The sequence below is a fragment of the Desulfovibrio sp. JY genome, from assembly GCA_021730285.1.
Classification (GTDB): domain Bacteria; phylum Desulfobacterota; class Desulfovibrionia; order Desulfovibrionales; family Desulfovibrionaceae; genus Solidesulfovibrio.
In genome coordinates, this window is the sequence record CP082962.1 from 456870 (window position 1) to 514540 (window position 57671).

The 57671-nt window shown below is 62.8% G+C and carries 41 protein-coding genes and 2 riboswitches (1 of these 43 only partly in view); of the genes, 21 read left to right on the forward strand and 20 right to left on the reverse strand.

The genetic code is table 11. From position 1 onward, the window contains the following. Nucleotides 1–198: 198 nt before the first annotated feature. Complete coding sequence (locus K9F62_02005; protein UJX41496.1) at nt 199–1692, reverse strand: DUF1800 domain-containing protein; 1494 nt, start codon at nt 1690–1692, stop codon at nt 199–201. Between the two features lie 121 nt (nt 1693–1813). Between K9F62_02005 and K9F62_02010 the strand changes: the two genes are divergently transcribed. Beyond that, complete coding sequence (locus K9F62_02010) at nt 1814–1984, forward strand: hypothetical protein (protein ID UJX41497.1); 171 nt, start codon at nt 1814–1816, stop codon at nt 1982–1984. A 4-nt stretch (nt 1985–1988) separates the two neighbouring features. Here K9F62_02010 and K9F62_02015 read toward each other — a convergent pair whose 3' ends face one another. The 6 genes from K9F62_02015 to K9F62_02040 all read right to left on the reverse strand — a co-directional run bounded on the left by K9F62_02015 (nt 1989) and on the right by K9F62_02040 (nt 8004). Continuing rightward, nucleotides 1989–3314 carry a phenylacetate--CoA ligase gene (locus K9F62_02015; GenBank protein UJX41498.1) on the reverse strand — a complete coding sequence of 442 codons (1326 nt, stop codon included), beginning with the start codon at nt 3312–3314 and terminating at the stop codon, nt 1989–1991. Nucleotides 3315–3341: 27 nt separating this feature from the next. Further along, a complete protein-coding gene (locus K9F62_02020; GenBank protein ID UJX41499.1) occupies nt 3342–4061 on the reverse strand; it encodes an ABC transporter ATP-binding protein in 720 nt (239 codons plus the stop codon). Further along, complete coding sequence (locus tag K9F62_02025; protein ID UJX41500.1) at nt 4061–4828, reverse strand: ABC transporter ATP-binding protein; 768 nt, start codon at nt 4826–4828, stop codon at nt 4061–4063. Before K9F62_02025 ends, K9F62_02020 begins: the two co-directional genes overlap by 1 nt. After that, nucleotides 4825–5796, reverse strand: coding sequence for a branched-chain amino acid ABC transporter permease (locus K9F62_02030; GenBank protein UJX41501.1), 972 nt, complete (start codon nt 5794–5796; stop codon nt 4825–4827). The genes K9F62_02025 and K9F62_02030 overlap by 4 nt, the downstream gene beginning before the upstream one ends. Next, nucleotides 5793–6668 (reverse strand): branched-chain amino acid ABC transporter permease, encoded by an 876-nt coding sequence (locus tag K9F62_02035; protein UJX43105.1) that lies wholly within the window; start codon nt 6666–6668, stop codon nt 5793–5795. Before K9F62_02035 ends, K9F62_02030 begins: the two co-directional genes overlap by 4 nt. 190 nt (nt 6669–6858) lie before the next feature. Beyond that, entirely contained in the window at nt 6859–8004 is a 1146-nt protein-coding gene (locus K9F62_02040) for an ABC transporter substrate-binding protein (protein UJX41502.1), read from the reverse strand. A 222-nt stretch (nt 8005–8226) separates the two neighbouring features. Here K9F62_02040 and K9F62_02045 point away from each other — a divergent pair, with 222 nt between their 5' ends. From K9F62_02045 to metE, 6 genes are all read left to right on the forward strand, one after another. Next, nucleotides 8227–8718 carry a hypothetical protein gene (locus K9F62_02045; GenBank protein UJX41503.1) on the forward strand — a complete coding sequence of 164 codons (492 nt, stop codon included), beginning with the start codon at nt 8227–8229 and terminating at the stop codon, nt 8716–8718. Between the two features lie 629 nt (nt 8719–9347). Beyond that, a complete protein-coding gene (locus tag K9F62_02050) occupies nt 9348–11057 on the forward strand; it encodes a hypothetical protein (GenBank protein ID UJX41504.1) in 1710 nt (569 codons plus the stop codon). 575 nt (nt 11058–11632) lie between these two features. Continuing rightward, entirely contained in the window at nt 11633–13075 is a 1443-nt protein-coding gene (locus K9F62_02055) for an amino acid permease (protein UJX41505.1), read from the forward strand. A gap of 35 nt (nt 13076–13110) precedes the next feature. Beyond that, nucleotides 13111–14505 (forward strand): glutamate decarboxylase, encoded by a 1395-nt coding sequence (locus K9F62_02060; protein UJX41506.1) that lies wholly within the window; start codon nt 13111–13113, stop codon nt 14503–14505. A 235-nt stretch (nt 14506–14740) separates the two neighbouring features. Further along, the gene (locus tag K9F62_02065) at nt 14741–16171 is read left to right on the forward strand and encodes an outer membrane homotrimeric porin (protein ID UJX41507.1); all 1431 of its coding nucleotides are present in this window, start codon (nt 14741–14743) and stop codon (nt 16169–16171) included. 211 nt (nt 16172–16382) lie between these two features. Next, a riboswitch (cobalamin riboswitch) is annotated at nt 16383–16589 on the forward strand. A gap of 180 nt (nt 16590–16769) precedes the next feature. After that, the gene (metE, locus tag K9F62_02070) at nt 16770–19073 is read left to right on the forward strand and encodes a 5-methyltetrahydropteroyltriglutamate--homocysteine S-methyltransferase (GenBank protein UJX41508.1); all 2304 of its coding nucleotides are present in this window, start codon (nt 16770–16772) and stop codon (nt 19071–19073) included. A gap of 222 nt (nt 19074–19295) precedes the next feature. On the opposite strand, the gene K9F62_02075 is transcribed toward metE, so the two are convergent. Next, complete coding sequence (locus tag K9F62_02075; GenBank protein ID UJX41509.1) at nt 19296–20009, reverse strand: anaerobic ribonucleoside-triphosphate reductase activating protein; 714 nt, start codon at nt 20007–20009, stop codon at nt 19296–19298. Nucleotides 20010–20164: 155 nt separating this feature from the next. Continuing rightward, nucleotides 20165–22339, reverse strand: a complete 2175-nt coding sequence (locus K9F62_02080) for a ribonucleoside triphosphate reductase (GenBank protein ID UJX41510.1) — start codon at nt 22337–22339, stop codon at nt 20165–20167. Between the two features lie 133 nt (nt 22340–22472). After that, nucleotides 22473–22686, reverse strand: a riboswitch (cobalamin riboswitch). A gap of 128 nt (nt 22687–22814) precedes the next feature. Between K9F62_02080 and K9F62_02085 the strand changes: the two genes are divergently transcribed. Then, nucleotides 22815–23111 carry a hypothetical protein gene (locus K9F62_02085; protein UJX41511.1) on the forward strand — a complete coding sequence of 99 codons (297 nt, stop codon included), beginning with the start codon at nt 22815–22817 and terminating at the stop codon, nt 23109–23111. A 198-nt stretch (nt 23112–23309) separates the two neighbouring features. On the opposite strand, the gene K9F62_02090 is transcribed toward K9F62_02085, so the two are convergent. Beyond that, nucleotides 23310–23879 carry a UbiX family flavin prenyltransferase gene (locus K9F62_02090; protein UJX41512.1) on the reverse strand — a complete coding sequence of 190 codons (570 nt, stop codon included), beginning with the start codon at nt 23877–23879 and terminating at the stop codon, nt 23310–23312. Nucleotides 23880–24144: 265 nt separating this feature from the next. Here K9F62_02090 and K9F62_02095 point away from each other — a divergent pair, with 265 nt between their 5' ends. Genes K9F62_02095 through K9F62_02105 form a run of 3 tightly spaced genes read left to right on the forward strand, consistent with a single transcriptional unit; the run spans nt 24145 to nt 27935 of the window. Then, the gene (locus K9F62_02095; protein ID UJX41513.1) at nt 24145–25020 is read left to right on the forward strand and encodes a c-type cytochrome; all 876 of its coding nucleotides are present in this window, start codon (nt 24145–24147) and stop codon (nt 25018–25020) included. 3 nt (nt 25021–25023) lie between these two features. Continuing rightward, nucleotides 25024–26376, forward strand: coding sequence for a cytochrome ubiquinol oxidase subunit I (locus tag K9F62_02100; protein ID UJX41514.1), 1353 nt, complete (start codon nt 25024–25026; stop codon nt 26374–26376). A gap of 2 nt (nt 26377–26378) precedes the next feature. After that, complete coding sequence (locus K9F62_02105; GenBank protein UJX41515.1) at nt 26379–27935, forward strand: c-type cytochrome; 1557 nt, start codon at nt 26379–26381, stop codon at nt 27933–27935. A 196-nt stretch (nt 27936–28131) separates the two neighbouring features. Here K9F62_02105 and K9F62_02110 read toward each other — a convergent pair whose 3' ends face one another. Then, complete coding sequence (locus K9F62_02110; protein ID UJX41516.1) at nt 28132–29208, reverse strand: ADP-ribosylglycohydrolase family protein; 1077 nt, start codon at nt 29206–29208, stop codon at nt 28132–28134. Nucleotides 29209–29402: 194 nt separating this feature from the next. Here K9F62_02110 and K9F62_02115 point away from each other — a divergent pair, with 194 nt between their 5' ends. Next, nucleotides 29403–30221, forward strand: a complete 819-nt coding sequence (locus tag K9F62_02115) for a TIM barrel protein (protein UJX41517.1) — start codon at nt 29403–29405, stop codon at nt 30219–30221. Between the two features lie 213 nt (nt 30222–30434). Here the strand turns inward: K9F62_02115 and K9F62_02120 are convergent, their stop codons facing one another. From K9F62_02120 to K9F62_02135, 4 genes are all read right to left on the reverse strand, one after another. Beyond that, nucleotides 30435–30530, reverse strand: a complete 96-nt coding sequence (locus K9F62_02120; protein UJX41518.1) for a MetS family NSS transporter small subunit — start codon at nt 30528–30530, stop codon at nt 30435–30437. A 3-nt stretch (nt 30531–30533) separates the two neighbouring features. Then, complete coding sequence (locus K9F62_02125) at nt 30534–32042, reverse strand: sodium-dependent transporter (protein UJX41519.1); 1509 nt, start codon at nt 32040–32042, stop codon at nt 30534–30536. Between the two features lie 520 nt (nt 32043–32562). Further along, nucleotides 32563–33657, reverse strand: a complete 1095-nt coding sequence (locus K9F62_02130) for a hypothetical protein (protein ID UJX41520.1) — start codon at nt 33655–33657, stop codon at nt 32563–32565. Nucleotides 33658–33749: 92 nt separating this feature from the next. Continuing rightward, the gene (locus K9F62_02135) at nt 33750–34169 is read right to left on the reverse strand and encodes a PaaI family thioesterase (protein ID UJX41521.1); all 420 of its coding nucleotides are present in this window, start codon (nt 34167–34169) and stop codon (nt 33750–33752) included. A 444-nt stretch (nt 34170–34613) separates the two neighbouring features. On the opposite strand from K9F62_02135, the gene K9F62_02140 reads away from it, so the two are divergent. Genes K9F62_02140 through K9F62_02150 form a run of 3 tightly spaced genes read left to right on the forward strand, consistent with a single transcriptional unit; the run spans nt 34614 to nt 37683 of the window. Further along, nucleotides 34614–35261, forward strand: coding sequence for a hydrolase (locus K9F62_02140; GenBank protein UJX41522.1), 648 nt, complete (start codon nt 34614–34616; stop codon nt 35259–35261). 8 nt (nt 35262–35269) lie between these two features. Next, nucleotides 35270–35851, forward strand: a complete 582-nt coding sequence (locus K9F62_02145) for an antibiotic biosynthesis monooxygenase (GenBank protein UJX41523.1) — start codon at nt 35270–35272, stop codon at nt 35849–35851. Beyond that, the gene (locus tag K9F62_02150) at nt 35848–37683 is read left to right on the forward strand and encodes an amidohydrolase (GenBank protein UJX41524.1); all 1836 of its coding nucleotides are present in this window, start codon (nt 35848–35850) and stop codon (nt 37681–37683) included. Before K9F62_02145 ends, K9F62_02150 begins: the two co-directional genes overlap by 4 nt. A gap of 220 nt (nt 37684–37903) precedes the next feature. Here K9F62_02150 and K9F62_02155 read toward each other — a convergent pair whose 3' ends face one another. From K9F62_02155 to K9F62_02165, 3 genes are all read right to left on the reverse strand, one after another. After that, nucleotides 37904–39664, reverse strand: a complete 1761-nt coding sequence (locus K9F62_02155; GenBank protein ID UJX41525.1) for a hypothetical protein — start codon at nt 39662–39664, stop codon at nt 37904–37906. Nucleotides 39665–39816: 152 nt separating this feature from the next. Then, the gene (locus K9F62_02160; GenBank protein ID UJX41526.1) at nt 39817–40122 is read right to left on the reverse strand and encodes a hypothetical protein; all 306 of its coding nucleotides are present in this window, start codon (nt 40120–40122) and stop codon (nt 39817–39819) included. 113 nt (nt 40123–40235) lie between these two features. Continuing rightward, the gene (locus K9F62_02165) at nt 40236–43265 is read right to left on the reverse strand and encodes an autotransporter domain-containing protein (GenBank protein UJX41527.1); all 3030 of its coding nucleotides are present in this window, start codon (nt 43263–43265) and stop codon (nt 40236–40238) included. 1261 nt (nt 43266–44526) lie between these two features. Between K9F62_02165 and K9F62_02170 the strand changes: the two genes are divergently transcribed. Continuing rightward, nucleotides 44527–47955, forward strand: a complete 3429-nt coding sequence (locus K9F62_02170) for a response regulator (GenBank protein UJX41528.1) — start codon at nt 44527–44529, stop codon at nt 47953–47955. 18 nt (nt 47956–47973) lie between these two features. Then, complete coding sequence (locus K9F62_02175) at nt 47974–48144, forward strand: hypothetical protein (protein ID UJX41529.1); 171 nt, start codon at nt 47974–47976, stop codon at nt 48142–48144. Between the two features lie 427 nt (nt 48145–48571). On the opposite strand, the gene K9F62_02180 is transcribed toward K9F62_02175, so the two are convergent. Both K9F62_02180 and K9F62_02185 read right to left on the reverse strand, forming a co-directional pair. Beyond that, nucleotides 48572–49375 (reverse strand): hypothetical protein, encoded by an 804-nt coding sequence (locus K9F62_02180; protein UJX41530.1) that lies wholly within the window; start codon nt 49373–49375, stop codon nt 48572–48574. 4 nt (nt 49376–49379) lie between these two features. Beyond that, entirely contained in the window at nt 49380–50630 is a 1251-nt protein-coding gene (locus K9F62_02185; protein ID UJX41531.1) for an AAA family ATPase, read from the reverse strand. Between the two features lie 1379 nt (nt 50631–52009). Between K9F62_02185 and kdpA the strand changes: the two genes are divergently transcribed. The 4 genes in view from kdpA to K9F62_02205 are tightly spaced (at most 12 nt apart) and all read left to right on the forward strand, a layout consistent with a single transcriptional unit that may run on beyond the window. Further along, the gene (gene kdpA, locus K9F62_02190) at nt 52010–53758 is read left to right on the forward strand and encodes a potassium-transporting ATPase subunit KdpA (protein ID UJX41532.1); all 1749 of its coding nucleotides are present in this window, start codon (nt 52010–52012) and stop codon (nt 53756–53758) included. A 10-nt stretch (nt 53759–53768) separates the two neighbouring features. After that, on the forward strand, nt 53769–55838 hold the full coding sequence (kdpB, locus tag K9F62_02195) for a potassium-transporting ATPase subunit KdpB (protein ID UJX41533.1): 2070 nt from the start codon (nt 53769–53771) through the stop codon (nt 55836–55838). 12 nt (nt 55839–55850) lie between these two features. Further along, a complete protein-coding gene (gene kdpC / locus K9F62_02200; protein UJX41534.1) occupies nt 55851–56438 on the forward strand; it encodes a potassium-transporting ATPase subunit KdpC in 588 nt (195 codons plus the stop codon). A gap of 9 nt (nt 56439–56447) precedes the next feature. After that, on the forward strand, nt 56448–57671 hold the start of the coding sequence (locus tag K9F62_02205) for a sensor histidine kinase KdpD (GenBank protein ID UJX41535.1). 1446 nt of this gene lie beyond the right edge of the window; only the first 1224 of its 2670 coding nucleotides appear in the window; it begins with the start codon at nt 56448–56450; its stop codon lies off the right edge, out of view.

Below are 57671 nucleotides of genomic sequence, written 5' to 3' on the forward strand. Positions count from 1 at the left end.
CCCCCGGCCCAGATCACGCGGTTCCATACATGGAAGCGATCCCTGACGGCGTACACTATTTGCCGCTCGCACTCCCGTGATCCGCTATCCTTAACGGTCCGAAAACTTGAAACCGGTCCCCTTTGAAAGTTTTTGAAGGGGGTCCAGGGGGAAACTTTTTTCAAAAAGTTTCCCCCTGGCCGCCGGAGGCATCATCTTCTAATACCTCATAAAATCCGGTGCAGCCAACAGCACGGCCGGGCCGGCCTTGGCCGCCGTTTTTTTCGCGGCTTCGGACACGCTGGGGCCCAGGGTCACGGCCAGCTCGAACACGTCGATTTTTTTGGGCGTGACGCCAAGGCCGGGGATATGCCCGGCGGCGAGGTCGCCGGCAAAGGTCACGCGGCGCATGATCGCCTCGGGCTTTTGCCAGTGGGCGGCGGTCACGGGGTAGCCTTCCGGGCCGTCGGCCGCGTAGAGCGGCTGGCCGAGTCCGGCCAGGGAACCGGCCAGAGCGGCCGCGTCGGCGGGTTTGGCGCCGATAGCCCGGACGGCCGAAACGACCTGGCGCAGGGGCGACTTGAACCGGTTGCCCGTGTATTTCGGGTCGAAAAATTCGGGGCTGGTGAACAGCGTGCGCAGGGTTTCCCGGATATCGCCATCGGTCTTGTCGAAGGTTGCGATCATGCGGGAAACGAGGGCGGCCGGCGGCTCGTCGGCCAGGAAATAGACGGCCAGCTTACGGCAGATATTTTTTGCCGTGGCCGGATGGCTGGCCAGGATACGCAGGGCGGCCACGCCCTCGGACAGGCCGGTGCCCTTGATGGTATGGCCGAGCAGCACCTTGTCGGACGGGTCGTGCAGGTCCACGTCGAAGTTGAATCCGCCCGAATCCGACGAGCCCCGGGCCGCGCCCACGCGCCAACCGGTGAGGATGCGGGCCAGGGCCAGAGTGTCGGCCGGCTTTTGCGGGCCGTTTGGGCCGAGGGTCTGGTGGGCGATGAGGATGGCGGCGTAGGTCGGGTCGAGGGCTTCCTTGGCTGTCGCGCCGTTTTCGCGGTGCACCACGTTTTTCCAGTTGTCCCGGGCGATGAGCATGGCCGGGTGCGTGGCCGTGGCCATGAGCAGGTCGAGAAACTTGCCCATGGCGTGGGGGCGGATGGCCTCGCGCTCGAAGGAGCCGACCCAGAGGTGGGCCAGGCCTTTTTTCGCGCCCAGGCTGAAGTGGTCGCTCCAGAAGGCGACCATGAGTTCGTAGAGTTGCCGCTTGGACAGGATGGCGCGCAGGAGCCGGGCGTCCGCCGCTTCCAGGGCCACCTCGCCGGCCCGGTCGAAGGTGCGGCGCATGGACTCGGGTCCAGGCTTGGCGTCGGACGCGGCCGTGGGGCCGTACTCCCGGAAGAGATGCACGGTATCCATGGACTCGCTGGGGAGCTTTTTCAGGGCGTTGGCCAGTTCCGGGGGGTCTTCCAATTTTTCGTAGGCAAGCTGGCTGTCGATGAAGGCCGGCACGCCCATGGCCGCGACAGCCTTGAGAAGTCCCGCCGTCGGGCCGTAGGTCAGGCGGCTTACGACCTGGACCGCCTTGTCCTTTGCCGGCGCTGCGCCGGCGGTTGCGGCCGTGGCGTTGCCGCAAAACGTCAAAAGGATCGCCAGCAGGCTGAAAAGGCCCACGGCGATGCGGCAAAAAACAGCCGGGAAGCTGCGTGGCATGGCGGCCATTGCGGCACTTTGCGCGGCGTGTGGGGAAATGTCAATTGCGCGAAGACGTTCGGAAAACCGTGCAATCATGCCCAAGACCTGCTAGGAATGAAACAACTGCAAGGAGGAATCGATGCCGCCAGTCTACATGAAACAGACGGTGATCAAGTACGGCGTGGGCTTCGGCTCGGCCCTGGCCATGGCTGTCTCGTTCACGCTCAACAAGTCCATTTTCTGGGCCATCATCCACGGCATCCTGGGCTGGATCTACGTCCTCTACGCCTGGATCTTCAAAACCTACTGACGGGTCAGGACCGTCCCCTGTCCGACAGGCCCCGGCGGTCCACGACGCGGATAGTCTTGCCTTCCTGGCCCCGGGCCAGACTCCCCGGCTCCACCAGGCGCACGGTGATGCCCACGCCAAGCTCCGAGGCCAGCCGGCGCTCGAGCTTGTCCACAAGCGTCTGGTGCTCAGCCACGCGGTCGAAAAGCAGTTCCTCGGTGGGCTCCACCTCGAGCAGCGCCTCGTCGAGGGCCCCGTCGCGGGCAACGATGATGCGATAGTTGGGGGTCGTGCCCTCGACCTCGAGCAACAACGCCTCCACACGCGAGGGGAACACGTTGACGCCCCGGATGATGAGCATGTCGTCGCTGCGCCCGACAATGCGGCCGATGCGGCGCATGGTGCGGCCACAGGGGCACGGCCCGGGCAGGATGCGGGTGATGTCGCCGGTGCGGAAGCGGATCATGGGAAAGGCTTCCTTGGCCAGCGTGGTGATGACCAGCTCCCCTTCCTCGCCGTCGGGGACCGGCTCGCCCGTGCCCGGGTCCACGATCTCGATGAGGAAATGGTCTTCGCTCACGTGCATGCCGGACTGCTCCAGGCATTCGCCGGCCACGCCCGGGCCCATGATCTCGCTTAAGCCGTAATTGTCCGTGGCCGTGAGCTTGAGCCGGTCCTCGATGGCGGCGCGCATGGCCTCGGTCCAGGTCTCGGCCCCGAAAAGCCCGAAGCGCAGGGACAGGGAATTGACGTTGATGTCCATGGCCTCGAGGACTTCGGCCAGATGCAGGGCGTAGCTCGGCGTGGCCACGAAGACCGAGGTGCGGTAATCCTGCATGATGGCCGCCTGCCGGCGCGTGCCGCCGCTACTGGCCGGAATCACGGCCGCGCCCACGGCCTCGGCCCCGTAATGAAAGCCCATGCCGCCGGTGAAAAGCCCGTAGCCGAGCGCGATCTGGACCACGTCGTCCTGGCCGGCCCCGGCCGCGACCAGCACCCGCCCGACCAGCCGGGACCAGGTTTTGACGTCGTTTCGGGTATAGCCGGCGACGACAGGCTTGCCCGTCGTGCCGGACGAGGCGTGAAGCCGCACCACCTCGCGCAGGGGCACGGCGAACAGTCCGTAGGGATAGGCCTCGCGCAGATCGGCCTTGGTGGTGAAGGGCAGGTGCTTCACATCGGCCAGATCGGTGAAGGCCTCGGGGTCGATGTCGCGCTCGGCGAACCGCTTGCGATAGAGCGGCACGTTGCGCGACACGCGCATCAGCGTCTCCTGGAGCCGCTCCAGTTGCAGCTGGGCCAGATCGGCCCGGTCCATGGTCTCGAACTCGGGCTCGAAACATTCGCGCATGGTCCGCCTCCCAGTTTTACGCACCGCCTATGCGTCCTTTTCCCGCCCCAGATAGGCCCGTCGCACGTCGTGATTGGCCAGAAGCTGCTCGGAGGTGCCGGAGAGAAGCACCCGGCCCGTCTCCAGCACATAGCCCCGGTCGGCCACGGCCAGGGCGCTCTTGGCGTTCTGCTCGACCAGCAGCACGGTGAGCCCCTTGTCGCGGCGCAACTCCCCGACATGGTGGAAAATCTCCTTGCACACCTGCGGGGCCAGCCCCATGCCGGGCTCGTCGAGGAGCAGGCAGCGCGGCCTGGCCATGAGCGCCCGGCCGATGGCCAGCATCTGCTGCTCGCCGCCGGAAAGCGCCGCCGCCTGCTGTCCCCGGCGCTCGGCCAGGACCGGAAACATGTCGTAGATCGCGTCCCGGTCCGCCAGCGCCTCGCGCCTTTTATACCGCGAATAGGCGCCGAGCAGCAGGTTGTCCTCCACAGTCATCGGCCCGAACACCAGCCGCCGCTCCGGCACATGGGACAGGCCCAGGCGCACGATGCGCTCGGGCTTCACCCCGGCGATGGAGCGGCCGTCAAAAAGCACTTCGCCGGCGGAAACGCGCAGAAGCCCGGAGATGGCCGAGAGCAGCGTGGTCTTGCCCGCGCCGTTGGCCCCGATAAGCGCCACGATCTCGCCCGGGGCCACGTGCAGCGACACCCGGCGCACCGCATGCACCCGGCCGTAATGGATATCGACGTTACGAAGCGTCAGCATCAGTCGTCCTCGCCGAGGTAGGCCCGGACCACTTCCGGGTTCGCCTGCACCTGCTCGGGGGTGCCGTCGGCCAGGGGATGGCCGAAGTTGAGCACGGTGACGTGGTCGCTTATGCGCATGACGAGGTCCATGTCGTGCTCCACGAGGCCGATGGTGACGCCGAGCCTGTCGCGGATGGCCACGATCAGGTCGCCGAGCCGGGCGGTCTCCTTGGAGTTGAGGCCGGCGGCGGGCTCGTCGAGGAGCAGCAGTTTCGGATCGGCGGCCAGCCCCCGGGCGATCTCCAGCAGGCGCTGTTTGCCGTAGGGCAGGTCGCCGGCCGGGGTGTCGCGCTCGGCGGAAAGCCCCACGAAATCGAGGCAGAAAAGGGCGCGCTCGCGGCAGGCGGCCTCGGCCCGGCGAAAGGACCGGGCGCGCAGCAGGCTTGCGGCGATGGAGTAGCGCGTATGGGCATGGCGGCCGGTCATGACGTTTTCGAGTACGGACATGGAGGTGAAGACTTCCAGATTCTGGAAGGTGCGCACCACGCCGGCGGCGGCCCGCTTGTGCGGCGGCAGCGTTGCGATGTCGCCCCCGTCCAGAAAGACCCTGCCGCCGTCGATGTGCGTCATGCCGGTGACCACGTTGAGCATGGTGGTCTTGCCCGCGCCGTTGGGGCCAATCAGCGAGGTGACCGAGCCCCGGGCGATGGCGAAATCGGCCTCGGTCAGGGCGTGGATGCCGCCAAAGCGCACGGTGACGCCGGCAACGTCGAGCAGCGCCGTCATCTGGCCGCCCCCTTGCCGACGCGGCGCAGCTTGCGGAAAAGACGCCCCAGACCGCCGGTCAGACCGTCCGGCAGGTACATGATGGTGAGCACCAAGATCGCGCCGTAGACCAGGATGTCGATGTCCTCGAACTCGCGCAGGGCCTCGGGCAGCGCGGTCAGAAACAGCGCGCCGACAACCGAACCCCAGACGTTGGCCATGCCGCCGAGCACCACCATGACCACGAGCTGCACCGAAAAGCCGAAGCCGAAGGAGGCCGGGGCGACGAAGCTCAGGTAGTGGGCGTAGAGCACGCCGGCAAGGCCGGCCAGGCCGGCCGAGAGCACGAAGACGAAACGCTTGTGGGCGGCGATGTCGATGCCGAGCGAGGCGGCGGCCTTTTCGCTGACGTGCAACGCCCGCAGCGCCCGCCCGGTACGCGACCGCATGAGGTTGAGCGAGGCCAGCACCACCAGGGACAGCACCACGGCCACGAGGTTGTAATAGCTGCGATCCGAGTCGAAAGCGAAGCCGCCAAGGGACAGGCGCGGAATGCCGACGAAGCCCGACGGGCCGCCGGTTACGTCCACGGCCTCGTTGAAGACAATGGCCACGATGATGCCGAAGCCGAGGGTGGCCATGGCCAGGTAGTGGCCCTTGAGCTTCAAAATCGGCTCGGCCATGACCCAGGCCACGACCATGGACAACCCCACCCCGGCCGCCATGCCCACGGGGATGGGCAGGCCCAAACGCGTGGTGCAGATGGCCGTGACGTAGGCCCCGATGCCGTAAAAAGCCGCATGCCCGAGCGAAATCTGGCCGGCGTACCCCATGAGCAGATTGAGCCCCACGGCGATGATGGCGCTTAGGCAGCCGAGGATGCAGATGCTCAGGTAATAGTCGTTGGGGAGCACATACGGCACGGCCAGCAGCAGGGCCAGAAAAAGCCCGGCCTGGACGATGGCGCGGCCCAAAAGCGGACGCTTCATACCCGGTCCACCCCGGCCTTGCCGAAAAGCCCCGACGGTTTGACGAACAGCAGCAGCAACAAAACGATGAAGGCGAAGGCGTCCTTGTAGCCCGAGGACACATACCCCGCGCCGAACGCCTCCAACACCCCGAGCACGAGTCCCCCGGCGGCCGCGCCAAAGGGACTGCCGAGGCCGCCCAGGATGCAGGCGGCAAAGCCCTTGAGCCCGAGCATCATGCCCACGTCATAGGCGGTCATGGTGATGGGGGCCAGTATCGCCCCGGCCGCCGCGCCAATCAGCCCGCTTATGCCGAAGGATAAAAGCGCCATCCTGGCCACGGAGATGCCGACCAGGCTGGCCGCCTTTTTCTGGCAGGCGCAGGCCAGCATGGCCTTGCCCTGGATGGTAGCGGAAAAATACAGCTTGAGCGCGGCGAGCAGGGCCAGCGTCACGGCCAGGACCCACAGGCTCTGAGGCTGGATGGCCGCGCCCAGGGCCAATATCGGCTTGACCCCGGAAAAGGCCGGCAGGGCGACGGTGTCCTTGCCGAAGGCCAGCATGGCCCCGCCGCGAAGCAGGATCGAGACGCCGATGGTGATGATGACGGCGTTTATGGCCGGCGCGCCGGCCAGGGGCCGGATGGTGAGCCGCTCCATGAGCGCGCCGACCACGGCCGTGGCCAGACAGGCGGCCAGCACCGCCACGGGAAGCGGCAGCCCAAGGCCCAAAAAAGCCACCGACAACATGCCGCCGAGCATCACGAACTCGCCCTGGGCGAAGTTGATGATGCCCGTGGTGTTGAAAATCATCGTAAACCCAAGCCCGATCAGGCCATAAGCAGCCCCCTGGGTGAGTCCCGATACGAGATATTGCGGCGCGCCGGCGAGCATAGCGAATAAGCGAGAGGGGAAACCCTTTTGCAAAGGGTTCTCCCCTCTCGCGCTCTCCCTTTCCTAAACTTTTTAAAAGTGATGGACTGGTAACCCCTGTTTTCCTGAAAAATTCTTTAGAAAGGGGGTCTGGGGGAAGAACCTTTCTGCAAGAAAGGGTTTCCCCCAGCCGCGTCCTTCAAAAGAATCCTTAGTCGCCGACGATGACCCAGTCACCCTTTTCGATGCGCAGCATGATGAAGGCGTCGGGGCCGAGGCCGGCATGGTCCGTGGGGCTGTAGGTGAAGATGCCGCCGATGCCGGGGAAGTTCTTGGTCTTCTCCAGGGCGTCGCGGATGGCTTGCGGCTTGTCCGAACCGGCCGCCTCGATGGCCTTGACCGCCAGATGCAGCGAATCGTAGCCGTGCCCGCCGAAGGTCGAAACCGGGGCGTGGTACTTTTCCTCGTAGGCCTTGGCATAGGCCACCAGCTGCGCCTTTTCGGGGTCGGCATCCGGCAGCTTTTCGGCAACGGTGATCTTGCCCGCCGGCAACAGAATGCCCTCGGCGGCCTCGCCGGCCAGCTCGATGAACTTTTTGCTGGCCACGCCATGGCTCATGTAAAGCGGCGTCTTGATGCCGAGCTGCACCCGGTTTTTGGCCACCACGGCCGGACCGGGGTTGGTGCCCCAGCAGATGATGGCGTCCGGGGACGCGCCCGCGATCTTGGTCAGCTGGGCCGTCATGTCCGTGTCCTTGGGACCGAACACCTCGTCGGCCACGAGCTCGAAGCCGTCGGCCGGGACCAGTTCCTTGAGCACCTCGCGGCCGGCCTGGCCGAAACCGTCGGACACGGTGAGGATGGCCAGCTTCTTGTATCCCTGCTTCTTGGCGTGGGCCAGGATGCGCGCCACGGCCAGCCGGTCGGACGGCGCGACCTTGAAGCTATACGGATTAACCGGCTTGGTGATCTTCTCGGCCGCCGAACAGGAAATAAGCGGCACCTTGGCCGCGGCGGCCTTGCCCATCACGGCCAGGGAGTTGCCCGAGGTGGTGGGGCCCAGGATGGCCGAGACCCGCTCCTTTTTGAGCAACCGGTCCGTGGCCAGCACGGCCTTGTTGACGCCCGTCTCGTCGTCCAGGATCACCACTTCGAGCGGCCGGCCCAACACCCCGCCGGCGGCATTGATCTTGTCCACTTCCATCTGGATGGTGTTCTTCTCCGGCTCGCCCAGAAACGAGGCCGGGCCGGTGACCGACAGCACCGCCCCGAGGCGTACGGGATCGGCGGCCTGCGCCGGAGAGGCGGACAAGGCAAACAGTGCGGCCAGGGCGCAAAAAAAGGCATGCAGTCGCATCAAGGGCTCCTTGTGCAAGACGCAGCCACGCGAGACGGCAATCCCCCGTCGCGCGGCAAACGCCGGTGTCGTCGATTCTTGTCCCGCCCCTATAGTCGAGAACGGGCCTGAAGGGAACCGCAAACGCCCCCATGACGCCGGCTTTCCCGGGTCGGCTTGCCAACGGCGCAGCGCCTGGATTATGCCCCAATAAGAAACATTCCCGCAGCAAGGAGCATGCCCATGTACCCGATCCTGCGCGCCGCCCTGCTCGCCCTGGCCCTTTCGACCCTTGCCGCCGGCCCGGCCCTGGCCCAGGCCAAGGCCCCCGCACCCCAGGCCGCAGCGGCCCCGGCCAACACCACCGCCAAAAAAGACGACCAGAACGGCAAAAAAATCCCCGTGGCCATCGAACACGACGACAGCGACCCCCTCGGCGCACGCCTGGCCTACCGCATCAAGGAAATGCTCGGCCGCTCCTCGCTCATGCAGCCGTCGAGCAAGGACGAAAAGAAAATCGTCATCGCCATCAAAACCAAGGAAGAATTCCCCGGCCGCCCCAACGTAGCCTCTATCTACTCCATCTCCTGGCTGTTCTCCTCCAAGGAAGGATCGCTGAAATACTTCCTCACCTCCGAGGCCGGCATCGTCGACGCCCCGGGCATGGACCAGACCGCTGAGGAAATCCTCGGCAAGACCGACAAGCTAGCCACCACCTACGGCTACCTGTTCTAGCGAAGGCGAACGAAGAGGCGGAGAGGACGGGGAGGACGAAGAGGGCGGGGGCTCTGCCCCCGCACCCCCGCCGGGAGGCCACGGGCCCCCCGGGCCCCCCTTCCGGTGCGCGTTGGCCGGGCGGAAGGCTTGGCTGGCGGGCGGGAGGGCGGAGAGTGGAGAAGATGGGGGCGGAATTTGTCGGGACGATGCCGCCGCTTCGCGGCAGGCTCGTCCCAAGCAAATTCCGCCCCCACCACGCCGGTCGCCCCAAGGGGGCGACATTCAGAAAAACCGCTTGTTCTTAAAATGCGGCGCTTCGCCGCTGGCGCGGTTGTTGCCGCAATCGTGTCCGGCGTCGAGGCGCGAAGCGCCTCGTGTCGCCGGGCCGATTGCGGCAACGAACCTACGTCGTCCCGCCGCCCGACAACACCAACCTCGTCCCCACCCCGCTCGCTCCAGCCCCCATACCGCCGTCCCCCATCCCAACCCGGTAAAGGGAGGTCCGGAGGGCATCAAGCCCTCCGGCGGGGTCCAGGGGCAGAGCCCCTGGCCTGCCCGAGAGACGTCCTGGCGAATACGCCGTTACAGGCCGCTAAAGTTTTTTTCTCTTTCAACCGATCATTCCTATCATAACGGACAAAACAGACATGACGGCACGCATCGCGAAGGAGACCGGCGTGATCCAGCCCACACTTTCGACGCTTTTCAAGACGGCGGTGTCTTCCTCGTCTTTTACGATAGGCAACCGCGGCCAGTCGACTTCTTCCGCCGCATCGGGCGACACGGTCACGTTCTCGCAGGAGGCCCTGGCCAAAAGCCGTGAAAGCGTCGAGCAGAGCGACGCGACGGAAGCATCGGATGCAGCCGCCGTCGAAAGTCCTTGGAAGACGCAATACGACCTTACGGAAGGAACCGTCACCCTGGGCAACGGCCACAAGCAAAAGACCACCATCAAGGGCTCGAAGATGGAGGTCCTGGAATATGACGGGTCGAAGCTCGTGCGGAAGGAAACGGGATCCATCCTCGCCGGGACCGTCACCAGGGATATTGAAGAATTTGACAAACGCGGCAAGCTGAGCAGCCGCGTCCATACCGAGCTCTACGCGCCAGAGGGCGGCGATTCGACCCATACCACATCCACGCTGCAGCGTGACATTCAATGGTTTAAGGACGGAAACATCACCAGGGAACTCCATGACTCCATAGACGTTGACGCTTCCTATTACGCAGATGTAAAATTGCATGACGAATCTATCGGCAATGCCGACACGCTGGAAGATCTCGCTGTGAATATCATGAAAGGCGTCACTGGAAACGTGACGAGCGATCTAATATCAAAAAATTATTCAGCCAATATTATAGAATATAATGACAATGGCAAAATTTTTCGAACGACATCGATATCCCAGACCATGCGGGTGAAAAATGCAACGGACCGAATGCGTTTCGATACCGGTGAGAGTATCAACACGACAGATGAAATTGAAAACCATACGGATTTTTCAGTAAGCCAATCCGTGTACGACAATGACGGGAAGGTGGTAAGCCAGGCATCTTTCAAGGATTCCTATGCAAAAGGGCTTTCCCAATCGCAGCAACTCGACATCAGCCAATACAACAATGGCGAGCTTGTCCAGCAAAGCCATGCCGAGGCCACACAGCAAGCCACGTCCGAACACAGGTTGCCCAAACGACCGGACATCCTCGAAGCGCTCTCCCTGACCGAGCAGCAATACAGCGCCACGACGCCGCTCGGGGCCCAGACCTTGCTGGCGGACGGCAAGGAAAAGCAGATCGAGAATGCCGCCGCGCCTGTGAACGCGACGCTCGGCTACATTGCCAATGGAAACTTCAACGCCGCCCAAAGCACGAGCAGAGGCACCGCAAGCGACGTCCCACACAGCAGTTCCTGGGAAAACACACTGTATCAGGACGGCAAGAAGGTGCTGCAGCAGCGCGACTCGGAAGTCGTCCGGGAAAATCCTTTGCCGGACTTCACCGGGTTCATGACGGTCACGGGCCTGACCGAGGATGAGGATGCGGTGTATCTGCGCAACACCAGTCATTCCGTGGAGACGTACAAGGATGGCCTCGCGGTGGACCATGCTTCGGTCGACATGGACGAGGCCTCTGTCGATGACACGCGCGGCCTGACCCACACCGAAACGAACGTGCACTCGTCCACCATCACCGGCGGCAAGCGCAAGGAAAACCATATGGCGCTGGCGGATACCCTGATCAATGTGGACAAGAACAGCACCGCGTCCGCGCAAAAGGTCGGGAGCAAGATGCAACTGACCCTCGACGACCTTCTCTCGGTTTTTCGCGGCCTCGACAACGCGTCCGACGCAAGCTGAGCAACCGCGCCCGCCCGCCTTTCGAAGCGCCCTCCTGTTCGCCCACCTCTTTTTAGAGAGCCCTCCTTAGATCGCCCTTTCCCCGCGCGCCGCGGCGCGCCATGGGGATTGCGCCGTTACCGCTCCCCCCGACATTCCGACCTGCCGACTTGACGCCTTCGCCGCCAAAGCGCCGCCACGCCGCCTGGCCCTTGCGCTTGGCCCCAAAAACCTTGGGCGGACCTCCCTTGATTGCCTCCGGCAGCGCGTGGACGACCTTTCGCCATGGTCAGGCCGACACCCAGGAACCCACCATACACATGCATTTTTTTAAGGAGCTTTTCCTTTCGCCCCCTCTGTTCAAAACGCTGTGCGGCGGGGGCAAGGGGCACGCGGGGAAGTTGTTCTATTGTAGTTTTTTTGTAACATACCGATATCATAAATCATCCAAAGACAGGGAAGAAATTCGTCACTCTTATTTTTCATTTGGCGCCAAGTATGATACCGTTGTAAATATAACGGCCCTGTGCGGCGCAAGGCAACGCAACGGAGGCATTCCCGTTCATACCGCATGATGCAAAAAGGATAACGACACGATGGCGATGCAAAAAAAGATGTCGGTTTTTACGCTGAGCATGATGACCGTCGCGGCGGTGGTGAGTCTGCGCGGACTGCCGATGATGGCCAAAGAGGGCCTCTCCCTGGTCTTTTACATCCTTTTCTCCACCATCATGTTCCTTATCCCGGCCTCCCTCGTCGCGGCGGAACTGGGCGGCGCCTTCAGTGACAAGGGCGGCGGCGTCTATACCTGGATCAAGGAAGCGTTCGGTTCGCGTTGGGGCTTCACGGCCATCTGGCTCCAGTGGATTCAAAACGTGGTCTGGTATCCCACGGTGCTCGGTTTTACGGCCAGCTGCCTGGCCTACCTCTTTATGCAGCCCGCCATGGCCCAAAACGGCGTCTACACCGGCATCGTGATCCTGGTGTGCTACTGGATAGCCACATTCCTGACCCTGGCCGGAACGGGCGTGGCCAGTTCGGTCACCAAATACGGCGTGCTGTTCGGCACCGTGCTGCCCGGGGTGGTGATCATCGTGCTTGGGCTTTTGTGGATCGACCAGGGCAACCCCATCGCGTTTTTAAGCGCCAGCCCGGTCGCGGACGCCGCCGGCGCGTTGGGCCATCCCCACGCCAGACTCTTTCCCCACATCACCGGTCTTGGCAGCGTGGCCTTCCTGGCCGGCATCATCCTGCTTTTCGCCGGCGTGGAGGTCCACGCCGTGCACGCCAATGAAATGGAAAACCCGTCCCGCCAGTTTCCGGAAAGCATGTTTCTGTCCGCGGCCGTGATCTTCCTGCTCTTTATGCTCGGTTCCCTGGCCGTGGCCGCCGTGGTTCCGGCCTCGGAAATCAGCCTCACGGCCGGGCTCATGCAGGCCTTCAAGCAACTTTTCGACAAATTCGACATCGGCTTTTTGACGCCGGTCATGGGCCTGCTTGCGGCCTTCGGCGCCATCGGCGGCGTCATGTCCTGGATCGGCGGGCCGAGCCGGGGCCTGCTCGAGACGGCCAAGCAGGGCGAGATTCCGCCCTTCATGGCCAAGGTCAACAAGAACGGCGTGCAGATCAACATCCTGCTCATCCAGGGCGTGATCGTCAGCCTGCTCGCCGCCCTCTACTTCATCATGGACAACGTGAGCGTGGCCTTTTTCGTGCTTTCGGCCATGACCGTCACCCTCTATCTCGTGATGTACATCCTCATGTACGCCGCCGCCATCCGGCTGCGCCTGACCCATCCCGACCTGCCGCGTTCCTACAAGGTGCCCGGCGGCATCGTCGGCATGTGCCTGATCGCCGGCATCGGCCTCATCGGCGTGACGTTCTCCCTGGTGGTCGGCTTTTTCCCGCCGACGAACCTTCCCGTGGGCAATCCCGCCCTGTACGTGGGCCTCGTGGCGGCCGGTCTGGTGGTCTTCGTCGGCCTGCCGCTGGTCATCAACGCCTGCAAGAAACCCGGCTGGCGCCAGGTCGGCAAATAGGCCGCCGGCGAAACCGTAACGAAGGAGGCGCTTTTATGCCCTTGCATCAGAAGGACACGGTCCGCGACGATCTCCTGGACGATGTGTATGCGTCGAGCGACCTTTCGGTGCGCATGCCCAAGTACCGCTTTCCCCAAAATGAAATCGAGGCCAGACACGCCTATCAGGTGGTGCACGACGAACTGATGCTCGACGGCAATTCCCGTCAGAATCTGGCCACCTTCTGCCAGACCTGGGCCGATCCCGAGATTCACCAGCTGATGGACGAATGCCTCGACAAGAACATGATCGACAAGGACGAGTACCCCCAGACCGCCGAGTTGGAAGCGCGCTGCGTGCACATGCTGGCCGACCTGTGGCACTCGCCCGAGGCCGCCAACACCATGGGCTGCTCCACCACCGGCTCGAGCGAGGCGGCCATGCTCGGCGGGCTGGCCATGAAATGGCGCTGGCGGGCCGCCCGCAAGGCCGCCGGCAAGCCGACCGACAAACCCAACATGATCTGCGGCCCGGTCCAGGTCTGCTGGCACAAGTTCGCCCGCTACTGGGACGTCGAACTGCGCGAAATCCCCATGGAGCACGACCGGCTCATCATGAGCCCCGAGGAAGTCATCAAACGCTGCGACGAGAACACCATCGGCGTGGTGCCGACCCTCGGCGTGACCTTCACCTGCCAGTACGAGCCCGTCGAGGCGGTATGCCAGGCCCTGGACAAGTATCAGGCCGACACCGGCTGCGACATCCCGGTGCATGTGGACGGCGCCAGCGGCGGCTTTCTGGCCCCGTTTCGCGATCCCGACCTGCTGTGGGATTTCCGGCTGCCCCGGGTCAAGTCCATCAACGCCTCGGGCCACAAGTTCGGCCTGTCGCCGCTCGGCGTCGGCTGGGTGGTGTGGCGCGACGCCAAGGAACTGCCCGAGGACCTGATCTTCAATGTCAACTACCTGGGCGGCAACATGCCGACCTTCGCGCTCAACTTCTCGCGCCCCGGCGGCCAGATCATCGCCCAGTACTACAATTTCCTGCGCCTTGGCCGCGAGGGCTACCACAAGATCCAGTCGGCCTGCTACGACACGGCCGCCTATCTCGGCGACGCGCTTCGGGAAGTCCCGGACTTCGAGGTCATCTACGACGGGCGGGGCGGCATCCCGGCCGTGAGTTGGAGCCTTGTCGAAGGGAAAAAGCACAACTTCAACCTCTACGACCTGTCCGATCGGCTGCGTTCCCGGGGCTGGCAGGTGCCGGCCTATTCCATGCCGCCCCATCGCGAGGACCTCGTGGTCATGCGCGCCCTGGTCCGCCACGGCTTCAGCCGCGACCTGGCCGACCTGCTGGTCGAGGACCTCAAGCGCTGCCTGGCCTACTTCGCCAAAAACCCCGTGACCCAGTCCCTGACCGCGGAAACGGCCTCGGGGTTCAGCCATACCTAAACCCGCGCGCCGTCGCGGACCGGCCCCGGACCGCTTGCCAGTCCGGGGCCGGTCGCCGTCGCGCGTTCTCGAAGTCCGTGGCCGCATGTCGTAAGGGAACATGCCAATACCATGAAGGTCTGTCTTAAAAAATACCGGCGAGGCTTTTACGGGAAACCCGCGCGCGCCAACGCCGGCTTCCGCGCGAAAGGCCGCAGCCGTATTTTTAAAGGGCGCAACACGTAGGAACTCCGCCATGCCCCGATTCCGGTCCGCCGCTCTCGTTCTCGTCGCCGCCTGCTTTCTCGCCGCCACCGCCTCGGCCGCAACCTCCGTTTCCATGTACGGCGATTTCCGCGTGCAGGGCACGTTCTTCAGCAACCAGAACTACACCGGCTGGAACGCCGACGGCACCCAGACCGCGGACACCATGAATTTCTGGCAGCGCATGCGCCTGCACGTCGATCTTGCCGCCAACGAAAATCTGGCCTTTCGCCTGGGGCTTCGCGTCAACAACCAGACCTGGGGGCACGGCACCCTGACGGCGGCCAACCCCACGACCGCCATCGAGCCCTACCAGTGCTATCTCCAGTTCACCCTGCCCGGTACGGCCATCCAGGTGACGGCCGGCTACCAGCCCCTGTCCCTGCCCCATACCTCGGTCTTCTACGACTCCGTGGTGCTCGGCACGGACTCGGGCAACAGCGACGCGGCCGCCCTGGTCGTCAGCGTCCCGCTGCTCGAGGACCGGCTCGGCGTCACGGCCGGCTACGCCCGGCTGGTGGACACCAACCGGACCTACGACACCACCACCACGCAAGTCGGCGACGAGCTGGACCTCACCTTCGTCACGCTGCCGGTGGCGATTTCGGGCACGCACATCACGCCCTGGGGCGCGGTGGCCATCCTCGGCCGCGCCGCCGACCTGCCGGACTCCATGAGCAACTCCCTGCGCGCCGCCGGGTCCTTCGTGACCCCGACGGGCTTTGCCGACAACCAGAGCGCCGCCTTCTGGACAGGCTTCACCCTGACCGCCGAGCTGCCGATACCGCTCAAGCTCTATGCCGACGCGGTCTACGGCGACGCCTGGGCCGCCGATCGGGAACGCTGCCGCCGGCGCGGCTGGTTCGCGGACGCGGCCCTGGAATACACCGGCTTCACCATGGTCGCGCCCCAGCTCCTCGGCTGGTACGGCAGCGGCGAGGATTCCGGGCTGTCCAACGGCTCGGAACGGCTGCCCACCATCAACACGGAATGGGGACCCGCCGGCTCGTTTCTGTTCAACGCCGACCAGTACCTGACCCAGGCCGCCATGAACACCACGCCCCAGGGCAGCATGGGATTAGTGCTTAATTTCAGCAAAATCAGCATCGTGCCGCGCCTGACCTCCCTGGTGGCCTTTTCCTACGCCACGGGCACCAGCTCGCCGGCGGGCCTGCGCAAGGCCGTGGCCGTCACGGGGGGACCCGGTTCCTATGTCACCATGGGGGAGGACCTGGCCCAGGGCGAAAACCTCTACTCCGTGGCCTGCGAGCATGTGTACGCCCTGACCGACGCCGTGAACCTGATCGGCGAGCTGGGCTGGGCGCATCCCGAAGGGCTCCACTCGAGCATCTGGGGGCATCGCATGGTCAACCAGGCCGGCGACGCCTGGCAGGCGGCGCTTGGCATCATCTATACCTTTTAACGCCTGGCGCGGTCGGTCCCCATCCTCGGCATTTGCGCCGAGCACCAGAGGCTTTCCTTCGCCTCGGCTTGCCTGACCCTCCCCACACCATGAAACGTTTTGGGGAGGGGAGAGCGCGAGAGGGGGACACTTTTTTCAGAAAGGGTCCCCCTCTCGCACCTCCTTCTCTTTCCATCCTCCCCCCACATTGACAGGGTGCTGGATCTGGGCCATTGACGGGTCGATTTGTGGTAAAGGACCTTTCGAGAAACGGAAGACGGTGTAAATCCGTCGCAGACGCGCTGCTGTGATCGGGGTTTGGCGGCGGTTATCCACTGGGTCGGGCGAACGCCGGCCTGGGAAGGATGCCGCCAGATGCTGACGGTCCCCTCCGGGACCACCCCGTAAGCCAGAAGACGCCTCGAATCGGTCGGTATCCAGGCCTCGCGACATGGGCCGGAGTGACCGTATATGCCGGACGCGCCCGCGTTTCCGGACCGTCACCCGTGCCCCGTTCCCCGCATCCGCCGGGGGCGGGTTTTTTGTTGCGTGCCGTTTTGGCCAGGCCGGCCGACGTCAACCGCCCGCGAACCACGCGGGCCAACAAGGAGCACGTTGCATGGTGACGCATTCGCTGGGATTTCCCCGCATGGGGCGCAACCGGGAACTCAAGGCAGCCCTCGAAAGTTACTGGGCCGGCAGGATCGATGCCGCCGCCCTGAAGGCGCAGGCCGCCGCCTTGCGGCTTTCGCACTGGAAGCTCGCGGGCGAGGCCGGCCTCGATTTGGTGCCGGTCGGCGACTTCTCCCTCTACGACCACATGCTCGACATGGCCTGCCTGCTGGGTGCGGTGCCGGAGCGCTTCGGCCATGCCGGCGGGGAGGTGCCCCTGGACACCTTTTTCGCCATGGCCCGGGGCCTCCAGGACGGGACGCGCGACGTGGCGGCCATGGAGATGACCAAGTGGTTCGACACCAACTACCACTACATCGTGCCGGAGTTCACGCCGGGCCAGCGCCTTGCCGTGGTCGGGTCGAAGATCTTCGACGAGGCGCGTCAGGCCGCCGAGGCGGGATTCGCGGCCAAGGCCGTGCTGCCCGGGCCGTTCACGTTCCTTACGCTCGGCAAAAGCGCCACACCCGGCTTCGACCGCTTTTCGCTGCTCCCGGACCTGCTCGAGGCCTACCGGGACATCCTTGGCCGCCTGGGTGCGCTGTGCCCCTGGATCGAACTCGACGAGCCCATCCTGGCCCAGGACCTGCCCGAATCCCTGGCCGGCCCGTTCCGTGAGGCCTACCGTGACCTCGCCAAGACCACCGGTCCGGCGAAACTGATGCTCGCCACCTACTTCGGCGGCATCGCCCACAACCTGCCCTGGGTGGAAGGGCTGCCCCTTGGCGCGCTCCACATCGACTGCGTGCGCGACCCGACCCAGATCGCCTTGGTAGCCAAGGCGCTGTCGCCGGAAACCGCCTTGTCGCTCGGGCTCGTGGACGGGCGCAACATCTGGCGCGTGGACGCGGCCGCCGCCCTGGCCCGCATCGCGCTGGCGGCGGATCACGTCGGAGCGGAGCGCCTCATGCTCGCGCCGTCGTGTTCGCTGCTGCATTGCCCGGTGGACCTTGCGGCGGAAACCGCCCTCGACCCGACCATCCGCAGTTGGATGGCCTTTGCCGTGCAGAAATGCCGCGAGGTGCGCCTGCTCGCCGATGCTGCCGCGCCCGGCGGGCCTGAGCATCCGGAGGTGGCCGCCGCCCTGGCCGACAACCGGGCCGCCTGGGAGAGCCGGCGGGAAAGCGTGGTCGCGACCGACGCGGCCGTGCGCCGGCGGGTGGATGCCGTGACCGTGGACATGTTCCACCGGCCGGCCCCCTATAAGGAACGCGCCAAAACCCAGGCGGCCGCCCTCTCCCTGCCGCCCATCCCCACCACCACCATCGGCTCCTTTCCCCAGACGCCGGCAATCCGGCAGGCCCGGCGGCGCGCCAAGACCGGCGAGATGGACGCCGCCGCCTACAAAGCCTTCCTCAAGGAGACCATCGCCGACGTGGTGGCCCGGCAGGAGGCCCTCGGCCTCGACGTGCTGGTGCATGGCGAGCCCGAGCGAAACGACATGGTGGAGTATTTCGGCGAGCGGCTCGCCGGCTTTTGCTTCACGAAAAACGGCTGGGTGCAAAGCTACGGCGCGCGCTGCGTCAAGCCGCCGGTCATCTACGGCGACGTGTCGCGCCCCGGCCCCATGACCGTGGACTGGTCGACCTACGCCGCTTCCCTGACGAAGAAACCCATGAAGGGCATGCTCACCGGCCCGGCCACCATCCTGTGCTGGAGCTTCGTGCGCGACGACCAGCCCCGCGAGACCACGCGCCGGCAGATCGCCCTGGCCATGCGCGACGAGGTGGCGGACCTGGAGCGGGCCGGGCTGCGCGTCATCCAGATCGACGAGCCGGCCCTGCGCGAGGGACTGCCGCTGCGGCGCAAGGACTGGGAGCTGGCCCTGGCCCTGGCCGTGGACGATTTCCGGCTGACCGCCGCCGTGGCGAGGCCGGAAACACAGATCCACACCCACATGTGCTACGCGGAATTCAATGACATCGTGCCGTCCATCGCGGCCATGGATGCCGACGTCATCAGCATCGAGGCCAGCCGCAGCCGCATGGAACTCCTCACCGCCTTCGCCGACTTCCAATACCCCAACGAGATAGGTCCCGGGCTCTACGACATCCACAGCCCGCGTGTGCCGTCGGTCGCCGAGATGGAAACGCTGCTCAAACGCGCGGCCGCAGTCATCCCACCCGAACGACTGTGGGCCAACCCCGATTGCGGACTCAAGACCCGGGCCTGGCCGGAAGCCACCGCCGCCTTGGCCAATATGGTGGAAGCAGCCCGCCGCGTCCGCGCGGTGTTATTTGATAAGAGGTAAGGAGCCTCCGGCGGCCAGGGGGAAACTTTTTGAAAAAAGTTTCCCCCTGGACCCCCTTCAAAAACTTTTCAAGGGTTATCAATCGATTATCGACGAGAGTTTGACTCGAAACGAGCTGTCTCGCCCCCCTTTAAAGTTTTTGGGGAGGGTGGGGGTCCGGGGGAGGGAACCCTTTTTTTCAAAAAAGGGTTCCCTCCCCCGGCGCTTTCCTCCCCTCCCCAATCACCGAACGGTGATGGAGAGGCCGGGAGCGGTCTGGCGCAGTGCTTCCAGGAGGTCGTCCGGGAAGACGGCCGGTCCGGCGGCGCGAAGGTTTTCGTCGGAGCAGCCTTTGGGCTGGAAGGGCTGGATGACCCAGGTGGGGACTTCCTGCCGGTCCAGTTCTTCGGCCAGGGAAGTCATGTCCGCCCTGTCGAGCAGGCCCGGGTGCCAGGTGGTGCGCACTTCGAAGGCGACGTGCGCCTGATTGAGGAGTTGCAGGCTGGCCAGGGCCGGCTCGGCGCTGCCGGGGATGCCGGTGATGCGGTCATAGGCCGCGGCCGGGGCCTTGATGTCGCAGCCCACCCAGTCGCAGGCGGGCAGCACGTCGGCCAGGGCGTCGGGGAACATGCCGGCCGTGTGCAGGCCGATTTTGAAGCCGAGTTCGCGCACGGCCGCCATGGCCGCGCCGAGTCCCTTTTGTCGCGTGGGTTCGCCGCCGGAAAAAACCACCGCGTCGAGGAGTCCCTGCCGGCTTTCCAGCCAGGACAGGGCACCGGCGAAATCCTCGTCGGCCTCGCCATCCCCTTCGCGCAGGGCGGCGTTGTGGCAGTAGGGGCAGCGCCAGGGACAGCCCCGGCAGAAAAGCACCGCCGCCAGCTCCCCGGGGTAATCCAGGGTGGAAAGCGGCGTGCGGCCGCCAAGACGCAATCCTTCTTCATTTCGTATCTTTTGCATTCGTACTTCCGCAAGGGAACGTCATCACCACACCGAATCCCATAGTGGGATTCCAGTCATTGCCCGTTCCCTTTGAAAGTTTTTGAAGGGGGGTCCGGGGGGAAACTTTTTTCAAAAAGTTTCCCCCCGGCCGCCGGAGGCGCCCTCCCCCCCGCTTATTGAGGCTCGGCGAAACAGATGCGTTCTTCGTATTCGCCCTGTTTGCCGATATTGAAGGCCGATTTGGGTCGGTAGTAGCCCATGACCCGGGTCCAGATCTCGCAGGCGCGGGTTTCGCCGGCCGTGGCGCAGCGCGGGCAGGTCTCGTGCTCGCCGGCCAGGTAGCCGTGGACGTCGCAGATGGAGAAGGTGGGCGTTATGGTGATGTAGGGCAGCGCAAAGCGGGAAAGCGCCCGGCGCACCAGGTGCTTGCAGGCCTCGGCGCTGGAGATGCGTTCGCCCATGTAGAGGTGGAGCACCGTGCCGCCGGTGTATTTGCGCTGAAGCTCCTCCTGGCGCGAAAGCGCCTCGAAGGGGTCGTCGGTAAAGCCGACCGGCAGCTGGGACGAGTTGGTGTAGTAAGGCTTTTCCGTCGTTCCGGCCTGGATGATGCCGGGGAAGCGTTTGCGGTCTTCCTTGGCGAACCGGTAGGTGGTGCCTTCGGCCGGGGTGGCTTCCAGGTTGTAGAGGTGGCCGGTCTGCTCCTGGAACTCGGTCATGCGCGCGCGCACGTGGTCGAGCAGGCGCACGGCCAGGGCGTGGCCGGCCGGGGTGGTGATGTTTTCGGCATCGGACGTGAAGTTGCGGATCATTTCATTGATGCCGTTGACGCCGATGGTGGAGAAATGGTTGCGCAGCGAACCCAGGTAGCGCTTGGTGTAGGGGAAAAGCCCGGCGTCCATGCGCCGCGTGATCTCCTTGCGCTTGATCTCCAGGCTGGTGCGGGCGATGTCGAGCAGGCCGTCCAGGCGGGCCAGAAGTCCCGCCTCGTCGCCGCGATGGCTGTAGCCGAGCCGGGCGCAGTTGATGGTGACAACGCCCACGGACCCGGTCTGCTCGGCGCTGCCGAAAAGGCCGTTGCCGCGCTTTAAAAGCTCGCGCAGGTCGAGCTGGAGCCGGCAGCACATGGAGCGCACCATGTTGGGCTCGAGGTCGGAATTCACGAAATTCTGGAAGTAGGGCAGGCCGTACTTGGCCGTCATCTCGAAGAGAATGTCGACGTTGGGCGACTCCCAGGGAAAATCCTTGGTGATGTTGTAGGTGGGGATGGGGAAGGTGAAGACCCGTCCCTTGGCGTCGCCGGCGGTCATGACGTCGATGTAGGCCCGGTTGATCATGTCCATTTCGGCTTGGAGCTCGCCGTAGGTGAAATCGAGCTCCTCGCCGCCGATGCGCGGATGCTGGCCGGCCAGGTCGTCCGGGCAGGTCCAGTCGAAGGTCAGGTTGGTGAAGGGGGTCTGGGTGCCCCAGCGCGACGGCACGTTCAGGTTGTAGATCAGCTCCTGGATGGACTGGCGCACCTCGGCGTAATCGAGCCTGTCCTTGCGCACGAACGGGGCCATGTAGGTGTCGAAGGAGGAAAAGGCCTGGGCCCCGGCCCACTCGTTTTGCAGCGTGCCGAGAAAATTGACGATCTGTCCGACAGCGCTGGAAAGATGGCGCGGCGGGTCGGCTTCCACCTTGTCCGGCACGCCGTTTAAGCCTTCTTCCAGCAGCGTGCGCAGCGACCAGCCGGCGCAGTAGCCGGCCAGCATGTCCAGGTCGTGGATGTGCAGGTCGCCTTCGCGGTGGGCGGCGCCCACTTCCGGCGGATAGACGTGGTTGAGCCAATAATTGGCCACCACCTTGCCCGAGACGTTCAAGATGAGTCCGCCGAGCGAATAACCCTGGTTGGCGTTGGCGGCCACGCGCCAGTCCTGGCGGTCGAGGTATTCGTTGATGGAGGCGGCCACGTCCACCACGGTCTTCTTGTCGTGGCGCAGCTTGGCCCGCTGTTCCCGGTAGACCGAGTAGGCGCGCATGGTGCGGAAGTGGTTGGCCGAAATCAGGGCCTGCTCCACCACGTCCTGGATGCGCTCGATGTCCGGGATCTGTCCGGTGAAGCGGTGGGACAGCACTTTGACGGCCTGGGCCGTGAGCAGCCGGGCCTCGGCGTCCTCGAACTCGCCCGTGACCGCGCCGGCCCGGCGGATGGCGGAGAAAATCTTCTCGCCGTCAAAAGGAACGACCTTGCCATCGCGCTTTTTGATGCGCATGGGCACGGCCACGGCGACACGTTCCGGCGCAGCGGACGCTGCGGATTCCGGCACGGTGTCGAAAGAGAGATCGGAACTGGTCATCGGTTCCAGCATGGCATTCCCTGCGATACCGCGTTCCGGTATCGAGATGGAACCGAGGCGGGACGCGCGGCCGCGAGCGCCACCCCATGCGCTGCGAGGCCGGTCGCCCTCCCTCGAGGCTCCCTGGCGGTTCGTCCGCGAACAGGCTTCGCGGACGGGTGCTGGCAGGTCTTCGGACTTGCGAACGTGACGGCCGGCAGACCGGGTGCCTACTGTCCGCCGCTTCCCAGGCCGGGGGCCCAGTGCTTGGTGGCGGAGGTCGTTTTCGCTTACCGCTGCGGGGCAGTCCCGGAGTCTCACCGGGTTCTCTTTTGCAGCCCGTCCCGGGGAGGACGGACGCCAGCGCTGCCATGGTATAGGGGGGGGCGACCGGGAGAGTCAACCGGCCTCAGGGGGGCGGGGGCGGCCGCTATCGGGCTTCGTTCGGCCGCCCCCGGAGCTTCCGGGCGATTTGAAAAAAAATCCGTCGTCGGCGCGGCGTCACTCAGTGATCGTGGGTGTGGGGCACGTGCTCGTGGTCCGGGTGGACATGGTCGTGAGGGCCGTGCTCGCCGGTATGCTGGTGTTCGTGCGCGCCTTCCCCCGCGCCGTGCTCGTGGGGATGCTTGTGCTCGTGTTCATGTTCATGGGTATGGACATGGACATGCTTGTGGGTGTGCTTGCCGATGCCGGGATGCTCGTGTTCGTGCTCGTGTTCGTGGGTATGCTCGTGGCTATGGTCATGGTGGTGTTCGTGGTCGCCTTGCATGATGGCTGCCTCCTTTTTCTTTTTGTTATTCCATGAACCATTTCGCCGTCCCCGCCAAGACGGCATGTTTTTTCCCTTCCTCGCACAAGGCGTTCCCGTTCTCCGGGGCCGACATTCTCCCCGGATACAAAAACCGGATGCGTACGCTTTTCAATGCGGCGCAATTTCCAGGGAAGCAACGGACCGCGACCTTTCCGCCCCCGCGTATGCACCGTCCCGCCGACGCGGGCCGGATCACCCCTCCCGGCCGTCCCAACGGTGGAAGAGGTCGTGGGGGATGGCGAACTGGTCCAGGATCTTGCCCACGGTCTGGTCCACGATGTCCATGATGGTGCGGGGGCCGTGGTAGAACGACGGGGCCGGGGGCAGGATGACGCCGCCCATTTCGGTCACGGCCGTCATGTGGCGCAGGTGCCCCAGGTGCAGCGGCGTTTCGCGCGGCACGAGCACCAGCTTGCGCCGCTCCTTGAGCGTCACGTCGGCGGCCCGGGCCAGCAGGTTGTCGCCAAGGGACAGGGCGACCTGGGCCAGGGTCTTCATGGAGCACGGGACCACCACCATGCCGTGCACGGGAAACGAGCCGCTCGAGATAGCCGCCGCCAGATTGTCGTGGGCATGGACCACATCGGCCAGGGCCGTGACGGCCTCGGCCGTGAAGTCGGTCTCGTAGGCCAACGTCGTGGCCGCGCCCCGGCTCAAAATGAGATGCGTTTCCACCTCGGCCACGCCGCGCAGGACCTCGAGCAACCGGATGCCGTAGATCACGCCGCTTGCGCCCGTTATGCCGACCAGGAGCCGTTTCATGATTTTTCCTCCGGTTGTGTGGACAGTTATCCGAGCCAGCCCGCTCCAGGCGCCCTTCTTCCGGCCCGCCAGCCTTCCGATGTTTGCGGCGCCGCATATTGACATCCGAAACGGTGCGGGTAAACCTGCGATAGTTTCCAAAACAAAGAAGTTGGAGAGTCGCGGGCACAGGGCATACCGCGTGCCCTGATCCGTTTTTCGGCCGGTGCTTCTCCCCGCATGGCGGATTCGCGTCTTGCCACAGTCCCCGCAGTACGGAGTCTCTATGAAAAACCGCAATGTTTATTTCGCGCTGGTGCTGGCAACCCTCCTGCTCGCCTTCGGCGTCTGGATCCTGGCCTTTTTCCGGTCCACCCTCGTGACCAAGCGGACCGAGACGCCCCAGGCGGCTCCCAGCCAGAACGCCAAGGCGCCGGCCATGCCGCAGCTCTTCAATCCGCCGCGCCCCGAGGACGCCCCGGAAAGCATCCGCGCCGAAGTCATGCTCGGCTACAAGATCATGACCGAAACGAAGAAGTACGCCGGCAAATACATCAACAACGACCTGTCCTGCACCAGCTGCCACTTCGACGGCGGCCGCAGCCTCGACACCATTTCCCTGGTCGGGGTCGGGGCGCGCTACCCGCTCTTCCGCGGTCGCCGCGACTACACCGCCGACCTGACGCTGCGCACCCAGGGCTGCTTCGAACGCAGCATGAACGGCACCGCCCCGGCCTACGACAGCCAGATCATGCAGTCCCTGCTCGTCTATATGCAGTGGATATCCAAGGGCATCCCCATCTATTCCGAGCAGCCCTGGACCCTGCCCCACGACCTGGGCAATTCCCATAAGCCCGATGTGGCCAACGGCGCCAAGGTCTACGCGGACGTTTGCGCCAGATGCCACGGCGAGGCCGGCCAGGGCACCGCCATCGCCCCGCCGCTCTGGGGCGACGGCTCCTATAACGACGGGGCCGGCATGCACCGCATCCGCACCTTTTCCGTGTTCGCCTGGCGCTACATGCCCAAGAGCTCCCCGTCCCTGACCCAGGAACAGGCCCTGGATGTGGCCGGTTTCGTGCATGAAAAGCCGCGCCCGAAATTCGTGGCCACCCACCCCGGCAAGGTCGAGCAGGTCATCCCCCTGTCCGAGGTGCAGTAAGCCATGATCTTCCCCATCCTGCATATTCCGGGTCTCGGCGACGGCATGACCATCGCCCTCGATGCCGTGCTGCACGTGCTCATCAGCCACGGCCTGGCCATCGGCCTCGTCACCATGCTGGTGCTGTTCCAGACGCTGACGTACCTGGGCAAGGGGACGTTCTGGGCGCGGATCAGCCGCACGCTCCTCGGACCGGCCGTGGTCGTCACCACCTCGGTCGGCGCGGTCACGGGCGTCGGCATCTGGTTCATCACCGGGGCGCTGGCCCCGGAGGGCATCGGATCGCTCATCCACCTCTTTTTCTGGCCCTGGTTCATCGAATGGGGCGCTTTCACCTCGGAAGTGGTGCTCCTTTTGATCTACTACTACCTGTGGGACCGGCTGGCCGAAAAACGGCCGGGAACGCTGGTGGCCCTCGGCTGGGGCTACGTCGGCATGGCGGTCATTTCCGCCATCCTTATTTCGGGCATCCTGGGGTTCATGCTCACCCCGGACGGCTGGCCCTCGGCCGGCGGCTTCGTGCGGGCCTATTTCAACCCGACCTTCATTCCCCAATGCTTCCTACGCGTGGCGGGCGGGCTGGCCCTTGGCGCGCTCTTCGTCGTCACCTGGACGGCCTGGCGCTTCAAGGGCTCGCGGGAGGAGCGCGGCCGGGCGTTGCGCCTTGGCGGCCTGGTGTTTCTCGGCGCGGCCCTGGTCGCCACGGCCAGCGGGTTCGTCTACTTCTCCCGGGTGCCCATGACCTACCTCACCCACTGGAAATTCGCCGTGGCCACCTCGGCCCTGTCCCAGCGCCCCGACTTCCTGCCCCTGGCCAACGGCCTGGCCGGACTGCTCGTGCTGGCGACGGCCCTGGCGGCGCTTTTGCGACGGCCGCTCCTTTGCCGGGCGCTTTGCATCCCGACCATCATTTTGTGCGTGGGGCTGGTGACGGAATTCGAGCGCGTGCGCGAGTTCGTGCGCGGCCCGTACCTGCTGCCGGGCTACATGTACGCCAACCAGATACCGCTGGTGGAAAACAAGGGGCTCGCCGCGAAAAACGCGGCCATCCTGCCCACCATGCGCTGGGTCAACGACAACGGGAGCCAATCCGCCGCCATGCGCGACGGAGCGACCCTTTTCGCGGCCAACTGCGGCGTGTGCCATACCGACGGCGGCATCAACGACATCCGCAAGCGCATCGCCGGCCGCACTCAGGACGGCGTCAACGCCATCACCGCCATCACCGAGGGGCTGGCCCCGTTCATGACGCCCTTTACCGGCACCGAACAGGAACGCCTGCTTCTGGCCAATTACCTCTTTACGTTGGCCAACCAGGATTCACGCCTGCGCGGGCCGGAGCCCAAGGAGAAGTAGCCATGTCCCAGTGGACCGATCTGTTCCTCTCACTGCCGCTGCCGGCAAGCTGGCTGCATGGGCTGCTTTTCGTCTCCTTCGGCCTGCATCTGCTGTTCGTGCTGCTCATGCTCGGCACGGCGCTGCTCGGCTTGCTCTTTTTCATCCAGAAAAAAATTCACGGCGAAAGCGGACCACAGCTTTGGAACAAGCGCATGGTGCACACGCACCTGGGGCTCAAAAGCCTGGCCGTGGTGCTTGGCGTGGCCCCGCTGCTCATCATCCAGGTGCGCTATTCCCAGGCCTTTTTCACCACCACGGGCCTTTTTTCCTATGCCTGGCTGGCCGTGATTCCGCTTTTGATCGTGGCCTTTCTGCTCATCGACGCCTTTGGCCACAAGATAAGCGACAGTCCGTGGCTGGCCTTTGTCTGCGGCGTGCTCGGCGTGGGCGCGCTTTTAACCGTTCCGGCGATTTTCACCGGGGCCCTGTCGCTCATGGAACGCCAGGACTTCTGGGCCCGGTTCGCGGCCCGGGGATTTGCCCTGGACGGGGTGTTCGCGCCGCACTGGCTGCTGCGCTACCTGCATATCATCGGCGCGGCCCTGGTCTTCGGCGCGGCCTTCCACCTCTTCTTTTCGGCCAGGGAACATCCCGAAAAGGCCGCGAAGCTTCGCTCCTGGCTTTTCGGCGCGACCCTGGCCCAGGTCGTCATCGGCATCCCGCTGGTCTTTTCCGTGGCCTCGGGCCTCGACTGGCCCGTGCTCGGCGCGGTGACCGTGGGCGTGGCCGCCGCCATGCTGGTGCTTTTGGCCCTGCGGCCCGCCGCCGCGCCCCTTGCCGCCGGCCCGGGCAGCCTGCTCGTCCTGCTGCCCATCATCTTCGTTTCCATGCTCCTCGCCCGGCAGTTTCTCCAGGACCGCGTCCTGGCCCCGGCCCATGCCCAGGCCGTGGCCGTGCGCGAGGCGCGCTCGAAAGCCTACGCCCCCTTCCGCAAGGAAGCCCTGGCCGCCTTTACCGCCAAGCTGAACACCGTCTACGACAACGGCGAGACCATCTACACCGGAGCCTGCCAGCCCTGCCACGGCAAGGCCGGCCATGGGGACGGCCCGACCGCCGCCCGACTGGTGGTGCCGGCCGAGGATCTTGCCGCCATCCGGGCGAACAGGGACTACATCTACGGTATCCTGACGGCCGGCACCCCGGGCTCGGGCATGCCGTATTTCCGGCTCTTCGACCGGGAAAAACTGGAAAAGCTGCTGGATACGCTTTCCACGCGGTTTTCCATGTTCGATGCCACGCCCAAGCCGGCGCACCATCCGGTCGGCTCCGAGGCCATGCAGGTCTGGAACAAGACCTGTTCCGTGTGCCACGGCGCGGACGGCGGCATCACGCCCTTCGGCCGCACCCTGCTCCCGGCCCCGCCGGACCTGCGCCGCTATGCCCTGACGCCCGAACGCGCCCTGGCCGTCATCACCGACGGCTACCCCGGAACGGTCATGCAGCCCTACCGCGCCCTGCCCGCAGCCACGCTCCAAGACCTCGCCACCATCAGCAACACCTTCCGCACGGCCCGTTGAGGCCTGTTAGAAAGTGCAGGGGGGAAACCTTTCTGAAGAAAGGTTCTCCCCCCTGCACCCCCCTTCCAAAGACTTTTAATAATAGTGCTGGGTTAGCTTCACAACACGCCCCGTTGAAAAGTTTAGGAAGGGGAGAGCGCGAGAGGGGAGAACCCGTTGCAAAAGGGTTTCCCCTCTCGCACCCTCTTTCCATTCCTCAATCTTTCTCCTCAACCAACGCCCGGGCCAGGGCGAGGAGCGTCGAGGTTTGGGCGAGTCCCTGGAGGAAGCGCGGCGGGATGCCGGAGAGTCCGACTTGTGCCCCGACCAGGGCTCCGGTCAGCATGGTGCGGGCCAGGTTCTGGCCGCCGCCGTTTAGGGAATGGAGCACGGCCGATTCGAAATCGTCGTGGAAACGCGCGGCCAGGTAATAGGCGGCGGGCAGCTGGTGGTAGATGGCGCAGGGCATGCCGTAGACCAGGGACACCTTCCAGGCCGGCTCGATGCGGATGTCGGGATCGGCTGCGGCGGCCGCCATGTAGGCCGGGGACAGCAAGGCGTCCGGCGAGGCGAAGCGGCCGGCCCGGGGCGGATCGGGGTCGCCCGGCCGGGGCGGCTGCATGTCGTCGCGGGTCACGGCATGAAACGGCAGCGCGCCGGTTTTGACCAGATGCATGAGCTCGTCCGAAAGGGTCGCGTCGAGCCTGCGCCCCATGACGAGCCGCCCCAGCACCGAACAGTAGGCCACGGTGAGCGAGACCACCAGGTCGTCGGACTGGGTCAGCACGGTGTTGGCCGCGACGTTTACGGCCAGGGCGGCGGGATCGGCGGCGTAGCGCACGGCAATGGCCAGGGCGCGTTCGATGGCCTCGGTGGTGTCGGCCGGGCCGCCCGTTTGTTCCCAGGGGAGTTTCTGGAGGACCCGGCGTCGCCAGGCCTCGCGGATGGACTGGCTGGTGTAACGCCCGGGACCGCTGACCGGCGTGCCGTCGAGCAGCGGGAAGAGGTCGGTCTCGAGGCGTCGGCAGAAGTCGGCCTGATCGTAGCCGCCCCGGGCGACCAGGGATTCGGTGAGCATCTTGAGGATGAACCCGGCCTGGGAGAGTTCCCCCGCTTTGAGGCCGTCATGATAGCGGCCGGGTTTTGGATCGGTGTAGCCGGTGATCCAGTCGCCGTAATCGCGCCGCAGCGCGGCCAAGTCGTAGTACCAATGCGGGCCGACGCCCAGGGCGTCGCCGATAAACGCCCCCATGATCGCCCCGGTCGCCCGGTCCTGCCTGTCCTTGCCTGCCATGGGTTGCCTCCTTTTCATGAAAGGCCCCTGCGCCGAGGGGCCAGGCGGATGCGCACCTGGCCCGGGCGGAGGAGCCTCTCAACCTTCTTCTCCCAAAGATGCGGCCGAAGCGCAATCGCCTGCCCCGCCGCCCGGCCTGGCAGCCGGCCGGAGAGGGCTCGCGGGGAACCGGGAAACCGGATAGGCTCCAGACCATGGACGCACTTCTTTTCGGCATATCCGGCCTGCCGCACGGCGACGGCGGGCAAAAATTCACCTACGCCACGGCCATCCCCTATCTGCGCCGGCTCGGCCTCGACGCCATGGAACTGCCCTTCGTCAGGTCCGTCAACGTCACGGAGAAAAACCGGGACGCGATCCTGCGCAGCAAGGCGGAAAACGACTTCTATCTCTCGGCCCACGCCTCGTACTACATCAACCTCAACGCCGCCTCGACGGACAAGCAGGAGGCGTCCCTGGACCGCATCCGACAGGGAGCGCTGGCCCTGGCCATGGTGGGCGGGCGCAGGCTGGTCTTTCACCCCGGCTTCTACCTCGGCCAGCCGCAGGAAGAAGTCTACGCGGCCATCCGCGACAACCTGCGCAAACTGCCCGACATGGGCATCGAGTATCGCCTGGAAACGACGGGCAAGGGCACGCAGTTCGGCACCCTTGGGGAACTGTTGCAGCTCAGCCGGGACGTGCCCACCTGCAAGCCGTGCATCGACTTTTCCCACATCCACGCCCGGGGCAACGGGGCGCTTCGGCGCACGGCGGATTTCGGCAAGGTGCTTCGCGCCGTGGCTGACGCCCTGGGTCCGGAGGCGCTTGGCGACATGCACATCCACATCAGCGGCATCGAATACGGCCCGAAGGGCGAAAAGCGCCACCTGGGCCTTCGGGAAAGCGACTTCAACTACAAGGCCTGCCTGCGGGCCCTGCGGGATTACGCCGTCAAAGGCTGCGTCATCTGCGAGGATTCGCTGCTCGAAGACGACGCCCGGCTGCTCCAAAAGACCTACCGCGCCCTGTAGCCGGCGGCCAAGGGGCATGGATGCACCCGGCAAGCGCCCTCCTCCGCCAGCCTTCTTCCCGGCGCGGCTCCTCGGTCAATCCGCCGCCCGCCCCACGCAAAAGTGCCCCGAATCCCGGCGCGATGCCGAAAATCGGGGCACTTTCCGCTCCACGGAGCAACCGCGGATCAACCGCGGAACAGCTGCGACGGTTTTTTCCCGCCGGCCGCGCCGCTACTTTCCCTTAAACGCGATGCGGAAACAGGCGATGGCACCGCCCCAGGTGATGCCGAGGCCGAAAAGCATCATGACAATGGCACTGGTGGACATGGCCTATCTCCTTTTCAAAAAGTTCTTGTTCGTGTTCACGATGAGGGCAAAGGCATGGTTTTGCCGCGAACAGACGGCGGCGAAGGCGATGCAGATGAAAAGCGTGGACCAGCCGAAAGCCAGCGTCGCCGCCGTGGAGTAGCCGCCGTAATTCTTGGAGATATCGCCCACGAAATTCGACACCAGCATGAAAAACAGCATGGCGGGTGCGATGAACCGAATGCTGATGGACCAGAGCCGGCCGATCTTGATCTCCGAGGAGCTGTTGATATAGGCGCGCAGATCGTCGATCCGGCAGAACCAGGCGACGAAGATGATCTCGATGACGCCGCCGAGGAGCACGCCGAAGTTGTTGATGAAGTGATCGACGATATCGAGCAGCAACAGCCCGCCGCCTGTCGTAAAGGCAATGCTGATCACAAATCCGACGGTGCAGAAGATAAGGGCCGCCTTCTTGCGGGAGATGTCCATCTTTTCCATGAGCGCGGCCACCACGACTTCATTGAGTGAAATCATGGAGGACAGTCCGGCCACGGAAAGAGCCAGGAAGAACAACGTGCCGAAGAAGATGGGCGCGGGCATCAGGTTGATGGCCGTGGGCAGGGTGATAAACGCCAGTCCGACGCCGGAAGTCGCGATCTTGCTGATGGGAACGCCCTGCTGCTGGGCCATGTAGCCAAGCACGCTGAAGATCATGATGCCGGAGATGACGCTGAAGCCGCAGTTGATGAACACGGTCATGCAGGCGTTGTTGCTGATGTCCGATTCCTCGGGCAGATAACTGGCATAGGACAGCATGATGGCGAAGCCGATGGACAGGCTGTAGAAGATCTGCCCGAAGGCGTCGGCCCAGACCTTGCCGTCCAGGATTGCGGAAAAGTCGGGCGTAAAAAGCCAGTTGAGGCCGTCGACCGCGCCGGGGAGCATCAACCCTCTGCCGATGAAAATGAACACCAGCAGAAAAAGCAGCGGCATGAAGATCTTGTTCGTGCGTTCGATGCCGCCTTTCACGCCGGTAAACACCGCGAAAATCGTGAGAAACCAGGCCGCGGCCGTGGCGATGACGATTTCCGGCTGGGCACTGCCCAAATGCAGCGGCGAGTCGGTGACGGCCAGGAATTTCTTGAAAAAGAAGTCCTTCGGCGCCGTGCCCCAGCCCTGGAAAAAGGCCAGCACGAAGTAGTTGAGCGCCCAGGCGACAACAACGGCATAGTAGGTCGTGATGATAAAGGACACCATGACCTGCCACCAGCCGAGCCACTCCCATTTTTTGGAGATGGAGGAGAAAACCTTCGGCGCGGAGCCGATGAATTTCTTTCCCAGGCCGAATTCGAGGATCATGAAGGGAATGCCGGCGATCAGCATGGCCGTAAAGTACGGAATGAGAAACGCGCCACCGCCGTTGTCGTAGACCATGTACGGGAAGCGCCATATGTTGCCGAGCCCGATTGCCGACCCGACCGCGGCCATGACGAACCCGGTCCGTGAACCCCACATCTCTCTTTTCTGCATAACCTCACAACTCCATTGAAAATACTGGCCTATCGCATCATTCATTCTACGGGATCATGAAAGACACTTCTCCCACATAGCGAACATCCCGGTGCATCCGGGACATTCGCGTTTCCTCGCCTTGCAAGAAGTCTTGACGAAAGAAGACACACCATGCCGATGCCGGACGGCATGGTCGCTTACGTCGCGGGGACATTTCGCCGGCTGCTTGCGGATACGACAGAGGCCCTGCCGACAAACGGGAAGGCGAAACGACGCGCGACTCCGGGCAGTGCCAGAGACGGCTTCGAATACAAGGGGCCACACGCAAACCATTTTCAGGGAGAAAAGTCCAGTCTGAAAGCAGGCCGCCGTCCAGCCACATCCCCCACAGGCTGGTGCAAACGTGCAACGCCGCAGGCAGGTCAACCACGCTTCGGCCTTGCACTTTTTGTACGCCTTGCCAGCACGATTTTCCTCAGCCCGCGAAAAGAGGCTTCGAACAGGCCGCGCCCCGGCCGCGTCTCCACGCCCCCCCGCGCTACTTCCCGGAGAGGTCTTCCTCGACATATCGGGCAATGGCTTCCAGCAACGCCGCCCGGGGATAGGCGTTTTTACTGACGAGGGTGCGGAGCAGTCCCGTTTTGGTGAAAGGCATGGCCACGGCCAGGTGATCGGCATTGGGATATCCGAGCAGGGTGGCTCCCGGGTAAATCGCGTCGGACGCGATGACCAGGCCGTCGTTGAGGGGATCGGTCCTGGCGAGGATGTCGTAAAACGGCTTGAGGACCATGGACATGTCATCGCGCGTGGCGAAGGCGGCCAGGGAATAAAACCGGATGCCGGAAGGCATGGGATGTTCGGCCAAAAACCGTAACCGCCCCGGCCGGCGCAAGCTGTCGACGGCCTCCGTGTCGTCGCCGGGCGGGCATGCAGACAGGGGCATGGATTCGACGAAGCGGATCAGGCCGTCGCTGAAGGTATCGGCCAGGGGAGAGCCGTTTATCGCCCCGGCCACGCTGACCACGGCCACCGTGCGCGAAACCAGTTCCGGGTAGGCGACCAGGGCCTCCAGGACCTCCACGGCCCCCTTGGAGTGGGTCACGAAGACGAGCTTGTCTTCCCTGGGCAGCGAGGCGACGGCATCGCGGATCACGACCGCGTTATGCGCGCAGCCGCGCCGGCCACCGGTGTCGATCAGACTGGTGGCATAGCCCTGGCGTTCGACATTTGCCCGGGCGTCCTCGAAAAGGAGCGAACTTTGGGCGACACATTGGGCCAGCAACCCGGGCACGAGCACGAGCCGAAGGCCTGCCTTGGAGGGGGCCATGGGCACAGGCAGGCCGGAGGGCGCGGGCTCCCCCGCCAAGTGCCAAAGCACGTTGTCGCCTTCGGCTGGGCGATTGCCGGGCAGCCCCGCCCCATGGTCCGCGATCACGGCGGTCATTATTTCGCGAAAGCGGGCGCGGCCATCGCGAATCCCCGCCCTATCGGCGGGAGTCAGGACAGCCGGGGGCGAGGCATGGGCCACGGCGGGGACGTTCGGCTTGGCGCAGGCGGCCAGAAAGAGGGCCAGCCCCCCCATGATGAGCGGCAAGGCCAGTGGACGCAGCAGGGACGGAGGTGATTTTGCCATCAATAAGCCCTTTTTTCCGGCAGAGTGCCTGATTTTGCGATCGACGGGGCTGCTTCGGGGAACGGGAAGAAGAGGCCGGGCGAAATGTTGCCTCAGTGACTTCGCCGAATATTATAGACACCGCGCCCTTCGGCCACATGTTCTTCCGGGCTCCCTTCGGACCACAGCACCACCTGGGCGTTGCCGACCCGGTTGCCGAGAAGGCGCACCGTGGCCTCGGCGTAAAGGTCATGGGCGGTCGCCGGCCGCAAATAGTCCACGCGCAGGTCGATGGTGGCGATGCGGTCATCGAGCTCGCAACGGGTCCATACGGCAAACCCGGCGCAGACATCGGCCAGGGTCGAGATGACGCCGCCGTGGATGGCGGGCCGTCTAGCGTCCCCGATGAGGTCCTCCCGAAAGGGAACGAACAGCCGCACGCGGCCTTCCTCGATCGACGCGACGCGGATACCGAGCATTTTCTGAAACGGCAGGCCATTTTCGATCAGATCAGCGAGCACCGTGAAGTCCATGTTATCCTCGCAAACACGAATATACTGAATTTCCTCGAGTATTCCCCACTCCTGTGAAGCGGGGATCAACTTGATACGTATTTCGTACGAGTTGATTCGCTTTTCTTGCTCATCTTGCCTTGCATATTGCTTGGCTTGAGAAGTTATTGTGGGTGATGGGCATTAAAATGTGCAGCAATGCCATTTGCAAATAGTTTTGTCCTATAGGATAGGCATATTGGGCAAAAGCTTACACCGAGGCGACTCGATCTCGCAATGCCAAGGCATGAGCGCGTATTCGACACGAGGGGGGGCCGAAAGGCCCTCCTTATTTTGCCCTGATGCCTCTCGGCAGATTCTACGCATGCGATGCGGAATGAATGCCCCAGGGCATCGTGACATCCGAGGTTTCATTATTATATACTAAAAAAGTATGAAACAAGCTCCAGCTTGAGGGAGAAAGCCATGAAAACCGAGCTGTTAAACCCACAAAATAGCGCAGTGATCTTCATCGATCACCAGCCGCAGATGACTTTTGGCGTGGCGAGCATCGATCGCCAGACGCTGCTCAATAACGTGCTGTTGCTGGCCAAGGCCGCCAGCATCTTCAAGGTCCCCACCATCCTCACCACTGTGGAAACGAAGAGCTTCTCTGGAAACATGTGGCCGCAGCTCCTGGATATCTTTCCGGGGCAGGAGCCCATCGAGCGCTCCAGCATGAATTCCTGGGAGAGCGACGCCTTTGTGAAGGCCGTGGCGGCGACCGGCCGCAAGAAGCTGATCATGGCCGCCCTCTGGACCGAGGTCTGCCTGGTCTTCCCGGCCCTGGAGGCCCTGGGCGCGGGCTACGAGGTCTACGCGGTGGAGGACGCCTCGGGCGGCACGAGTATCACCGCCCACAACGCCGCCATGCGCCGTATCGAACAGGCCGGGGCCATTCCGGTCACGGCGCTCCAGGTGCTGCTCGAGTTTCAGCGCGACTGGGCTCGCAAGGAAACCTACAACGACGTGCTGGCCGTGGTGAAGGAACATGGCGGCGCGTACGGCCAGGGCGTGGAATACGCCTACACCATGGTGCACGGCGCACCCGCCAGCCGGTCCGAAGGAAAGTGAGGGGCGACATGGACGACAAGGCCGCGATCGACGCTTCCGGACCGCTCACCGTGATCGCGGCCTGGAGGATCAAACCGGGCATGGAAGCGACGTTCGAAGCCTGGCATCAGGGCATCGTCGCGGAAGCGGCGCGTTTTCCCGGACACCTCGGCAATATCGTCATGCGGCCGGGGGAAGGTTCCGACGAATACCGCGTCATCTTCCGCTTCGATTCCCTGGACCATCTCCTGGCCTGGGAAACCTCCCAGGCGCGCGGCGAATGGCTGCGCAAGTCGGAGCAGTTCCGGGCTTCCCCCATCCGCTACCGCAAAGGCTACGGCCTGGAATTCTGGTTCGCCTCGCCCCGGGCCGACGCAGTCGGCCCGCCGCCTCGCTGGAAGATGGCGCTGGTGACGATCGTCGCCATCTACGCCCTCGTCAACCTCGTGGGAATGGCCTTCGCGCCGTTCGTGGGCGGCCTTTCGCCCTGGCTCGTCGGCTTCGTGGAAACGGCGGTCATCGTGCTCCTCATGACCTATCTGGTCATGCCCGCCGCAACCCGCCTGCTGGCCCGCTGGCTGTTCCCCGCCGCAAAGGATGTACCGCCATGAACGCAACGACTGCCGATATCCTGCTGACCAACGGACGCATCACCACCCTGGACCCGAAAAACCCGCAGGCCACGGCCGTGGCCATGGCCGACGGACGCATCCTGGCCGTCGGCGACGAGGCGGACCTGGCCCCGCACACCGGACCGGATACGCGACGCCTGGATCTGGGGGGCCGCACGGTCATCCCCGGGCTCAACGATTCCCATATCCATGTGATCCGGGGCGGGCTCAACTACAACATGGAGCTGCGCTGGGACGGCGTGCCGTCGTTGGCCGACGCCCTGCGCCTGCTCAAGGAACAGGCGCGGCGCACGCCGCCGCCCCAGTGGGTGAGGGTGGTCGGCGGCTGGACGGAATTCCAGTTCGCCGAGCGACGTATGCCGACCCTGGCCGAGATCAACGCCGTGTCTCCGGACACACCGGTCTTCGTGCTGCACCTCTACGACCGGGCGCTGCTTAACGCGGCGGCCCTGCGCGCCCTGGGCTATACCAAGGACACGCCCGACCCCATGGGCGGGCACATCGAGCGGGACAGAAACGGCACCCCCACCGGGCTGCTCGTGGCCAAGCCCAACGCCCTGATCCTCTACGCCTCCCTGGCCATGGGCCCCAAGCTCGGCTTCGACGACCAGGTCAACTCCACCCGGCACTTCATGCGCGAACTCAACCGCCTGGGCCTGACGAGCTGCATCGATGCCGGCGGTGGTTTCCAGAACTATCCCGACGACTACAAGGTGATCGAGCATTTGGCCGGGCGGGGCGAACTGACCGTGCGCCTGGCCTACAACCTCTTCACCCAGCGTCCCGGGGCGGAATACGAGGATTTCGCCGGCTGGGCCAAGACCGTTTCCCCGGGACAGGGCAACGATCTCTACAAGGTCAACGGCGCGGGCGAGATGCTGGTCTTTTCCGCCGCCGACTTCGAGGATTTCCTGGAACCCCGCCCGGACCTCAAGCCGGTCATGGAGGCGGAACTCGGCAAGGTCGTGGAGCTTTTGGCGGAGAAGCGCTGGCCGTTTCGGCTGCACGCCACCTACGACGAATCCATCTCCCGCTTCCTGGACGTCTTCGAGGAGGTCGACCGCAAGGTCCCCTTCGACGGCCTGCGCTGGTTCTTCGACCACGCCGAGACCATCTCGGCGCGCAACCTCGATCGCGTGCAGGCCCTTGGCGGCGGCATCGCCATCCAGGACCGCATGGCCTTCCAGGGCGAGTACTTCGTGGCCCGCTACGGGGCCAAGGCCGGCAAGCGCACACCGCCCGTGGGCCTCATGCGCGAGCGCGGCATTCCGGTTGGGGCCGGCACGGACGCCACCCGGGTTGCCAGCTACAACCCCTGGGTATCCCTGTACTGGTTGACCAGCGGCAAGACCGTCGGCGGCCTGTCCCTCTACGGGGACGACAATCGCCTGGACCGCACGACCGCCCTGGAACTCTACACCCGGGGCAGCGCCTGGTTTTCCGGCGACGAGGAGAAAAAGGGCCTGCTGGCCCCGGGCCGGCTGGCCGATCTGGCCGTGCTTTCAGCCGATTACTTCAGCGTGCCGGACGAGGCCATAAAGGGCATCGAATCCGTGCTCACCATCATGGACGGCAAGATCGTGCACGGCTCCGGGGAGTTCGCCTCCCTGGCTCCAGCCCTGCCGCCGGCTTCGCCGAACTGGTCCCCCACGGGCAAGTATCCGGCCATGGCGCCGTGGAAACATGGCGAACAGGCGGGCACGTCCTTGTGTCGCGACCGGACATGCGGCGAGCCGCTGCACCGGCATACACACACCGTTATAGGCCCGCGGGGGAATTGGGGCATCGGCTGCACGTGCTTCGCCTATTGAATGCGCAAGGTCACGCGAAACCGTGGAGTTTGGAGCGGAGTGTGAATCCTGGATGCGTCCCGGGGCAGGCTCTCTTCCCCGGGACGAAATTGATGCGGTGGCCCCTACCCGATTCCTTTACCTCCAGTTACTGCTTCACAGATCTCTTGCTGGTCCCAACAACGGTCGTATTCGGACGACGCGCAGCTTCTTGAAGCGCAATAAACTTTCCAGACGCCGCTCAGACGGCCCGGGCGATGGTCCCGCCGTCCGCGTACAGGCGCAGCCAGCTTTCCAGACGGATGAAGTCCTGCGCCACCCCGTCCTGAAAATATCGCTTGTACCGCCAATGCGATTTGACCGTGGCGGGGATGCACCTTTTAAGGGGGGAATATTCCGCGGCGTAGAGCAGGCCGATGCGCCGCAGATGTTTCGTGGAATAGATCGAGCGCCTCCGGTAATCCAGGAGGTAGGATTTGAAAAGGTCGTCCCAGGTCCGCCTGCGCACGACCTGGTAGTCGCGCCCGGCCTCCATCTTGCGGAGCCGGAGGTGTTCCCTGGCGTATTTCGAGGCGGAGAAGGGCAAGGAAGTGAACGGGATGTCCATGTACCGTGCGTTCGTGGCCTGCATGATGGCCAGGAAGAGGCTCCCGTCGACGATGTATTCCGAGGGAACCGTGAGAAGTTTTTTGTACAGGGACGCGGCGCCGAAGGGGGTGCGCAGCGACTGGAGGAACATGCTGATGGGATTGACCCATTTCCCGGAGTGCAGCGGATCCTTGTTCATGAACGTCCGGATGTTGTGCAGCAGGTAATACTTTAGGTTCCTGTTAGCGTCCGCGAAGTAGTCGTCGCGCCCGGAGATGGGACGGAATTCGTCGGCCGCCCATTCGTTGAGAGGGCCGGAAAACGTCGCAGCGAACACGGCGGCCCGGCCGTCGTCGATACGCCTGAAGTCATAGTGCATGCCCTTGAGGTAGCCCGAGAAGTGTCCCTGGACGTTGAACCAGTCGCTATCCGGGCGAAGCCGCTCGTAGAACTGCCCGCCGTCGGCCGTCTGCGGTTCGGGAGGGAAATGGAGCACCTCGTGCCGCAACCCGAAGCGGTCGGCGATTGCCTTGGCGATGATCACGTCCCGATCCTCGCTCTCTTCGAGATGCGGGCTGCAGTTCGTGACCCACAGTTTTTCCCGGCGCACGTCCTCCGGAAGCAGGCCGAGCAGGAGGCGGCTGTCGTATCCGCCGGTGATGGGCAGGGATTCGACCCTGCCGTCGGACAACTGGTTGCAGAGGATGTCCCGCATCATCGAACAGATCTGGGCGGCGTGCTCCTCGAACGGCGTTTCCGTGTCGACCGCATACTCCCAAGTGGCATAGGTCTCGGCGGAAACGGCGCCCGTCCTGTCCACGGACATTCGGGTTGCCGGTGGAAGCGCCTGGAAGCCCTCTATCGGGGTGCGCCCGTCGCAGGCGAACCCGTAGAGACTCAGTTCGGCCAGAAACTGCCTGTCCAGCCGGATCGGCCGCGGGAGCAGCGGCGCGACGATCTGGTATTCCGAACTGAACGCCGTCCAGGCGTCCGTCCGTACGATGTAGATCGGATACAACCCCATGCGATCGTTGATGATGTCGATGCGTTGCAGCGCGGGGTCGTAGCGGACGACCGCGAAGTGGCCGTCCAGTGAGGCCGCCCTGCCCCCGTCCGGTTGCTCGAAGAACGAATCCAGGAACATGAACGCTTCGTCCGAGTCCTGCCGTGCGGGAGGGGCGGGAGTGCCGGGCGCCGCGAAATATTCGCCGCCCCGCAGGTAGGTCCTGCCCGTCTTGGGGTTGTGGAAAAAAAGTTGCGTCAGATGGGCGGTGGCACCGAGCAGGCACTGGTCGGTATCCCACGTGGCAAGCTCCCGTGTCCCCCCGAACGACGCCTCGCGGAGCATCGCGGTGCGGATGCCGGAGGCGGCGGACGTGCCGGTTGTGTCGAAAATGCCGAAGATGACGCTCATGTTTCTCTCGCAGGTCTGGGATCAGATGGTGCTCAATATTCAATGCCGCATTTTCCTTGTAACGTATGGGTACATTTTGGCAACGGAAAAGACCCCCCTCAGGACCAAAAGGACCACGAAACAGACTTCGTCAAAGATTGAAATATTGACCGTCACTTTTGCAGCGGAGGAATGTATGCGAAAAACAATGGGCACCAATCGACCATATTGCTGACAAGTTGAATAGCGATCAAATGGCCGATGTAAATGCGCAACAAGGCCTTTCCGATGGGAGAAAAGAATTCCTGCTTACCAGCAAGCATCAGCTGATTGCCATTGCGCATTGCCTTGCGTATCTTCTGTGGATTTGATGTGTTGGAACAGCAAAAAACACGGTGCGCTTCCAGAAGCGTATGCGTGACGGCGAGTTTGCAACACGGTTTGGCACCGAGGACAAATGTTGGGCGCACCTCGTGCAATGGCGTGGGCCTCGTCTGGGGCCTCCCTGAAAAGCCTGGCGGGTTTCTGTCGCCGAAACTCGAAAAGCAGCTTCTCTCAAGGCGTCTTGATGCGAAGCGAATTTGGGCGGCCCTCAAAACGAATACGTGAATCCGATACTGGCCGCCTGGGCCTCATGGCCAGGTCGGAACAACTTCACGCCGACCTTGGCCGAGAGCGACAAGCGATCCTGTAGGCGCATCGTCACCCCGGCGTCGAGCAGCATGGAATGGTAGCGCTGGTCGGCCGTGACGGCATGGTAGGCCGAGGCCGACGAACCAAGAAACGACGCAGTGATATATCCCGGATTGGACAGCCACTCGGCGCTCCAGCCCGCCCGGATCTCCGGCGTCACGACCAGGCCGCCCGCCGTCTCGAAGGTTCGCGACACCCGGCCGCCGACGATCGTGGTCAGGGCGTCCGCGCTGCGCTCCCGCAGGCTCTGACCCAGCGTCCCCACCCTACTCTCCCGGAATCCGTCTTCATGGGCGTGCTGCCACTGCACCGAGGCAAAAGGACCGAGGTCCAGCGCCCCAAGCTTGCAGTCATAGCCGCCGCCGGCCGTAATACTCGTGTTCCAGCCGTTCCAGGTCGCCTTGGCCGCGCCGGAGGAGGTGGGCAAGGGCAGATTGCGCGTCGACCGGTAGGCGTCATACCCGGCCCGCACCCCGATATCGGCATGCCAGCCGTCCTGGCGGTAGCCTCCGAGCAGGGCCAGACTCCAGTCCTCCACCGTCCCCTTGCCGCCTCCCTCGGAATGCAGGGTCATGGACTGCGTCACGTAGCCCGGCGCCAGGGCGAACGTCCAGGCCGGGCCGGGGCTAAACAGCATGCCGCCGGTCACGCCGCCGGTCACGGTGTTGTAGCCGGTGCGGTCGGCACTGCCCTTTTGGCCGGACAGCATGCCGAGCGGCTTGATAAAGACGCCGAGTCCGTTTCCTCCGACCCGCCAGGGCTTGTCGTCCAGGCCGGACATCGCGCCCGAGGGACCGGAGGCCCCCGCAATGCTCGCCGGGCCGATATCCCCGGGGCTGGCGATCGCTCCGCCGCCGGCTTCGCCGCTATAAAGCCCGGCCCGTTGCACGGACGTCAAAAGCCGCCCGCCGTCGAACAGGACCTGGGTGAAGGCATCGTAGGGCTCGGGGCTCAGTACGTTGAGAACGTAGTCGGTCAGCGCGTTGTGCGCCACGCTCCAGGCGGCAAGGTTACTGTCGGTCCCGTAGGAATAATCCAGGTACTGGATGAGCGTGGCCAGCTCTCCGGTGGCGCTGTAGGCGGCGGCGTTAAGCCCCGCTCCGGTGGCGGAGGACCGGACGCTTGTGGCGGAGGCGGCATAGGCGGCGCGCATGAGCGTCACGGCGACGGCGTTCCCCATGGAGACGGGCGCGAGAATCCAGTTTGCCGGCGTGGAGCCGGAGATTCCGGAGGTCAACGTTCCGGTCACGCCCCCGGTCGTCGTGAGGATGATCCAGGTCGTGCCGCTGTTGTAGAAGGCATATTCCGGAACGACGGTCAGCGTGCCGGCCAGGGTGGCGCTGCCGCCGGTGACGTTGATCAGGTCGCTGGCCGTGGGCGTGACTTGGCAGATGTAGTTGCCGGTGGCGCTTTGGGTATAGTCGCCGGTGACGGTGATGGTGCCGGGGGAATTGCCCGGCGAGATGGTGCCGCTGACGCTCAGGTTGTGCACGGTGCCGACGCCGGCCAAGGTGGCCGCGCTGGCCACGTCCAGCGTGCCGGCGAAGCCGGAACCGTCGAAGGTCGCGCCCAGGGTGTCGGTGCCCGAACCGGCCAGGGTCAGGGTGCCGGCCCCGGTCAGGACGCCGGACAGGCTGACGTTGTTGCCCGCGTTGTCGAGGGTGCCGTTGCCCGAGACATTGATGGCCCGGTAAATGCCGCAATCGGCGTTGGTTCGCAACGTGCCCCCGTCAAAGGTCAGGACACCGGTTACGGCCCCCAGGTTGGCGTCGCTGGAGATGGCAAGCGTGCCGCCGATCAGGGTGGTGCCGCCGGAATAGGTATTCGTTCCGGTCAGGGTCAGGGTGCCGAGGCCGGACTTCCTGAGGCTGCCGGTGCCGGAGATCACGCCGGCGTAGGTGGTGTCGACGTTTTGGTTGACGGTCAGGGCGGCCGAGCCGAGGGACACGTCGCCGCCGCTCGTGCCGCCGCCGGAGAGTCCGGCGACGGTCTGGTCGAAGTCGTTCAGGTCCAGGGTCGCCCCGGCGACATTGGCCAGGACCACCACGGAGTTGGGCGAGAAGGCATTGGTCGCGCCGGCCTGCAACGTGCCCGCATTGACGGAGGTGTTGCCTGAATAGGTATTTGTCCCCTTCAAGAGCAAGGTGCCGGCGCCCGTCTTGGCCAGGGAGCCCGCTGTCGCGGACACGGCGTCGCTGATCCCGCCGGAAAGGGTCAGGCTCTTGCCGGTGTCGACATCGAAGGTGCCGCCGCCGGAGCCAAGGGTGATCGCTTTGCCGAGCTCCAGCGTGGCTGTTGCCTGGAGCGTGCCGCCGTCCATGGCAATGCCGCTTGTCCCTTGCAGGTTGTTCGCCGAAGAAATGCTGAGCGTGCCGCCGGTGATCGTGGTGGCCCCGGTATAGGTGTTGGTTCCGGCCAGGACGAGCGTGCCGTCGCCGGTCTTGGTGAGCGCGCCCGTTCCGATAATGGAGAGCGAGGCGGGAATCGTCAGCGTCGTCCCGGAGGCGGGACTGGCCAGCAGCAACCCGTTATCGGTCAAGATCCCCGAGGTGGTGCTGAGGGCCCCTCCCGCGTAATTGAGCGTGGCGCCACTGTCGATCGTGAGCGAATCCGCGCTTAACGCCCCGGCGTTCTGGTAGAAGACGCCTCCAGAGATCGAAATGGTCGCCGCTTGAAACGTCCCCGTGTTCGTGGTGATCGCCGAGGAGCCGCTCTGGGTGTAACTGCCCGCCCCGCTGAGCGTTCCGGAATTGTGCAGCGAGCCGGTATTGGTGATCGCGCCATTGTTGGCGATCGTGCCCGAGTTGATGAGCGTGCCCGTATTGTGCAACGTTCCTGATATATTGCTGTTGTTGAGCGTGCCTGTGTTGGTGAACGTGCCGTTGTTCGTCAGCTCGCCCCAGTTGTAGAATGCGCCGGAATTGGCCAACGTCCCGCCTGTGTCATTGATCCAAGTGCCATGTAGGTAATTGTATACAATATTTGTGGTCGTTATCGTGCCGGTATTCGTCCAGGTCTTCCAGCTCGAGTTCGCAAGCCATCCGGAGCTTGTCAGCACTCCAGAATTGTTCCAAGTTCCGCTGTTTGCGATCCAGTCATAATTTTCTATCCTGCCTGTATTATACATTATTCCGTTATTGTAAAACTCTCCGCCAGTATAATTATATAATATATAAGAACTTATAAATACTCCATCATTGTTTACAGTTCCATAATTGCCCATCGTTCCGGAGTTGGTCGCCGTCCCGTAGTTATTGAATACACTTTTGGTATTGTTTGTAAATAATCCATTATTTTCAAACGTTGCCCCGGATTCGTTTTTAATCGACCCCCATTGTGTTGAACTGGTCAGGACTCCTCCCGAATCAATTATCAACCCTCCATAGTTATCGATCGTCCACGTATTATTCACCACACCAAGAGCGTGTATTATTCCTATGTTCGTCAACACATCTGTATTGTAAAGACTACCAGTCCCGCCGATCTCTATAGTCCCGTTGTTGGTAAAACCGCCGTCATTTCTGTCCGCGCCCGAAACGGTGAGTGTGCTGCCGGATGGATTGGGATTCGGCGCGATCTGCGCGGCTCGCGCCGATTGCGTGAGGCCGCAAAGCAGCAAGAGGGCGAGGCAGCCGAGCGCACCCCGCAGCCGGGGAAAACGCCGGCGTCTCCAGGTCGCGGCGCAACCGTGGCCCGCTTCCAGGGTTCCGACACCCGCGGCGGCATCACGCCTTCCGGCATGGCTGCACACAAACGCGCAGGGCATAGGCTGTGAATAGGCTTTTGCGCCTGATGCGTTTTGATACCATAGCATGAGCGTTTCCTTCGAAATCCAGACATGGTGACGTCGCCGCGACATCGCGAAACTGCCTGTCCCGGTCCTTGGCCCCTGTTGGAGGCGATACCCGAGCCCAACAGGACGCATGGCTGAATCTTTTAGGAAAACGAGGAACGCGTGGATGTCAAAAACAATCCACGTGAATTCCCGTGAAAACACTCTGGGAAAAATTGTGCGTATCCGTATTCGCCACCTTTCGTGACAGGGACGCCGTTGCGGTGGCTGTTTTTTGTCTGGAGTCCGAAAGCGGCGGACGGACATTGCGGGCAAATTTCACGTTCCTTCACGGGAGTTGCGGCAATGCCTGCGCAGACTCCCTTGCATGATTCCAATGCACCCGATATTGTTCGTTATGTACAAGTCGCCATCCCGTCAGCTCGCGGGCCTAGCCCTGATCCTGGCGGGTCTGCTCCTGTTCGTCCTGTACAGCGTGCGACCGGGCCGCCTGTCTCCCCTGGCGACGGAGGGGACGCTCGATCTGTCCGGCTGGGACTTCGCCAAGGACGGCCTGGCCAGGCTTGACGGGCAATGGGAATTTCTGTGGGGAGCGGCCGGACCGGCCGAACATCGTGGCCCCTTAAATCCCTCCGGGCCGGCCGATCGGTACCCTGTTCCCGCGATATGGGGAAAACCAACAGCCCTCGGCCGGGCCGTTTCGCCGCACGGTCTGGCCGCCTACCGGCTTCGGGTACGCCTCCCGTCCGGCAACGAACCGCACGCGCTATATCTCTCCGGCATGCTCTCGGCCTGCCGGGTCTGGGTGGATGGGCGCCTGGTCGGCACCAGCGGCGAGATCGACGACAACGGGCGCGAGACGCCGCGCAAACACTGCATCACGCCCGTCTTCGTTCCCTCCGGCCCGGAAGCGGAAATCGTGCTCGAAGTCGCCAACCACACCAACGTCCAAGGCGGCCTCAACGCGCCCATCCTCATCGGGACGCGCGATCAGGTGCAGCGCCTGGTCAGCGTGCGCTGGCTGACCGGCGCGCTCATTGCCGGCATGCTCCTGGCCATGAGCGCCTATCATCTGATCATTTTCGTCATGCGCCGGACCGACCGGAGCAATTTGTACTTCGGCCTCTTTGCTTTGGCCTGGGGCGCCAACACCCTTTTCAGCCCGGCCAGCGGCTTTGTCTTAAGCGAGTTCACGACGCTCTCCTGGCGCTGGTACATTACGCTGACCCTGCTGCCTTACGCCGTAACAACCCCGCTCATGATCCTGCTGTATCACGCACTGTTCCCCAAGCCGTACGCCCGCGTGGTCAACGCCTTCTTCAGCCTGCTCGGCGGGGCTTACGCAATCTATCTCCTGGCTGCCGGGCCAAGCGCCTTCGGCCCGATTCCCCTGTTGTACTTCATGGTCACCCGCACGGCCTTCCTGTACCTGTTTACGGCCTTCGCCGTGGACATCGTGCGGCGCGAGCGAGGCGTGTTGTTGCTCGCTCCGGGCTACCTGGCCCTGGGCTATGCGGAGTTGTGCAAGATTCTCTACGACCTGCACGTCACCGCCTCGGCGGAATTCGCGCCCTACGGCATGCTGGCCTTCATCCTTTCCTACGCGGTCTTCATGGCCGTGCGCTTCTCCCAGGCGTTTTCCAACGCGGAGCGACTGGCCGGCGAACTGGGGAGCAGCAACGAACGGCTCGAACACCTCGGCGAGCTCAAGGACACCTTCCTGGCCAACGCCACCCACGAGCTCAAAACGCCGCTGGCCGGCATGGTGGGCATCGCGGAATCGCTCCTGGCCGGGGCGGGCGGCTCCCTGACGGAAACGGCCAAGGGGCATCTGCGCATGCTCGCGTACAGCGGCAAGCGCCTTTCCCGGCTGGTGGACGACGTGCTGGACCATGCCAGGTTGAAAAACATGGACGTGCAGCTTTCGCTGGAGTTGGTGCACTTCGAAACCACGGCCAAACGCGTGCTCGCCCTGGCGCGCGGCCTGGCGGCGGACAAAGGATTGGAGCTGCGCGCCGACCTGCCCCCGGACCTGCCCCCGATCCGGGCCGATTCAGGCCGCCTGGAGCAGATCCTGTTCAACCTGGTGGGAAATGCCATCAAGTACACCAACCAGGGCTTCGTGGAACTTGCCGCGTCCGTGGAAGAGGATCGCCTCGCGGTCCGTGTCGCGGATTCGGGCATCGGCATCGCCGCGGAGGACCAGGAGCTGATTTTCGCCTCCTTTACACAGGTTGCCACCGGTGATGCCGCGGCCACGGGCGGGGCGGGTCTGGGACTGGCCATCGCCTCGCGCCTTGTGGAGCTGCATGGGGGGACGCTTCGGGTCGCTTCCAGCCCAAATCAGGGAAGCGTGTTCAGCTTTACCCTGCCGCTTGGAGACAACGCCCCCTCCTGCGCGCCCCCCCGGGGACCTGCTCCGTCGGCAGTGGGCGACACCGCGCGCATCGCCGCCGTGCCGGGCCTGCCGTCCCTCCCCTCGGGAGCCACCGGGCCGGACTACGACGTGCTTGTCGTGGACGACGAATCCGTGAATCTGCATGTTGTGGCCACTTGTCTTGCGGTGTCGGACCTGACCGTCAAGGCCGTCCGCAGCGGGGCGGAGGCGTTGGCCCTGCTGGCCGCGGGCGACGATCCGGGGGTTGTGCTGCTCGATGTTATGATGCCCGATCGGAACGGCTATGACGTGTGCCGGGAAATCCGGGGAACACGCAGTGCGGTCTCGTTGCCGGTCGTTATGCTGACCTGCCGCAATCGCGTGGAAGACGTGGTGGAGGGCTTCGCCGCCGGGGCCAACGACTACGTGACCAAACCCTTCGCGCGCGCGGAGCTGATGGCCCGCGTGTCCACGCAACTTGACCTGCGGCGGGCGCATCGCGTGCTGGAAGAAAACATCAGCCTGCGGCGCGAAGTGGTCATGCGGCGCCAGACCGAGCAGGCACTGCGGCTGTGGCAGATACGGCTCTCGCGGATGCTCGACGCCATTGGCGAGGCCGTGTTCGCGGTGAACCAAAGCGGCGAGATCGCCTTTTGCAACCAGTCCTTCGCGGACTTGACCGGCCGCTCGGCACGGGAAGCGCTCGGCCAGCCTCTGATCTGGCTGCTGGCCGAGCCGGACGCGCCTGCGGCCAAACTACTGCGCGACGGCCTTCGCCGTCTGCTGGACGGCGGCGGTGACGCCGAAAACTTCGAGGCCGTGGACATTGTGACGCAAGAACGGGGTCCCCAGTCGTGCCGCATCCATGTCAAACGCGTTGCACTGGCTGAAGAACCGATGTTGCTGTTGCACCTTGGTCCAAACGATGCGGACAGTGGACAGGATGCCGCCGTGCTTGTGGATATGCTGCGCAAGGTCGAGGGGAACAGGTTACGCTTGCAACGCATCGGGGAAGCGCTGCAAACCATGGCCACAGGGGAGGCACAGGCTGCCGCCTTGCAGGACCTGACGGCGCTCGACGCCTTGCTGGAAAACATCTGCGACAGGATGAGCGGCAACAACAGCGATCAGGCGGATAAAATTCTGGCAGTGCACGTCATGCAGACGGCTCTTGCCTGCTGGTGCGAGGCCACCGGACTTGGCAAAGGGGAGCTGGCCGTTCAGTCCGGCCTCTGGAACGCCTATATGGAGCGCGACGGCTACCTGCGCACGCAGACACTGGACAAGTATTTAAGCCTTGGCACCCTTCCCGGGCGTCCACGCTGGCGCTCCATCATCGCCACGGCCGAATACGTGCTCTCGGCCTGTCCTGACTCCCCCCGTTACGGAGATCCGCTGCGGCACCTCCTGGAGCGCCTGCGGCAACTTGAGAGCGACACGCATCCGTGACGGGTGAGGCCAGTGTCCTTGCGTTATCAAAGCGACCTGGGGCTTTCGCCCTTAGTGGCGGTTTACATAGTTTTCGGGACAGGCCCCTCGATCACTGGCAAGCTCTTTCGCGCCCAAGAGCATGCCAACCTCACCGTATCCCATGACCCGGTCCAGGAAATCGAGGGCATCGACTTCGACCGGCCCTAGGCCAAGACAGTCGCCAAGTTCATCACCGCGCTGACGAAGTACGCCGGCACCGAGAAGACCATGACCTTCGCCTCGAAGACCGCCTTCAAGCGGTTCATCAGGGACCATGCCTAAGTCACCGAATGAGAACAACTTTGACGCACTGAGAGCGTATTAGACACGAGGGGGGCCGAAAGGCCTCCCCATTTTTTTGCCGGACCACCAGTCAGGCTAAGTGAGACCCAGGACTTTCCCCTATCTACCGAGTTTTCACGAAAAACAGGTTAAGACTTCGTCTAGTGTGAGAAATACTCAACTAGACAACGTAGTGTTTCCATTGTTATAGCAAAGAGGAGCTGAGCTTCCACTATCTTTTTAGCACATAAAGAGAAAAGCCATGCCGAAGCTTTAGCACGATCCTAAACAAACTTATTTAATTTCATCTTTATTACAAAATAGTTTTCAACTCTGGAGCATCCGAAAACAACTTGACAAGATCTTGTTCAACATCATGACAACGCAAAATCATTCTCCAAACAGTTCTATGCGGCAAAGATAATATATCGGATTTCAGCACCTCGAACAGAGCATCATTCACAACTTCCCCTCTATTGCTAACATAATTAACCAACCTCGAAACAAAGCCTCGATACGAAACAACACGCGCTTTTTTAAGAATATCTCTATTCAGCTTCAATAGATCACGAGTATATGACGCTTTCTTAGAGCGACGAGGATCTGTTGACAACACAGTGAAAGCGCCAGTGCTAAAATCAAGATCAAAAAACTCCAAGGGATCCTCAACCCTAGGGTTAATAAAGGCTGCCTCTCCCGACACAGGAGGGACAACTGGCGCATTGCGCGGCCGAGTTACATCAACAACGTCGCCGCTATCATCTATTATAGCAAAAAAATCGCGCTTATAGGCACTATTACAAGTGCTACATGCATATAAATAGTTTTCCCATCGAAATGTTTTTTCGGGATATAAATCTTTTGGATAAACATGCTCAACATCTGTAGCGAGTGAGTCTTCACAATAATGACAACGACCCAACCCAGAACAACTTTCTTTTAAGCTACATCGAATCTCTTTGTCTGCTCCAAAAAAAATCTGACTTTTCGAACTCCATTGGTTTTTTGCAGTTTCAACTCGATCTAAATAGTCAGGATGGGCATCTATGACACCTTGTGATTTATCAAGATATTCTTGGACTGCGACAGACAATTGTTTTAGAGACACAAAGAGCATCTCATTATTCCTCTGTTGGGAAAATAGCCTGGAGTTCACTCCGTCGCTTTTTCTCTTCTCGTGTCAAGATCGCACGACGTGCACGCACATTCAACTCAGCCAATTCATTCAGAAGAGATTCAGCTCGATCAGAACGTTCAATCCCATCACCAAAAACTCCAGAACTATACGCTTCCAACACATTACCATAAATTAACTTCTTCAATCTCTCCCCAGAAACCATGCCGCTCCTATCTTCACGACCAGGACGCGAAAGTTGAAAAACAGACCCATTAATTGCATTTTGACAGACAAGCGGGCTGTGCGTTGTAACCATAAATTGAACTCTAGGAAAATGCTTACACAACCATTGCCCAACACTTCTTTGCCAACGTGGGTGCAAATGCGCATCTATTTCATCAACTAACACAACTCCCGGATAAACTATCTTGCTTCCATCATCGCTGAAAATACTACTTGTGTTATACGCAACTGTCATTTGACGGATAAGTTCAATCATCAAGCTCAGAATTGACCTATGGCCATCACTCGCATCTTCAATATCAATGACAGATCCTTGTGCATCTTTAAAAACAACTCCCTTTGATGTGACCTGGTCAACAAATGCTCCGTTAGGCAAAAAGTTGTCATCATTAATAAACTTTATCACTTGATCTAAAAGACGCCCTTCTTTGCAACCAAAGTCTTCCAACTGTTTAAACCTCAAATCCTTTAGCCACTCGAGAGTCTCAGTAAGAGCCACAGCTTCGTTAAAAGCTGACAGATGACGTGCAACATCAGGATAAGAATAAAACAACTTGCTATACGTTTGATCGCCACCCGTGAATCTACGAAAAGGACCGAAGGACGACGAAAACCAACCTGTCCCTCGCCCCCATAACGTACGTTCTGAGTAGTTAGCCCTTCCTTTTTTAACAGATCCATCAGAGGAAATAATAACTTCTACACTTAAAGCTGAAGCACTCGTCCTTCCAGTGTCTGACCATCGATCAAATAGACTATCATGTTCGACACGAGCAACAATTCTTCCTTCGCAAGAACCCTGCTTAACCCATTTTGTAAAATCAGATTGTGTACGAGGAGCCAGCTCAGGACCCATCAACAACAATGAAATAGCCTTAATAAAAGTCGACTTTCCTGCACCGTTATCGCCAAGAATCACATGCCATCCATGAGCATCAGCATCTTGCTTAATATCCCAAACTACGGAATCAAAGTTCTTTATATTTTCAATTTCAATCCTTCTGATATACATAAAACCTCCTGGACATGTAAAAAAACACCGCATGGCTGATTCGATTCCTAATCCAATCCACAGGAGTTCACAAACTATTTTACAAAAAGAATTTATCTTACCAATTCACGCTAAGCGTTCAAATATATTGCCACCATTTTCCGAAAAATGTCTACACAATAAACTGGAAAACAGCATTATTCACCAAGACTATATCTACGCTTAGCGAACACAAGAGATATACAATTCTTCAAAAAACTTAGGTCTAGCCAACCTACTTTGGCCCAGCACAAGATTTGAAAATTATTGTGGTTTTTATGCGTAACCTCATTGAGTAACGACATGTTGCCTTCTAACAAATCGTTAACATTACGAGATTTCAGAACAACACCTCTATCCCTGCAGCCCCTTAAATATCCAAGTGAATCTAACCGACCCCCTGACCTCAAAGCAAGGGGTCGCCCTGGATAACCATTCCTCTGGAATCCCAGGCCGATAGGTTATCCAGCCGGTTATCCAACGAGAAAAGGGGCTAGGTCGACTAGACCTAACCCCTTGAAATAACTGGTCGGGATGAGAGGATTTGAACCTCCGACCCCCTGAACCCCATGGGCCGGGTACCTGCCATTCTAGTTGAAATCATTAGATATTTTTTTGGAAATGATAACATTTTTCCGACATACCCTGCCTGGCGACGAAGGCAAACGGTTCTCCAGATGTTATCCAGATTGCAGCGTTATCCACGGGGAAAATTCTGAAAAAATAGTTCGCAGGACCTCCACAAACTTATCAGTATTGAACTCCAAGAGCATCATTACTGATATTGCGGAGTAACATTCCATATCCGTTTTGACGGAAGCTCATCCTTCAAGTCTCCATCAAGTTTTTCGTACGTCGAGAATAACTGCTCAAGTAATTCCTTCTGCGACCTAAGCCTTACTCGGAAATAACTTGCGGCTAGTTCCTTTTGTACATTTGATTTGAAACCTCCCCAAGAGACGATGAGTCCTCGGCGGCTCCGGACTTGGTGACGTCTCCCAACAACTTGTCGACGGCCGGACGGTCGGTGGGCGTCGAACCCGACTTCACCTCGACACAAAGCCGATTGGGTCACATTTGCTCTTGAGCTGTAAATAAAAATTTACGCGCCCTTCCAGTTGTTTTACGCCTCTTATACATGCCCAGGACTATAGCCAAGCCATCGACAGCCACGTCTAGGAGGTTTTCGATGGATACGCTTTTCATCGTCCTTATGTTGGTCCTGATCATTGTCCTACTTGGCCTGATCGAATTCCTCGAATGGCTGGAGAGGAAGTAAACATGGATATCATCGTCTTGGCCATTGCAGCCGTTTTGTTCGTCTATCTCCTTGCCGCCCTCTGCAAACCGGAGTGGTTTGAATGAACCAGAACAACTTCCTGCAACTCTTGTTTTTCCTAAGCGTACTACTTGTGTTGTCCTGGCCGCTGGGGCTCTACGCCGCTCGAGTCTACCAGGGGCGGCCTTGTGGCCTGGACACGATACTTGGGCCGTTTGAGCGCCTGCTCTATCGCATCGGCGGCGTCGATGCCTCTCGGGAAATGGACTGGAAGACCTATGCTCTGGCCATGCTCGGCATAAACGCCCTGGGCATGCTCTGCGTCTACGCCCTGGAACGGCTCCAAGGAGGGCTCCCGCTCAATCCTCTACGCCTTCCCGGGGTGGACCCGTTCGTGGCCGTCAACACGGCCGTAAGCTTCGCCACCAATACCAACTGGCAGGCCTACGCCGGCGAGTCCACCATGAGCATCCTCACCCAGATGCTGGGGCTCGCCGTCCAGAACTTCCTCTCCGCCGCCACCGGCATGGCTGTGGCCATAGCCCTCATCCGAGGACTTGCCCGTCGGGAGACGGCCCACTTGGGGAACTTCTGGCAGGACCTCACGCGATCCGTCCTGTACATCCTGCTGCCGCTCTCTTTCGTACTGGCTCTTCTCCTAATCTGGCAGGGTGTGCCCCAAACATTCACGGGGCAGGTCGAAGCCGCCTGGCTCGATCCCACCCCCCATGTCGCCTCGTCCACGTCGCCGGACACGACGTCGGCTGACCAGCCCCCGACCAAACAGACCATCGTCCTTGGCCCCGTGGCCTCGCAGGTGGCCATCAAGCAGCTCGGTACCAACGGCGGCGGCTACTTCAACGTCAATTCCGCCCATCCCTTCGAAAATCCGACGCCCCTGACCAATCTTCTGGAAATGCTGGCCATCCTGCTCATCCCGGCAGCGCTGTGCCACACTTTTGGTGCCATGATCGGCGACAGGAGGCAGGGCTTGGCCATCCTGGCGGCCATGACCATTCTCTTCGCCGGGTTTGCCGCGCTGACACTGGCCGCCGAGTCGGTTCCCAATCCGGCTCTGGCCGGTATCGGCGTACCAGCCGTTCCTAGCTTGGAAGGCAAGGAAGTCCGCTTCGGCGCGGCCGGATCAGCCTTGTGGGCCGCAGCCACCACCGCCGCCTCCAATGGCTCGGTCAATGCCATGCACGATAGTTTCTCGCCCCTTGGCGGCATGTGGCCGATGCTGCTCATGCAGCTTGGCGAGGTGGTGTACGGCGGCGTGGGATCGGGGCTTTACGGCATGCTGGTCTTCGCCGTGGTCACGGTTTTCGTGGCCGGCCTCATGGTCGGACGCACGCCGGAATACTGCGGCAAGAAAATCGAACCATTCGAAACGAAGATGGCCGCGCTCGTCATCCTGATTCCGCCGTTTCTTTGCCTGGCGGGGACGGCGCTGGCCGCCGTGATCGGACCGGCCGACGCCGTGTCCAACCCGGGACCGCACGGCTTTTCCCAGATGCTCTACGCCTTTTCCTCCATGGGCAACAACAATGGCAGCGCGTTTGCCGGACTGACTTCCACCTCACCCTTCTGGACCATTGCCGGAGTCGTGGCCATGTTCGTATCCCGCTACTGGCTGATCGTCCCGGTCCTGGCCCTGGCGGGATCGCTTGCCGGGAAAAAGCGCCTGGCCCAAGGCCCCGGCACCCTGCCGACCCACGGGGGCATTTTCGTCGCTCTGCTCATGGTCGTGGTCCTGGTGGTTGGGGCGCTTACCTTTGTGCCCGCCCTGGCGCTGGGTCCCGTGGCCGAACAGCTCGCCCTTTTCCAGTAGAGGTTTCGCCATGACCAAGCATACCAAACGTCCGCTTTTTGATCCCGCCATTGTTCGCCAGGCCGGCCTCGACTGCCTGCGCAAGCTGTCTCCGGCCCGGCAGGCGCGCAACCCCGTCATGTTCACGGTCTATGTCGGCAGCATCCTGACCACGATCCTGGCCGTCCAAGCGGCACTTGGCCACGGTGAGGCCACGGTCGGCTTCGTGGCCGGCATCGCCGCCTGGCTGTGGGCCACCGTGCTCTTCGCCAACTTCGCCGAAGCCATGGCCGAGGGTCGGGGAAAGGCCCAAGCCGCCGCCTTGCGCGGACTGCGCCGGGACGTAACCGCCAAAAAGCTCGCATCACCACAGCGCGACGCTGCCGTGGCCGAAGTCCCGGCCAGTTCTCTGCACCGAGGGGACGTATTTCTCGTCGAAGCCGGCGACACCATTCCCTCCGACGGCGAGATCGTGGAGGGGATCGCCTCGGTGGACGAGTCCGCCATCACCGGCGAATCCGCCCCGGTCATCCGCGAGGCTGGCGGCGACCGCAGCGCCGTTACCGGCGGCACGCGCCTGCTTTCGGACTGGTTGATAGTCAAGGTGGCGGCCGACGCCGGCGAGACCTTCCTCGACCGCATGATTTCCCTGGTGGAGGGCGCAAAGCGCCGCAAGACCCCAAACGAGATCGCGCTGAACATCCTGCTCGCCTCCTTGACGCTGATCTTCCTCGTGGTCTGCGTGACGCTACGCCCCATGTCGGCCTACGCCGTGGCTGCCGCCGGGCAGGGGCAGGCCGTGACCATCACCGCCCTGGCCGCATTGTTTGTGTGCCTGGCTCCGACCACCATCGGCGGCCTTCTTTCGGCAATCGGCATCGCCGGCATGGACCGGCTCATCCAGGCCGGGGTCATCGCCACCTCGGGGAGGGCCGTGGAGGCTGCTGGCGACGTGGACGTGTTGCTGCTCGACAAGACCGGCACCATTACCCTGGGCAACCGCCAGGCAACCGCCTTCCTGGCGGCCAAAGGCATAGACGAACGCCAATTGGCGGAAGTGGCCCAACTTGCCTCCCTGGCCGACGAGACGCCGGAGGGTCGGTCCATCGTGGTGCTAGCCAAGGAGCGCTTCGGCATTCGCGGCCATGACCTGGAAGCCCTGGGCGCGACCTTCGTACCGTTTACAGCCCAAACGCGTCTGTCCGGCGTCGATCTGTTGGGACGCAGCATCCGCAAGGGCGCGGCCGACGCGGTGAAGGCCCTGGCCGAAGCTGCGGGCAACCGGATACCCGAAGAAGTTGAGCGCGCCATTCACGAAGTAGCCAAATCCGGCGGCACGCCGCTGGTGGTGGCTGAAAACGGCAAGCCGCTTGGCGTCGTTTGGCTGAAAGACATCGTCAAGGGCGGCATCCACGAACGCTTCGCCGAGCTTCGGGCCATGGGCATCAAGACCATCATGGTCACCGGCGACAACCCGCTCACCGCCGCGGCCATCGCAGCCGAGGCGGGGGTGGACGACTTCCTGGCCGAAGCCACGCCCGAGGCCAAGCTCGCCCGTATCCGCCAGTACCAGGCCGAGGGCAAGATGGTGGCCATGACCGGCGACGGCACCAACGACGCCCCGGCCCTGGCCCAGGCCGATGTGGGCGTAGCCATGAATTCCGGCACCCAGGCCGCCAAGGAAGCGGGCAACATGGTGGACCTCGACTCCAACCCCACAAAACTTCTGGAGGTCGTGGCCATCGGCAAGCAGCTGCTCATGACGCGCGGGTCGCTGACCACCTTTTCCATCGCCAACGATATCGCCAAGTACTTCGCCATCATCCCGGCCGTGTTCATCGGCATCTACCCGCAGCTCGCCCTGCTCAATGTCATGGGGCTGGCCACGCCGAAATCCGCCGTGCTCGCGGCCGTCATCTTCAACGCCCTCATCATCGTCTTTCTCATCCCCCTGGCGCTTAAGGGGGTCAAATACGTGCCGGCCCCGGCCGTGGTCGCCTTGCGGCGAAACCTCCTTGTCTACGGCCTGGGCGGACTGGTCGTGCCGTTTGTCGGCATCAAGTGCATCGACATGCTTATCGCCGCCCTGGGCTGGGCTTAAAAGGAGCCTCCTATGTTCGTTGAACTCGGAAAACAGTTGAAGACATCCTGCCTGATGTTTCTGTGGCTAAGCGTTTTGACAGGGCTGCTCTATCCCTTGGCCGTCACGGCACTCGGCACGGGACTTTTCCCGAAACAAGCCATGGGGTCCCTGATCAAACGGCAGGATGCCGTCATGGGTTGCGCCCTGCTCGGACAACCCTTCACGTCCGACCGCTATTTCCACGGACGCCCCTCGGCCACGTCGCCCCATCCCTACAATGCCGCCGCCTCGTCGGGCTCCAACCTGGCCCAGACCAATCCGGCCCTGCGGCAGGCCGTCAGGGAACAAGCCGCCATGCAGGCAAGGGACAACCCCGACGCGCCGGTCCCCATGGACCTGGTCACGACCTCGGCAAGTGGGCTTGATCCCGACATCAGTCCGGAAGCCGCCTCCTACCAGATTACACGGGTGGCCAAGGCGCGAGACCTGCCCAGGCAGACCGTCGCCGATCTGGTCGCCCGGCACACCGAAGGCCGTCTCTTTGGATTTTGGGGGGAACCGCGCGTCAACGTGCTGCGCCTCAATTTGGCGCTGGATGCCCTGAGCCCCGCGCAGTAGGAAGGAATCATGCACGACGAGGACAACCGCCCCGATCCGGATGCCTTGCTGGCCATGGTGCAGCGCGAAGAGGAGAGCAAGCGGCGCGGCCAGTTGCGCATCTTCCTCGGCATGGCCCCGGGGGTCGGCAAGACCTACGCCATGCTGGAAGCGGCGCGCCTCAAGATGACCGAAGGCGTCGAACTCCTGGTCGGCATCGTGGAGACCCACGGACGCCAGGACACCGAGGCCCTGCTCTACGGCATGTCCATCCTGCCGCGCCAGCGCATCGACTACCGGGGCCACACCCTGGAGGAGTTCGACCTCAACACGGCCCTGGCCAGGCGCCCGTCGCTTATCCTGGTGGACGAACTGGCCCATACCAACGCCCCGGGCTGCCGCCACCCGAAACGATGGCAGGATGTCGAGGAGTTGCTCGAACATGGCCTCGACGTCTGGACGACCCTCAATGTGCAGCACCTGGAGAGCTTAAACGACATTGTCGCCCAGATAACCGGCGTTCGCGTGCGCGAAACCGTTCCCGACGCCGTGCTGGCCAAGGCCCAGTCCGTCATCCTCGTCGACCTGCCGCCCGAAGATCTGCGCCAACGCCTGACAGAGGGAAAAGTCTACCTGCCCAGACAAGCCGAGTGGGCCGGGGAAAACTTCTTCAGGTCAGGCAACCTGAACGCCCTTCGCGAACTGGCCCTGCGCCAGACCGCCAACCGGGTGGGCACCGAGGTGCTCGTCTACCGCCGGGGACATGCTATTGAAACCACTTGGCCCACGGCGGAACGCATTTTGGTGTGCGTCGGGCCTTCCCCGTACTCGGCCACCCTGGTGCGCTCGGCAAAACGTCTGGCCGACGGGCTTCACGCCGATTGGCACGCGCTGTTCATCCAGAAAAGTCCCGAAGGAACTCCCACCAGCCGGGCCATGGCCAACCTACGTCTGGCCCAGGAACTGGGCGCGCAGACCCATGTCCTGACCGGGGCCGACGTGGCCCGGCTCATCGTCGGCTTCGCCCGGCAGCACAACGTGACCCGCATCGTCATCGGCAAGCCCCTGCGCCGCAGCATCCTGGATTGGTTCCGGGGAAGTCCGGTGGACCGGTTGGTGCGCGAAAGCGGCGAAATCGACGTGCACGTCATCAAGGGACAGGACCCGCGCCTTTCGCAACCCCGTATCCAACATCTGCCTGCCCCCAAAAAACGGTGGCAAGGCTTTCTGACGGCCGGCGGCATCGTCGCGGCA

What these genes read in the sequence shown, in the direction of transcription:
- K9F62_02025 (UJX41500.1), bottom strand. Translation starts at nt 4,828, where the DNA reads ATGACGGCGCTGCTCGACGTTGCCGGCGTCACCGTGCGCTTTGGCGGC.
- K9F62_02075 (UJX41509.1), bottom strand. Translation starts at nt 20,009, where the DNA reads ATGCAAAAGATACGAAATGAAGAAGGATTGCGTCTTGGCGGCCGCACG.
- K9F62_02040 (UJX41502.1), bottom strand. Translation starts at nt 8,004, where the DNA reads ATGCGACTGCATGCCTTTTTTTGCGCCCTGGCCGCACTGTTTGCCTTG.
- K9F62_02150 (UJX41524.1), top strand. Translation starts at nt 35,848, where the DNA reads ATGAACGCAACGACTGCCGATATCCTGCTGACCAACGGACGCATCACC.
- K9F62_02105 (UJX41515.1), top strand. Translation starts at nt 26,379, where the DNA reads ATGTCCCAGTGGACCGATCTGTTCCTCTCACTGCCGCTGCCGGCAAGC.
- K9F62_02115 (UJX41517.1), top strand. Translation starts at nt 29,403, where the DNA reads ATGGACGCACTTCTTTTCGGCATATCCGGCCTGCCGCACGGCGACGGC.
- K9F62_02155 (UJX41525.1), bottom strand. Translation starts at nt 39,664, where the DNA reads ATGAGCGTCATCTTCGGCATTTTCGACACAACCGGCACGTCCGCCGCC.
- K9F62_02030 (UJX41501.1), bottom strand. Translation starts at nt 5,796, where the DNA reads ATGAAGCGTCCGCTTTTGGGCCGCGCCATCGTCCAGGCCGGGCTTTTT.
- K9F62_02180 (UJX41530.1), bottom strand. Translation starts at nt 49,375, where the DNA reads ATGCTCTTTGTGTCTCTAAAACAATTGTCTGTCGCAGTCCAAGAATAT.
- K9F62_02020 (UJX41499.1), bottom strand. Translation starts at nt 4,061, where the DNA reads ATGCTGACGCTTCGTAACGTCGATATCCATTACGGCCGGGTGCATGCG.
- K9F62_02130 (UJX41520.1), bottom strand. Translation starts at nt 33,657, where the DNA reads ATGGCAAAATCACCTCCGTCCCTGCTGCGTCCACTGGCCTTGCCGCTC.
- K9F62_02185 (UJX41531.1), bottom strand. Translation starts at nt 50,630, where the DNA reads ATGTATATCAGAAGGATTGAAATTGAAAATATAAAGAACTTTGATTCC.
- K9F62_02050 (UJX41504.1), top strand. Translation starts at nt 9,348, where the DNA reads ATGACGGCACGCATCGCGAAGGAGACCGGCGTGATCCAGCCCACACTT.
- K9F62_02135 (UJX41521.1), bottom strand. Translation starts at nt 34,169, where the DNA reads ATGGACTTCACGGTGCTCGCTGATCTGATCGAAAATGGCCTGCCGTTT.
- K9F62_02140 (UJX41522.1), top strand. Translation starts at nt 34,614, where the DNA reads ATGAAAACCGAGCTGTTAAACCCACAAAATAGCGCAGTGATCTTCATC.
- K9F62_02065 (UJX41507.1), top strand. Translation starts at nt 14,741, where the DNA reads ATGCCCCGATTCCGGTCCGCCGCTCTCGTTCTCGTCGCCGCCTGCTTT.
- K9F62_02035 (UJX43105.1), bottom strand. Translation starts at nt 6,668, where the DNA reads ATGCTCGCCGGCGCGCCGCAATATCTCGTATCGGGACTCACCCAGGGG.
- K9F62_02060 (UJX41506.1), top strand. Translation starts at nt 13,111, where the DNA reads ATGCCCTTGCATCAGAAGGACACGGTCCGCGACGATCTCCTGGACGAT.
- kdpC (UJX41534.1), top strand. Translation starts at nt 55,851, where the DNA reads ATGTTCGTTGAACTCGGAAAACAGTTGAAGACATCCTGCCTGATGTTT.
- K9F62_02170 (UJX41528.1), top strand. Translation starts at nt 44,527, where the DNA reads ATGTACAAGTCGCCATCCCGTCAGCTCGCGGGCCTAGCCCTGATCCTG.
- K9F62_02005 (UJX41496.1), bottom strand. Translation starts at nt 1,692, where the DNA reads ATGCCACGCAGCTTCCCGGCTGTTTTTTGCCGCATCGCCGTGGGCCTT.
- K9F62_02120 (UJX41518.1), bottom strand. Translation starts at nt 30,530, where the DNA reads ATGTCCACCAGTGCCATTGTCATGATGCTTTTCGGCCTCGGCATCACC.
- K9F62_02010 (UJX41497.1), top strand. Translation starts at nt 1,814, where the DNA reads ATGCCGCCAGTCTACATGAAACAGACGGTGATCAAGTACGGCGTGGGC.
- metE (UJX41508.1), top strand. Translation starts at nt 16,770, where the DNA reads ATGGTGACGCATTCGCTGGGATTTCCCCGCATGGGGCGCAACCGGGAA.
- K9F62_02125 (UJX41519.1), bottom strand. Translation starts at nt 32,042, where the DNA reads ATGCAGAAAAGAGAGATGTGGGGTTCACGGACCGGGTTCGTCATGGCC.
- K9F62_02095 (UJX41513.1), top strand. Translation starts at nt 24,145, where the DNA reads ATGAAAAACCGCAATGTTTATTTCGCGCTGGTGCTGGCAACCCTCCTG.
- K9F62_02015 (UJX41498.1), bottom strand. Translation starts at nt 3,314, where the DNA reads ATGCGCGAATGTTTCGAGCCCGAGTTCGAGACCATGGACCGGGCCGAT.
- K9F62_02055 (UJX41505.1), top strand. Translation starts at nt 11,633, where the DNA reads ATGGCGATGCAAAAAAAGATGTCGGTTTTTACGCTGAGCATGATGACC.
- K9F62_02145 (UJX41523.1), top strand. Translation starts at nt 35,270, where the DNA reads ATGGACGACAAGGCCGCGATCGACGCTTCCGGACCGCTCACCGTGATC.
- K9F62_02100 (UJX41514.1), top strand. Translation starts at nt 25,024, where the DNA reads ATGATCTTCCCCATCCTGCATATTCCGGGTCTCGGCGACGGCATGACC.
- K9F62_02045 (UJX41503.1), top strand. Translation starts at nt 8,227, where the DNA reads ATGTACCCGATCCTGCGCGCCGCCCTGCTCGCCCTGGCCCTTTCGACC.
- kdpA (UJX41532.1), top strand. Translation starts at nt 52,010, where the DNA reads ATGAACCAGAACAACTTCCTGCAACTCTTGTTTTTCCTAAGCGTACTA.
- kdpB (UJX41533.1), top strand. Translation starts at nt 53,769, where the DNA reads ATGACCAAGCATACCAAACGTCCGCTTTTTGATCCCGCCATTGTTCGC.
- K9F62_02080 (UJX41510.1), bottom strand. Translation starts at nt 22,339, where the DNA reads ATGCTGGAACCGATGACCAGTTCCGATCTCTCTTTCGACACCGTGCCG.
- K9F62_02110 (UJX41516.1), bottom strand. Translation starts at nt 29,208, where the DNA reads ATGGCAGGCAAGGACAGGCAGGACCGGGCGACCGGGGCGATCATGGGG.
- K9F62_02090 (UJX41512.1), bottom strand. Translation starts at nt 23,879, where the DNA reads ATGAAACGGCTCCTGGTCGGCATAACGGGCGCAAGCGGCGTGATCTAC.